Here is a 57171-nt window from a genome sequence, read left to right on the forward strand (position 1 = left end):
TCCGTATTCTTGTCCGCGCCTGTTCTGGCCAACCCCATGATCATCAAGTTCAGCCACGTTGTGTCGCCAGACACACCCAAGGGCAAGGGTGCTGTGCGCTTTAAGGAACTGGCCGAAAAATACACCGAGGGCAAGGTCGTTGTCGAAGTCTACCCGAACTCGCAACTGTACAAAGACAAGGAAGAACTCGAAGCCCTGCAACTGGGCGCGGTACACATGCTGGCCCCATCGCTGGCCAAGTTCGGTCCTTTGGGCGTACGTGAATTTGAGGTGTTCGATCTGCCTTTCATCTTCAATGACCGCAACGATCTGCGTAAGGTCACCGAAGGGCCTGTGGGCCGCATGCTGCTGGACAAACTGGAGCCCAAGGGCATCAAGGGCCTGGCTTACTGGGACAACGGTTTTAAGGTCATGAGCGCCAATACGCCCCTGAAAAGCGTGGACGATTTCCTGGGCCTGAAGATGCGTATTCAGTCCTCCAAGGTTCTGGAAGCCCAGTTCAAGGCACTGGATGCCGTGCCTCAGGTGATGGCGTTCTCTGAGGTGTACCAGGCCCTGCAAACCGGTGTGGTCGATGGCACCGAGAACCCGCCGTCCAATATGTACACCCAGAAAATGCATGAAGTGCAAAAGCACGCCACCGTGTCCAATCACGGTTATCTGGGCTATGCCGTGATTGTGAACAAGAAGTTCTGGGAAGGTCTGCCTGACGATATCCGCCAAGGCATGGAAAAGGCCATGGCCGAAGCCACGGTTTACGCCAACGATATTGCCGAGCAAGAGAACAACGATTCCATGAAGGCTATGCAAGAGTCCGGCAAGACTCAGTTCTATCAGTTGAGCGATGCCGAGCGTCAGGAGTGGGTCAAGCAACTGCATCCTGTTCACAAGGAAATGGCATCTCGTATCGGCCAGGACGTGATCGATGCCTTTTACCAGGCGACCGAATAAAGTCGGTTTTCTCCGCTTATCTTGTACAGGTCTGTTTCAGACCTGCTCCGTTTTTCTTCCCGCTACTGCGCCGCGCCTGCCCGTGATCCGGGTGGGCCCGCTGTAGTCTGGAGCTACCCATGTTCTTACGTATTCTGGACCGCTTTGAGGAGGCGTTCATCTCGCTTCTCATGGTGGCCGCCGTGGTGATTATTTTCGTAGCGGTCTGCCAGCGTTACTCGGTCAGCATGCTGGCTGATCTGGTGTCCTGGTCGCGGGCCCAGGGTTACGAATCCGTGATGGCGATGGCCCGTTCAAGCTATCGCAGTGTGGCTGGCATCAATTTGCTCTGGGCGCAGGAGCTGTGTATTTACCTGTTTGTCTGGATGGCCAAGTTTGGTGCCGCATACGGCGTACGCGTGGGTATCCACGTGGGTGTGGACGTGCTGGTTAACGCGGTAGGGCCGCGTTGGCGCCATCTGCTGGTGGTGATTTCCCTGTTCGCCGGTGCCTTGTTTACCGCCATGGTTGCCTGGATTGGCGGCAGCTTTGTCTACGACATTGCCCATACAGCTCAAGTGTCGGCTGACCTGGAAGTGCCTGTCTGGATTGTGTACCTGGCGGTGCCTGCGGGTTCCCTGCTGATGTGTTTTCGTTTCCTGCAAGCCTTGATGAATTTCATTCAGACTGGCCAGTTGCCCCATCACGAGCCTGCGGCTGATCTGATCGCTGAAACAGAGCGCGGTGTGTCTGAATCCGAAGGAGCGCGCGCATGACCGCCCTGATTATTTTTGCCTTGCTGGCTATCCTGCTGTTGACGGGCATGCCCGTGTCGATTGCCCTGGGTCTGACGGTGATGGGGTTCCTGTTCACCATGACAGACGTGCCCATGGACAGTATTGCTCTGAAGCTGTTTACCGGCATCGAGAAGTTCGAGATCATGGCGATTCCGTTCTTCATTCTGGCCGGTAGCTTCCTGACGCACGGTGGGGTCGCGCAGCGCATGATTCGCTTTGCGGCCTCCATGGTGGGCCATTTACCCGGCGGCATGGGCTTGGCAGCGGTACTGGCTTGCGCCTTGTTTGCCTCGATCAGTGGTTCTTCGCCAGCTACTGTGGCGGCCATTGGGTCGATCATGATTCCGGCGATGGTCAAACAAGGCTATCCCGCACAGTTCGGAACCGGCATTGTGGCTACCTCTGGTGGTCTGGGTATCTTGCTGCCACCTTCAATTGTGATGGTGATGTACGCGGTGGCTACCAGCGGCATGATGGTCGAAGGCCCGGATGGAGCCAAAGTAGGCACCGCCTCGATTGGTCAGCTATTTATTGCAGGTGTGGTGCCGGGCTTGATCTTGGCGCTTGCCCTGGGTGCGACCACCATGTTCCGCGCCTGGAAAATGAACTACCCCCGTATGCCGCGTGCTTCTTTCAAAGAGCGCTGGCGTGCCTTCATGGATTCCATCTGGGGGTTGATGCTGATCGTTATTGTGATGGGGGGAATTTACTCCGGTGTGTTCACGCCGACCGAAGCTGCCGCCATCAGTGCCGTGTACGCCTTTGTGATTGCGGTCTGGGTCTACAAGGATGTGAAGCTGCGCGAGGTAAAACGCATTGTGCTGGAGTCGGCGGCCATGAGTGCCATGCTGCTGTACATCATCACGAACGCGGTCATGTTCGCCTTCATTTTGACCTCCGAGCAGATTCCACAAGCGATTGCCGAATGGATTGTGTCGCAAGGGATGGGGCTGATTGCCTTCTTGCTGTTCGTCAATGTCTTGTTGCTGGTGATCGGTATGGTCATGGAGCCATCGGGGCTGATCCTGATCATGGCCCCCATTTTGTTCCCGGTTGCCATGAAGCTGGGCATGGACCCGGTTCACTTCGGCATCATGATGGTGGTGAATATGGAGATCGGGCTGGCGACGCCGCCGGTTGGCTTGAATCTGTATGTGGCGTCCAGCATATCGAAGCTGGGCCTGACCGAAGTGACCAAGTCCACCATGCCGTGGTTGCTGACGGGCCTGGCCTTCCTCTTGATGATTACCTTCATTCCAGGAATTACGCTTTGGCTGCCCCGCATGATGGGATGGCTGTAGAGGTCCTGATCGCTATCGGCGAGCAGGGCAAGGTGAGCCCATGATGGGGCAGTACGGCTTTATGCAATCGGCGTAAAACGTGAATCACCTGGAAGGCCGGGCAAAAAGCCCGGCCTTTTTTTGTGGGTGAGTGTTTTGGTGCTGACAGATTTTTTTGCTGTATGGACTGTGTTTTTTGAGTGCGGGGACCGGCTGATTCCAGCATCCACCAAAGGTTGCTGCCTACGTGTGCTGGTCTGATTGTCTTTCAGCGCTGAATAGTTTTTCTTGGCTGTGTAGGCAAATGAAACGTACTGATAAGTATTATTTGTCTATCAGACACGCTAGTCTATTAGTATCATAGTTTGATCGGGCCGCCATACTGGCGGTGTTTATTCATACGGAGACCTTATGTCCATTTCAGTCGGTGAGCGCGTTCCAGACGCGACCCTTAGTGAGTACATTGAAACCGCCACAGAAAGTTGCCCGATGGGCCCCAATAACTTTCAGGTGGCTGATCTGGTTAAAGGCAAGAAAATTGCCGTGTTTGCCGTCCCTGGCGCTTTCACTCCCACCTGCTCCGAGCAGCACTTGCCTGGCTTTGTCGCCAAGGCAGATGAGTTCAAGGCTGCTGGCGTGGATGAAATCTGGTGCGTGTCTGTGAACGATGCTTTCGTGATGGGTGCATGGGGTAAGTCCCTGAATGTCAATGGCAAAGTGCGCTTGTTGGCTGACGGCAGTGCGGTCTGGACCAAGAAACTGGGTCTGGAGTTTGATCTGACGGCCAAAGGTCTGGGCGTTCGTTCCAAGCGTTTTTCCGCCTTGCTCGATGATGGCGTTGTTAAACAATTGAACATTGAGAACGACGGAGGCCTGCATACGTCGGATGCAGATACTCTGCTCAAACAGGTACAGTCTTAAGTATCTGACCCTGCGCCAGTCCGGCCAGGCGTGGGAGTGAAAGCTTACAAAGCGCTGGCTGCAAGCTGGCGCTTTTTTTACCGTGCTTTTGTCGCGGCACCCCGGCTGGAGTGTGGGGGATAGCCAGAGTAAGCACGGTGCTGCTGTTTTTTATAGGATGTGTGAATGCTGTCATCGGTGGGTGCGTTTTCGTCCCTGTACTTTGCGACCCTGATGCTCTTGCTCAGCTCGGGCCTATTCAACACCTTCATGGGGGTGCGCCTGACGGCCATCTCCGTGTCAGAGGTATGGATTGGTGGGCTGATTGCGGTGTATTACCTGGGCCTGGTATTTGGTGCTCGTATGGGCCATCGCCTGATCATGGGCGTGGGCCATATTCGTGCGTACGCCGCCAGTGCTGCCATTGTCACCATCTGTGTGCTGGTGCAGATTCTGATCGACTCCATGTATGTCTGGCTGCTGCTGCGTTTTTTGGCGGGCGCAGCGATGGTAGTGCAGTTCATGGGTATTGAAAGCTGGCTGAACGAGCAAAGCGACAATAGCCAGCGCGGTACAATTTTTGCCATTTACATGGTGTTCTCCAGTCTGGGCACGGTGTTGGGACAGTTGTCGTTAACGCTGTTCCCGCATCTGAATTACGAACCCCTGGTTTTTGTGGCGATCTGTTCGGCCTTCAGTCTTGTGCCGGTGGCGATTACCCGTCGCAGTCATCCGCCTTTGCAAGTCCCCGCACCCATTAATGCGCGTTACTACGTAGACCGCGTGCCCTTGTCCTTGATGGTGCTGCTGGTGGCTGGCATGTTGACCGGGGCCTTCTACGGGCTGGCCCCGGTATATGCGGTGCGTGTCCATTTAAGTAGTGAGCAGGCGGCCTTGTTTGTTGCGGTGTCGGTGGCAGCCGGGGTGTTGGCTCAGTGGCCGGTAGGCTGGTTGGCAGATCGCATGAATCGCGTCAAGCTCATCCGCATCAATGCAATCTGTTTGCTGGTCTTGGCTATTCCCTTGTGGGGCTGGTTCGAGGCACCGTTCTGGTTCTTGCTGGTTTTTTCCGCGCTGTTCGGGATTCTGCAATTTACGCTCTACCCCTTGGGGGCGGCGTTTGCCAACGATAACGTGGACCCAGAGCGGCGGGTCGGGTTGAGCGCCATCCTGTACATGGTGTATGGCTTGGGGGCCTGTTTGGGGCCGCTGCTTGCCGGCGGCCTGATGACTTACATCGGCAGCAACCTGTACTACATTTTCGTGGCGGCCTGTGGTTTGGCCCTGGTCCTGTTGGTTCGTCCGCAAAAGGTGCTGGGCGATCACTTGAGCCAGGATGCGCCAACCAACTTTGTGCCTATGCCCGATAGCTTGCAAAGCTCGGCTGCGGCGGTGGCATTGGATCCACGGGTCGATATCAGTTCTGACGTATCACACGACCCGGTGTTCGAGGATCTGCCTCCGGTTGAGGAGCGCGTGCCTGCGACAACGGAAAGTACTGCGGTAGAGCGCCAGGCGGAGGATGAGGCCGTAGAAGCAACGCTTGCCGAGGACGACAAGAGGGTTGATCCTGTTGCGGGAAGTTCCGGAGGCTTGGATGATTCTGGGAACCCGGCAGATGTGGATAGCTCGGGCGGTGCGCAAGAGGCAGAGAGCAAGCGGAAACCGTCAGATCCAGCTCCGTAAACAGTCGACAGAATCGAACCTGTTTTCGTGGCGCTTTACGACCATGATTCACTCAAAAAAACCCAGGCCAGGCCTGGGTTTTTTTTCTTTGCCCGGATCTTAAATCTGGAATTCAAGCCCGTTAGATTTAGCTTCAAGCTCAATCTTGCCAGCCAGAATATCCTGCTGCCGCGCTGCACTACGCAGGCGTGTATGAGATACGCCTGGGACTGTTTAACGTGGAATCAGGGCCACGATCGCGCCTATTGCCAGGGCAACCCCCACGATATTGAGGGCGCTGAGTTTTTCTTTGAAGAAGCCCGCTCCAACAATGGCCCCCAAGGCAATGACGCCAATATTCATGGCCGAGAACACCAGGGTGGGGTTTTCCGGGAAGATTTGGTGGGCGCGGATGTAAAAGAAAATATTTCCGAAGTTCAGCAGGCCTAGTACCAGACCAGCCAAGAGACTGCCTTTGTGCCAACTGGTGCGCTTGGCCAGCAGCCAGCACAGCATCAGCACTCCTGCCAAGGAGAAGGACACCACCAGACTGCTGGAGAAAGCGGCGCCGGCTTTGGAGAGCTGCTTGAACATGATGTCGATCACGCCATAGCCCAGCCAGACCGCCAGCAGCATCAGGGCCGGATGTCCGGAACCCGCGTCCTGCTTACTGGTTTGGTGGGGACGTATCAGCAAGCACAGCAGGGCGGTCAGGGCCAAGCCTATGCCCAATAGTTTCTGTCCGCCCAGATGTTCGCCAAACAGCAGAAAGGCCGCCAGCAAGGGGATGAACAGAGACAGGCGTTGGGCGGCATCGCTCAATACAATACCGGCCTGGCGTACGGCTGCCGCCATGAACAGAAAGACACTAGGCAAAAGCACGCCCAAGGCAATCAGAATCCACCAGGGTGTGGCGGGATTGAGCAGGCTGCTGGGGTGTGGCTGCAGCAAGACCAGGCTTAAGGTTACTGCCACGCCGTAGTTGACCATGATGGCCTGGGCGACATCGATCTGCCGCTGGCGGGCAACTTTGAGCAGAATGGAAACAGCAACACTGCACAGAATACTGGCGATCAAAGTGAGCATATTAAAGGGCCTCGACCATCGCGCGTGGACGGGTTTGTTCCAAAGACAAAGGAGGTTCGGACAGTGTGGTTTTGGCCGCTTCCAGTTGCAGGCGGGCAAACAGATCCTGGTCCGCTACAAACTGCGGGTTGCCGGTGGTCAGCAATTGCTCGCCATAGAAGATGGAATTGGCCCCCGCCATAAAGCACAGGGCCTGTGTGCTGTCATCCATGGTTTCGCGGCCCGCTGACAGGCGCACGGCGCTGGTGGGCATGAGGATACGTGCAATGGCGATAGTGCGTACAAACTCGAAGGGGTCCAGGTCATCGACCTGATCGAGCGGTGTGCCTGGCACTTTTACCAATTGGTTGATGGGGACGGACTCGGGGTAGGGGCGCATATTGGCCAACTGGGCCAGCAGGCCGGCACGCTCGCGGCGACTTTCGCCCATGCCAATGATCCCGCCACAGCAACTGTTCAAGCCGGCTGCACGTACGCGCTCCAGCGTGTCCAGGCGGTCCTGGTAGGTGCGTGTGCTGATGATCTGGCCATAGAACTCGGGAGAGGTGTCCAGGTTGTGATTGTAGTAATCCAGCCCAGCCTCTTTTAGGCGTTCGGCCTGACCGTCTTTCAGCATGCCCAAAGTGACACAGGTTTCCAGCCCCATCGCTTTGACGGCACTGACCATATCAATGACTTGGTCCAACTGCTTTTCTGTAGGGGAACGCCAGGCGGCACCCATGCAAAAACGCTGTGCGCCCTGTGCCTGGGCCGCGCGGGCCGCCTCCAGTACCTGTTCCAGAGGCATCAAGGGTTCGGGTTCCAGCTCGGTCTGGTATTTGGAGGATTGCGGGCAGTAGGAGCAATCCTCGGGACAGGCGCCAGTCTTGATGGACAGCAGGCTGGAGAGCTGGATTTGATTGGCGGGGTGGTGCTGTCTATGTACGCTTTGCGCCTGGAATACGAGATCCATAAAGGGCAGTTCGTAAAGCTCCATGATGCGACGAATTGTCCAGGGCGCGGGGTTATTTACAGACATGGCAGGCTACCTTATTCAGTGACGCGGCTATGCTAGGTGCTCTGCCTGTGAAAGACGACTTCTGTCCCTGCTTGGGAGTGACGGCTTTCCCTCTGCAGAGGCTTTTTTCAGTGATAATTAAGCGAAATTGTTGCTAACTTCGCTTAATTGACATGCCTGATAGCGATACAAATTGTTTCTTGGTCAGTGTTTGCAAAATGTTTCTGTTGCTGGTTTAGTACCTGATTAGCGTGGTTTCCACCTTTTTATTCGCAGTAAACTGACCGGTGATTTTGCGAAAGGATAAACATGCACGTGTTCGAGCGCCGCATCACGGTGGAGTGGGGTGATTGCGATGAGGCCGGGATTGTTTTTTATCCCAACTATTTTTACTGGTTTGATTGCACGTATCAGGCGTGGCTGCGGCAGGCTGGTTTGAGCCAGCGTGTCTTGCGACAAGAATACGATGCCGTAACCCCGTTGGTGGATGTCGGTGCCAACTTCCGCGCACCTGTTACCTATGACCGCGAAATTCGCGTTTGTGTGCATGTGACCCAATGGCTGGAGCGGCGTTTCAAGCTTGAATATCAAGTCTTCAATATGGATGGTGTGCTGGTAGCAACTGGCCACGAGTGGCGTGCCTGGGCGCGGGTCTTGCCGGAGGGGCGGCTGAAAGGAGCTGCCATTGCCGATGGTTTCCGTCAGCGTCTAGAAGGGAGCAGGGCTGTTTAAATCAGCCTGATTGGAGACAGGCAGTCGCTGCTGCACGTGGTGCAACTGTGGTTTGCCATTGGTCGGGATATAGACAAAAGCCAATTGCTTGAACAGGCGTGCTTGCCAGCGCGCTTGTTGCAGACTGATGTCCAATACCAGCAAGCTGGGTTCATCCGGCCATTTACCTTTGGGGTCCAGGTTCACGGCGGGCCACCAATGAAGGTCCTGTTTTTGCAAATCGCGTAGCAGGGTTTCCTGAACGGCATCGTTAAAGGCGCGGCTGCAAATTTGGGCGCCTGGATTGCAGGCGGTCAAAATCGCTGCGCCACGACTGTTTTCTTGTTCCAGCAATTGATTCAGAGTGCGGTTGAGCTGGCCGATGCGCACGTCTATATCGCCCTGAGGGCTGTGTACTCGGTAAATTGCCTTCTCGAAAGCGTGAGACAGGGCGGCGGGCAAGTTGTTCGGTGTAGACATAAGCTAACTGGCGTCGTTCTGTTCTCCAGGCCCACAAGACTGGCCGTGGGACACATGGTTTTTCCCTCACAAACCCCCGTCCGTGGGCAAAAAATGCTCCCTTTTGTGGGGGCGGCTGGCAGGCGGTATGCCTGCCTCGCGTGCGGGGTTCGGTCCAAACCATGCATCCATTATTTACATAGTTTCAGCCTTCAAGCAAGTGATGAGACGCGTGGGTCCTGGATTCGATTCCAGATCGAATACAAGCTGGGTAAAAACAGGAGGGTCAGGATGGTGCCAATCGCCGTGCCACCGATCAGCGTCAGGGCCATGGAGCCCCAGAACACGGAGAAGGACAGCGGGATGAAGGCCAGTACCGCCGCCAGCGCCGTCAGAATAACGGGGCGGGCACGCTGTACGGTGGCCTCGATTACGGCGTCGTAGGGCGAGGCACCCTCGGCCCGGTTGGTCTTGATCTGCTCAATCAAAATCAAGGTATTGCGCATCAAAATCCCCGCCAGACCGATCAGCCCCAGAATCGCGGTAAAACCAAAGGGCTGCTGGAAAATCAGCAAGGCAGGTACGCTGCCGATCAGGCCCAAGGGGGCCGTCAGGAACACCATGATCATGTTCGATAGCGAACGCACTTGAATCACGATAACCAGCAGCATCAGCGCAATCATGACCGGGAAAACGGGCAGCAGCGCGTCGTTGGATTTCTTGGCCTCGGCGGTAATGCCGCTCATCTCGATCAGGTAGCCAGGGGGCAGGGAAGCTTGCAAGGAGGCAAACTCCTTCATCACCCGGTTGGCGACCTCTGCCGGTTGTACGTGCGGAGCAATATCACCCCGTACCGTCATGGTAGGCAGGCGGTTGCGACGTGCCAGCTTGGGTTCTTCCTGCATGATTTCCAGCTTGCCGACTTGCTCCAAAGGTAGATTCTGGCCCTGATCATTCATGACGGTCAGGCCGGACAGGCGAGTGGGATCATGGCGGTTGACGGCCGAGCTGCGCGCTACGACCAGTACATTACGTAAATCCTCGCGGTATTCCGCAACCGTTGCGCCGTCCAGCTGCAACTGGATTTGTTCTGCCAGACTCTGACGATTCAGGCCCAGGGCCTGCAGGCGTTGAGGGTCTACATTTAGCTTTAAGACGGGCACACGCGAACCCCAATCCACGTTCACCTGACGCATGTCCTTGTCGGCACGCATAATCGTCATGGCCTGCTCGGAAATATCGCGTAGCGTGTCCAGGTCGGGGCCGCGCACCAGAAACTCCACGGGGTATTTGGTGGATGGGCCGAACACCAGTTGCGTTGCGCGCACTCGCGCTTCTGGCGTCAAACCATCGGCCACCACCTGGCGAAAGCGTTGCAGCAGAGCATCGCGGTCGTGATAATCGGCGGTCAGCACCACCAGACGGGCAAAAGAAGGGTCGGGCAGTTCTGGGTTGTAGGACAGAAAGAAGCGCGGTGCGCCTTGCCCGGTATAGCTGGTCACCAGCTTGGTCTCGGGCTGCTCGCGCAACCAACTCTCGACCTTGCGAGTAACGGCCTGCGTGGACTGAATGCTGCTGCCTTCAGGCAACTGCACTTCTACCAGCAGCTCGGGCCGATCGGAGGTGGGGAAGAATTGCTGTTTGACGAAACCCATGCCTACAACTGCCAGCACGAAGGCACCCACCACAATGCCGGCCACCAGAAACTTGTGGTGTACCGACCAGGCAATCATGCGGCGCAGACGCTTGTAGTTGGGGGTGTCATAAATGGCTTGGTGACCGCCTGGACGGGCAGGAATGGCGGGCAGCAGTTTCACGCCCATATAGGGAGTGAAAGCCACGGCAACCAGCCAGGAAGTCAGTAGGGCGGCGGCCAGAATCCAGAAGATATTGCCCGCGTATTCTCCAGCAGAGGAACGGGCAAAACCCACTGGCAGAAAGCCAATGATCGTCACCAGGGTGCCGGACAGCATGGGTGCAGCCGTATGGTTCCAGGCATAGGCAGCGGCTTTCAGGCGGTCCATGCCTTCTTCCATTTTGACGATCATGATCTCGATCGCAATAATGGCGTCGTCCACCAGCAGGCCCAGCGAGATAATCAGCGCACCCAGCGTCACCCGGTCAAACACCTTGCCCGTCATCATCATGATGACGAACACCATGGCCAGCGTCAGGGGGACGGCTGCTGCCACCACAATTCCCACACGCCAGCCCATGCTGATCAGACACACCAGCAGCACGACGCTGAGTGCTGCGAAGAACTTGAACATGAATTCGCCCACGGCCGAAGCAATGTTCACCGACTGGTTGGTCACGGTCTCCAGCGAGAAACCCAGAGGCAGGGCAGCGGCAATATCTTCCCGTGCCTTTTCCAGATCCTTGCCCAGATACAGGCCGTTGTAGCCCTCCTGCATCACGACATCCAGCAGCATGGCAAATTGGGCGTTGTGATGAATCTCGAAGCTGGGCGGGTCCTCGTAACCCCGGCTGACCGTGGCAATATCGCCCAGTCGCAAGGTGTGACCTTGTACGTAGATATAGGTATTGCTGATGGCCTCTATATCATCCAGTCCGGCACTGAGGCGAAGATGAATGCGTGGTCCATCGGTGCTGACCGCACCACTGGCGGTCATGGCGCTGCGTTTGGACAAGGCTTCCAGGATCTGTTGAGGATTCAGTTGCAGATTGTGCAACTTGGCCTCGTCCAGATCGACAAAGATGCGCTCGCTTTGCTCGCCCAGAATGTTGACTTTCTTGACGCCGGGAACCTGCAGCAACTGGCTGCGTACCTTCTCGGCTTCGCGAGTCAGTAATCGCGGTGGCAAGCCTGGGGCTTGCAGGGCGAACAGGCTAAAGGACACGTCCGAATATTCATCGTTCACGAAGGGGCCTTGCACGCCTTTGGGCAGACGTGGAGCTTGATCTTGCAGCTTTTTGCGTAGTTGATAAAACTCGCTTTGGACGTCCGCCGGCGGCATGGTGTCTTTCAAGGTCACGACCATCAGGGCTGTGCCAGGGCGGGTAACCGTCTCTACCCTGTCAAACCAGCGCAGCTCCTGCATGCGTTTTTCCATGGGTTCGGCCACGAGATCCTGCATTTCCTGAGCCGTCGCTCCGGGCCACATGGCAGTGACCGTCAGCACTTTTACGGTAAAAGCCGGGTCTTCGGCTCGTCCCAGTTTCACGAAGGAGTAAATGCCGGAGGCTGCCAGAGCAATGATCAGGAACAGTGTGATGGCCCGTTCGCGCACGGCCAATGCTGAAAGATTGAAGCGGCCTGTCATGGTTTGGCCCCGCGCATTTCTGGGCGTACTTCCTGGCCTTCGTGCAGTAGATTGGCACCCAGGGCCACAATGGCTGTACCGGTTTCAGGGCCTTTGGAGAGGTAGGCGTACTCTTGGGCCAGTTTGGCAATCGTCACAGGCTGCCAGTGCACGGTTTTCTGATTATCAATGACCCATACGCCGGGGCCTTTGCCCGCATCGTAAATGGCGGTCAGTGGCACCTGATTCAAGGCGTCTGCATCGGGAGGTGTCAAATGCACGATGGCGCTGGAGCCTAGTCGGGCAGTGACGTTCTCACCCTCGAAGGAAAAGCGGGCCTGATAGCTGCGAGTGGCGGGGTCAGAGGATTGTGCCAACTCACGCAGTTGGGCGGGCAGGCTTTCCTGGGAGTCAGTGAGCTCGATCGTGGCGCGGGTGCCCAGTGGAAGATCCCATTGTTCGGGCAAACTGACGATGACATCACGTGGGCCGTCCTGGGCCAGGCGCAGCACGGCTTGCCCCGCACTGACAACCTGACCCACATCAGCCAACTGGGCGGTAATGATGCCGCTGGCCTCAGCCTTCAGGGAACTGTACTGGCCTGCGTTGCGGGCAAGGTCAGCCTGTGCTTGCGCTGACTTCAAGTTCGCCTGGGCGCTGCGTAGCGCTTGTCTGCTTTGCTCATGGGCCTGACGGGAGACACCCCCCTGATCGACAAGCAGGGATAAACGCTTGTAGTCTGACTGGGCTTGTTCTGCCTGAGCTTGGGCCGCCTGCACGGCAGCCAGACGAGCACGATGATCCAGTTGCAGATCCTTGGGATCCAGAGTCATCAAGAGCTGACCCTTTTTTACATGCTCGCCGTTTTGGACCTGGCGCGTATCAATCTTGCCGCCTACCCGAAATGCCAGCGGGCTCTCGATTCGCGCGCTAACCAAGCCCAGGAAACGCCGCTGCTGATCGGCCTTGGGCGCAACAACACTTTGAATTACCAAAGGAGCCTGAGTGCGAGGGTCTGCCTCTTGGGTCTGCTGACTACACCCCATCAGTACAAGGGCGGCAGACAAACTTAAAACGGGGCTAAGAGAGCGGAAAAGAGCCATGCAGGACTCCGGGTAAGTAAAGAGTTGGATGAACTGTAACTTGGGATTTGATGCTCAGGGCATCAGGCTGCGCAGGATTAGCTGGGTGACCACCAGCAAGCCTTGACGGGTTTTTTCAGGGGGGTGTATTTCCAGCAAGACGGGGTGCAGGCAGGCGGTCAAGGCAAATAAGATGCCTTGGACCACTTCGTCCAGGGGAGTACGACGCTCAAAGTCGCCACTTTCCCGACCCGCACGCACCAGTGCGGTAATTTGGGTCAGCAAATCCTCTCTGTGCTGGTTGACTGTGGCCCAGTTGTTTTGCAGAGCCTCAATCACCACCTCTTGCATGCGGCCTTCCCGCAAGAACAGCTCCAGGCTTAGATTGCAGGCGGTTTCAATGAAATGGCGCAGGCGTTCAATAGGCGGTAAATCGCCTTCAACAATTTGCTGTAGTTGCACGTGCATGCCATTGAGCACGGAATGACAAATTGCTTGGCCAATGGCCTGTTTGGAGTCGAAAAAACGATAGAGATAGGCGCTGGATACGCCTATGGACTTGGCCAGGCTGGCAACCGAGGTCTTGCGATATCCGTAGAGCCGGAAATGAGCATTGGCCTGCTCAATAATCTGTTCGCGGCGATGATGCTCGGTCGGGCCTCGCTGGCCCAAGGTGCTGGCGGACATGGAAGTTGAATGTTGAAGTAACGATAACGCAATACATTAACTTCCTTGCGTCTCAGGGGCAAGATAATTGCGTGCCTGAAACCACGAATTGACTGTTTGGTCGCGGAGGGGTTGGTGGTTGGGGTGCCGCGTCCGGCTACGCTGCAACGTGCTTGTGGATTGGCTAGAAAGAAGGTGAGGAACCTGCTGGATGTCAGCAGAGCTATCTGGCTTTCTGGGAGTCTGATGAGCGTGCCAGCTATAGAGGATCGAGATCTGATAATGGGCCAGAGCTGCCATTTTGAGGTGTGTCTGGTGCTGAAGCTAGGTAACTTGAGTAGCGGGCATGAAAAAAGCCTGATAGATTGAAATCTATCAGGCTTTTTGAATTTTTGGCGGAGCGGACGGGACTCGAACCCGCGACCCCCGGCGTGACAGGCCGGTATTCTAACCAACTGAACTACCGCTCCGCAGCGGTTGCCAAGCAAAAGCTTTGGCGTCCCCTAGGGGATTCGAACCCCTGTACCCACCGTGAAAGGGTGGTGTCCTAGGCCTCTAGACGAAGGGGACAGGACTTACAACTTAATCGTCGTTTTGGTGGAGGTAAGCGGGATCGAACCGCTGACCTCTTGCATGCCATGCAAGCGCTCTCCCAGCTGAGCTATACCCCCAATTTTCTTTACTTTGTATTTTGACTGTGTCAAAACACCCAAGTATCGAAATAAGTGTCAGGCTTGACGAGGCTTGCCACTTCAAACTGCTAAAACCAGTACAAGACTGATTTTTAAAATCTTTTGGCGGAGCGGACGGGACTCGAACCCGCGACCCCCGGCGTGACAGGCCGGTATTCTAACCAACTGAACTACCGCTCCGCAGCGGTTGCCAAGCAAAAGCTTTGGCGTCCCCTAGGGGATTCGAACCCCTGTACCCACCGTGAAAGGGTGGTGTCCTAGGCCTCTAGACGAAGGGGACAGGACTTACAGCTAATCTTCGTTTTGGTGGAGGTAAGCGGGATCGAACCGCTGACCTCTTGCATGCCATGCAAGCGCTCTCCCAGCTGAGCTATACCCCCATTTCGGTGTTCTTTGTGTTGACCACCAACGAAGAATTGAGATTATGAAGATGTTTTTGCCTTTGTGCAAGTCTTTTGAAGAAAAAAAACAAAATAAAGTGAAAAAACTTTAGATGAAGCGGTTTGAGGGGGGGGCAGAAAATGATGTCCCAGCCGGGGGAGGGGGGACAGGGGGGGGGCCTAGTCCTGGGAGGTTCTTGTATCTTTTCATTTGTTACAAAATTTTGTGCCTATTTGTGTCGTAGTATTTCATTTATGGGCTAATAAAAGAAAATGATTTCCTGTATTAGCATCGCTTTTTTGTTCCTTCAAAGGAACATTAAGCCGCTCCTTAGGCGCATAAATGAAGGGTTTATAGGAAATTTTCGCTGCTCTGTAATCTAATGATGTTATGCTTCGTTGAGTAACATTTCACCTGCAATAATTACGTTTTGTAGGTCGATCTCTTAGCCTGCATTTTCTTATTTAATGGCGCTATGTCAGCAAAGCAGTGCATATCATCACCTCTGCCAGTTCCAGTGGATGCACAAAGACGAATCAGTTTGAGTGCCTTGCTGATTTGGGTGCTGTTGGCCTGGTTGTTGTTGATCTCGGCAACGGTTACGGTCATTTACAAGCAGAATCAGGCACAGACGCGTCTGCAAGCCAGTAGCGGCCTCTTGCGCCAGCTCTCGGATATCAGCTATTCCGTCGCCTTGGCGGTACCGTCCAGTTCAACCCCCGCTCGCTTGCGTCAAGTGGATCAACAGTTCCAGGGGGTAGTGCATCTGCTCAGAGAAGGGGGCATGGTCGATGGCGTCATGCTGCTGCCGTTGGACAAACCCTTGCTGGGGCTGGTGTCACAGCTGACCAATGAATGGCAGCGGCGTTTGATGCGTCTGGACTTTCCGGTCAGCTCGGAACAGGTGCTCTTGCCGGCTGCCAGCCTGAATGCGGAAGACTCCCTGTTTCGCCATAATACCCAGCAATTACTGGATGCCTTTGACGCCTCACGCGAAAGCACACTGGCTCAGCACCGCTGGACCGTGTTTTTCATGTTGAGTCTGGATTTGGTCGCTTTGTGCCTGTTTTACTTCATGTTGCGTGCCTGGGCTGCCGATCCCTTGCGACAGTTGATGACCCAAGGGCATGCCTTTACGAATGGTAATTATCGGGCCAAAAGTACCAGTTCCGGTACCAGCGAAACGCGCTATTTGTCGCAAATTTTGAATGCCTGCGGTTTGAAGATCCAACAGCTGGATGCACAGCTTTCTATTCAGCAACGTCATTTATCTCAGCTCAACGCCATATACCGTAGTTTGAGTCACAACCCTTTATTGGGGGTTTATATATCCCGCGATGGCCGCTTTGATTTCGTCAATAAAAAGCTTGCTGAAACATTGGGCTATAGCCGTTCACAATTGCGTCAGGAGTTCACGGTTGATCAAGTTTTTTTGTCACCTCGATTCCCGTCCCTGACACAAGTAGTGCCCGATTCGCGTTCTGGTGGTAGCAGTTTGCGTTATGAAACACGGGCATTGCGCTATGACGGCAAATCCATTGATGTAGAGATTTGTGCTATTCCCATCCAACTGGACGGACGTATGGCCGTGGTGGCGGTGGTGCAGGACATCACCACTCGGGTGCGCAATGAGGTGACAGGGCGCTTGGCCGCTGTAGTGTATGAGAACACCTGTGAAGCCATCGTGGTGACGGATCGTTTTGGTCATGTGGTCGATGCCAACCCGGCTTTCAGCCGCATTACGGGCTATGAGCTGGACGAAGTTCGTGGCCGTACCCTGTCTATTTTGAATTCCGGACGGCAGGACAACGAGTTCTATCGCAAGATGTGGCGCGAGATCTTAGAGACGGGGCGGTGGCAGGGTGATATCTGGAATCGTCGCAAGAATGGTGAGGACTTTGCCGAACGTTTGACTATCAGTACCGCCTGGAATCCGGATGGTACGGTGTATCGCCACATTGGCTTGTTCACCGACATTACCAGTCATAAAAAGCGTGAAGCGCAGATGTGGAAGCAAGCGCATTACGATCATTTGACGGGTTTGCCCAACCGTCAGATGTTCCAGGATCGTTTGCAGCAAGCTCGAGAACGCTCCCGCCGCACCGGTTTACCCTTTGCGCTCATCTTTATGGATCTGGATTTTTTCAAGGATGTGAACGACTCCTTGGGGCACGAAAAGGGCGACGTACTTTTGCAGGAAGTGGCGCAGCGCTTGCAGCGCTGCGTGCGGGTAACGGATACCGTGGCCAGAATTGGCGGGGACGAGTTTACTGTCATCATCTCGGATATCAGTGATACTTCAATTGTGGAACGTACTTGTCGCTGTTTGCTGGATACGATTGAGGAGCCGTTTCAGTTGGACAATAACTCGGTATCCGTCTCTGCCAGCGTGGGCATTACTCTGTTTCCCGAGGATGGCGACGATGCTGGGCAGCTTTTGAAAAATGCGGATATGGCCATGTACGCCGCCAAGGCGTGTGGCCGCAATCAATACTGCCGCTTTTTGCCTGCCATGAGCGAAGCCGTGGAGGCACGGCTTCGGTTCTCCCAGGATTTGCAAAACGCCTTGAGCGAGCAGCAGTTTCAGCTTTATTACCAACCCATTGTCGATTTGCGTACCGGGCGTGTCACGCGTGCCGAGGCCCTGATTCGCTGGGAGCACCCGCAACTGGGCTTGGTGCCACCGTCAGAGTTCATCCCCTTTTCCGAGGATTCCGGGCTGATTGTCCTGATCGGTGAGTGGGTGTTTGAGACGGCTGCTCAGGCCGCTGTTCAGCTACGACAAGAGTTGGACCCTGCCTTCAGAGTCAGTTTGAATGTATCGCCTGCACAATTCAAACTGAATGGCTCTTGTGCGCGCGAATGGGTGCAGTATTTGCAAGCCGAAGGTATCCCGGGCGATGCGCTGGTGGTAGAAATTACCGAGCGCTTGCTGTTGGACGATCAAGGGCAGGCTTTGCAACAACTAAGCTTCTTGCGTGAATACGGTATGAGTGTGGCGCTGGATGATTTTGGTACGGGATATTCGTCTCTGTCGCACCTGAAGCGGTTTTCTATCAATGTGCTCAAAATCGACCAGTGCTATATCCGCAATCTGGCATTGAGTAGCGAGGATCTGGTACTGACCCAGGCCATGATCGTCATGGCCCAAAAGCTGGGCTTGCATGTCGTGGCAGAAGGGGTGACCACTCAAGAGCAGCTGGATTTGTTGAACGGCGCGGGATGCGACTTCATGCAGGGCTATTTGTGTTCCGCACCTATCCCAGCCAATGAATTTGTGGACTGGTGTAAAGCCTGGAACCAGAGGCAGGCAGGCGGGTTCGTGGGGCGATTCAATATCACCGCCAATGCCCCCCAGACTTTGCAGTAGTAGAGGCGTTTCATGCTCAGTGGCAAGTCGCAACGCCTGCGAGGGCGTGTGTGCCGCTTAAGGTTGGTGGCGGCGAGACCGCCAGGCGAAAACAAGCAGAATCAGACCCGCCCAAATCAAAAAGGGCAAATTGCCGTACTTGACATAGGGCGTCAGGCCGGTGGTGCCTTGTACTTCCACATCCAGCACACCTGGGGTCAACGGTGGCAAGACTGCGCGAATACGGCCATAAGGATCAATGGCGGCTGTCATGCCGGTATTGGTCGCACGTAGCATGGGGCGGCCAGTTTCCAAAGCCCGCATGCGGGAGATTTGCAAATGTTGGCTCAAAGCCCAGGAATCGCCGAACCAACCCAGATTGCTGATGTTCAGCAGCAAAGTGGCACCTTCCTGATCAGGGCCGCCTTGGACAGCCCGGATGATCTCTTCGCCAAACACGTCTTCATAACAGATGTTGGGGGCCACTCGGCCCTCTGCCATTTTGAAGGGGGCTTGAGGTAAAGCGCCGCGATGGAAATCCCCCAGGGGGATGTTCATCATGTCCACAAACCACTGAAAGCCGGTGGGGATGAATTCACCAAAAGGCACCAGATGATGTTTGTCGTAGTAGCTGGCCGTGCTGTTGATGATGTCTTGGGGTTGAGTTTCGGGACTGATCAGCAAAGCGCTATTGGTATAGCTGAGCTTGCCGTTGACGGTGCCACGGTCCATGGGGACGCCCAGCACCAGATTGGCTTGATGTCGCTGTGCCAGTTCCGTCCAGCGCAGCCAGAAGCTGCTCTCTAAGCGGTTTTGCAAGATAGGGATGACGGTTTCAGGTAGAACGATCAGTCGCGGAGCGTCTTCGGGGGATTTGGCGGGCAAGTTCGCCAGCTCGTAGTAACGTTCTATGCCCTCGCTCATATCAGGGCCGAACTTGGCGCTTTGGTCGACATTGCCTTGCACCAGGCGGGCAATAAAGGGCGCGCCATGCGATTGGACCCAGGCAATATGCGGCAGGCTGATGCCGATCAGGCCGAAAATCATGGCGATACCAATGCCGATCGCGCTGGACGGGCTTTGGTTCTTGTCTTTGGACGCGGCAAATTGTGCAATCACAGCGGCACTGAAAGCCGACAACCAGGCCAGACCATATACACCCACAACGGGTGCCCAGCCGGTAAACATCCCTTCCGCGTGGGCGTAGCCGATATTGAGCCAAGGAAAACCAGTGAGTAAATTGCCGCGCAGCCATTCGCTGAGTGCCCAACAGCTTGCCCAGCCTGCGGACAATAGCAATCGTGGTAACCAGGAATCACTATCGTGCTTGGGTCGCAATCTTTGCCAGACCGCTGAAGCCAGGGCCGGAAAGAGGGCCAGGGCAGCGGCTAGCAATAGAACACCCAAAGCGGCCATCCAGGAAGGCATGCCACCATATTGGTGCATGCTGATGTATAGCCAGTAAATTCCTACACCAAAATGGCCAAGCCCAAACAAGTAGCTGCGTCCAAACGCTTGGCGCACCGACCTGGAGCCCATGATCTGTGAGCAGGCGATAGCCAGCAAGGTGATCTGGTAGAAGGGCAGAAGCCAGGATGGCAGCGGGCCAATGGAGAAGGACAGGGCGTGCAAGCCCCCCAGGACCAGCAATAAAGCGACGCTTAGCGCCTGGGGTAAGGGTTTGGAATCAGCTTTGTTCAAGATCGGGCTCGGCGGGTGTGGCTCGCTGAACGTGCAACCATAAGGCTCGCTTGGCGTCGGCGCGTACAACGGTGATGCTGATGCCATCGAGTTGGGCCACATCGCCCCGGCGAGGGATGTGCCCTAATTCGGATGCCAGCCAACCACCGACTGTATCGAAGTCGTCGTTAGGAAGCCTGGTATGGAATGCTTCGTTGAAATCGGGAATTTCAGTCAGTGCCATGACACGCCAACTGTCGGGGCCGGCCTGGAAGATAGTCTGCTCGGCGTCCTCATCGTATTCATCTTCGATGTCGCCCACAATCTGTTCCAGCACGTCTTCCATGGTGACCAGGCCTGCCGTACCGCCGTGCTCGTCAATCACGACGGCCAGATGGTTGCGGCTGCCACGGAACTCGTGCAGCAAGACGTTCAGGCGCTTGGTCTCGGGGATAAATACGGCAGGACGGATCAGCGGTCGCAAATCCAGCGTGGGATTGGCAATCGAGAGCAGCAAGTCCTTGGCCAGCAAAATACCGATGATGTTGTCGCGTTCTGTCTCGTAGATCGGAAAGCGACTGTGGCCCGTCTCAATAATGATGGGCAGCATCTCGGTCAACGGTTTGGCGATGTCCAGCATATCGATCTTGGATCGTGGCACCATGATATCGGCCACGGTTTTGTTGGCCATGTCCAACGTGCCGGCAATCATGGACAGCGATTCGTCGTCGATAACGTTGCGGGCGTGGGCCGCAACCAAGACAGACTTAAGGTCTTCTCGGTCTTCGGGTTCGTGACGCCGATTGAAAAAAGCACTTAAGCGAGAGATGGGATTGCTTGAGCTGGTCTTTGAAGGACGGGGCTCGGGGTCGGGAGCAGAGTCTGACATTGTCCGAAGGACGAGTTAAGGAATAATTAAGCATAACCGAAAAACGATGACAAGGTATGTACCTGTCATCATTCGGAATGCGCACAGGACGGTCAGTGTTGGGGCTGTTTTTTGATGGCTGACCGCGAGTCGCTGTACCCAGATGGTCTAGCGCTCTTCATAGGGATTGGGGATGTGAAAACTGGCCAGGATTGCAGTTTCCAGTGCTTCCATGTCTTTGGCCTCATCCTCTTCAAGGTGGTCGTAGCCCAGGGAGTGCAGACAGCCGTGCACGACCAGGTGGGCTGCGTGGTGCAGAAACGGTTTCTGCTGTTCCTGGGCTTCACGTTCCAGCACTGGCAGGCAAAGCACGATATCGCCGCTGACCACACCTTCTTCGTCCTGACCATATTCAAAAGTCAGCACATTGGTGGCGTAGTCGCGTTCCCGGTAACTGAGGTTCAGGCTTTGGCCTTCTTCGGTATCCACAATGCGCAAGGTGGCGGACAGGGCGGTGAAGCGATCCTCGGGGTGGATGCGTTCAACGGCCATGTCAATGGTGCGCTGCATCCAGCGGCGGATACGGGAGCGGCTTAGCTCGGGGCAATCAACAGCGTACTGGACGCTCAGGGACAGATCAGGCATCACCGGCTCGCTCGTAGGCGTCCACAATTCGCGCCACCAGGGGGTGACGCACCACATCGCGGCTGCTGAAACGCGAGCAGGAAATACCCTGCACGTTTTCCAGTACCTGGACGGCGTGATTCAAACCACTGCGCTGGCCTTTGGGCAAGTCCACCTGGGTGGGGTCGCCGGTAATTACGGCCTTGCTGCCAAAACCGATGCGGGTCAGGAACATTTTCATTTGTTCCGGTGTGGTGTTCTGGGCTTCGTCCAGAATCACAAAAGCGTGGTTCAGGGTGCGGCCACGCATATAGGCCAGTGGTGCGATCTCGATGACTTGCTTCTCGAACAGACGCTGTACTTTTTCCACGCCCATCAAGTCGTAGAGCGCGTCGTACAGTGGCCGCAGATAGGGGTCTACTTTTTGGGCCAGATCGCCGGGCAAAAACCCCAGACGCTCACCGGCTTCTACGGCGGGCCGTGTCAGCACTAGACGGTGGACGGCTTCGCGCTCCAGAGCATCAATGGCGCAGGCCACTGCCAGCCAGGTTTTTCCGGTACCGGCCGGACCGACGCCGAAGTTGATGTCGTTGCTTAGAATATTGCGCAGGTATTCGCGTTGGCCGGGTGTGCGAGGACGCAGGTCGCGCTTGGCGGTCCGCAGGGAAATTTCTTCCTGACCTACGGGGGGCAGCTCGGGCAGGGGCTCGGGTTTGTCCTCTTTTTCGTGGCTGCGACTGGCACCCAGCTCGACCAGGCCCAGTTGAATATCGTCGATATTCAGCGCACGGTGTACGGCACGCGAATGGAACCAGTCAATGGCCTTGGCGGCTTCGTCCGCGCGCTCGCCTTCAATCGAAACATGGCTGCCACGCCGACGCAAGGTGACCTCGTAGGCAATGGCAATTTGCTTGATGTTTTCGTCCAAAGGGCCACACAGATTGGCCAGATGGGTATTGTCTCCATCCAGACGCAAGGCAGTGGGCATGCGGCGGCGTTGGCTAGTCATCGATTAGGCTCCTGCAACCCGGTCATGGGTCACAATTTCTCCGCGCAGGGTGTTGGTCAGTACTTGGGTCACATGCACATCCACAATTTGTCCGATCAGGCGAGTATCGCCGGGGAAGTTGATGATGCGGTTGTTTTCGGTACGGCCTTTCAGTTCCGAGTCGTCTTTGCGCGAGGTGCCTTCGACCAGAATGCGTTGCACGCTGCCAATCATGGCCTGGCTGATGGCCTGTGCCTGCTCGTTGATTTGCGCTTGCAAGCGATGCAGGCGGTCCAGCTTTTCCTCTTTGGTGGTGGTGTCTTCCAGGTCAGCGGCAGGCGTACCGGGGCGACGGGAATATACAAAAGAGAAAGACTGGTCGAAATTCACATCGCGAATCAGCTTCAGTGTTTTCTGGAAGTCTTCTTCAGTCTCACCGGGAAAGCCCACGATAAAGTCCGAGGACAAGACAATGTCTGGGCGGGCTTCGCGCAGGCGGCGCACGATGGATTTGAACTCCAGCGAAGTGTAGCCGCGTTTCATTGCAGCCAGAATACGGTCGCTGCCGGCCTGTACGGGCAAGTGCAGGAAGGGCACCAGTTTGGGCAGGTTACCGTGCGCGGCGATCAGGCGCGAAGTCATTTCCTTGGGGTGCGAGGTGGTGTAACGAATGCGCTCGATACCGGGGATCTCGTGTACGTATTCCAGCAGCATGGCAAAGTCGGCAATCTCGCCCGCGACGTCGGTCGGGCCACGGTAGGCGTTCACATTCTGGCCCAGCAGCGTGACTTCACGCACACCCTGGTCGGCCAGATCGGCCACTTCCATCAGGACGTCGTCAAAGGGGCGGGAGACTTCGGGGCCACGAGTATAGGGCACCACGCAGAAGCTGCAGTATTTGCTGCAACCTTCCATGATGGACACAAAGGCCGAGTATCCCTCCACACGTGCTGGGGGCAGGGCATCGAATTTTTCGATTTCCGGAAAGCTGATGTCCACTTGCGAGCGGCCACTGTTGCGTCGCTTGACGATCAGCTCGGGCAGGCGGTGCAAGGTCTGTGGCCCGAACACCACGTCCACGTAGGGAGCACGGCGAATAATCGTGTCGCCTTCCTGACTGGCGACACAGCCACCCACACCAATCACTAGATCAGGGTTGAGCGCTTTCAGATGCTGAACCCGGCCCAGATCCGAGAACACCTTTTCTTGCGCTTTCTCGCGCACCGAACAGGTATTGAACAGGATGATGTCTGCTTCTTCGGGGTTGGTGGTTAACTCCACAGGGCGATCCTGATTCAGGATGTCGGCCATTTTTTCGGAGTCGTACTCGTTCATCTGACAGCCAAAGGTGCGGATGAAGAGCTTGCGGGCAGGCTTGGTGGCAGCGTCCGCGCTGGCGGGGGGAGAGATTGTGGTGTCGGTCATAGAAGGAGCCGTGACGGGTGTATATCCCGCGGGCCATTGAAAATGATGAATCGAGCATTATAACGCCCAGCTTCGCTTGAGCCACAAGCAAGCAGGGATTCCTGTGGTGGGACTTGTTGCAGACAAGCCGCCCTTTGGCTGGTGATAACTGGAAGCAGCCTTGCCAGGGCATCGAGTTGGATAAGGATTCTCGGCCAGGTTTTGCTTGCGTCCTGTTTTTGTGAAATATATGATTCGTATATAAATCATATAGGAATTGAGAAATGGGTATCGTGAATATTGATGACGAGCTGCACGATCAGTTACGCAAAGCGAGCACCGTTTCATGTCGCTCCATCAATGCGCAGGCCGCTTTCTGGATACGTATGGGACTGCTGTGCGAACTGAATCCGACCTTGAGCTTTAACGACATTGTTGCTCGTGAAATGAAGGCGGCCGGTTTGGGTGAGCCTGCGGTGCCTCTGGATCAGATGGAGTCAGCATGATCAAGACGGCGGATGAAATTGCCTTGATGGCCGAGTCAGGTCGTTTGCTGGCTCAAGTGTTCACGCACCTGGATCAATTGAACCTGATTGGCATGAACACCATGCAGATCAATGATCTGGTCGAGAGCTACATCGTTGAAGATCTGCAAGCCCGGCCCGCCAGCAAAGGGCAGTATGGTTATGCCTATGTTCTGAATGCCTCGCCTAATCGGGTGGTGTGCCACGGTATGCCGTCCACGGCGGATGTGCTCAAAGAGGGAGACATCGTGAACTTCGATATCACCCTGGAGAAGAACGACTTTATTGCGGATTCCAGCAAAACCTACACGGTGGGGCAGGTTGCTCCTGCTGCGCAAAAACTGGTCGATGCCTGCTATAGGGCGATGTGGAAGGGCATACAGGCGGTACGCCCCGGTGCAACACTAGGAGACGTAGGGTTCGCCATTTCGCAGTACGCACGCAAGAATGGCTACTCCGTTGTGCGCGATTACTGCGGGCATGGCATCGGGCGAGAAATGCACGAAGCGCCCGAGGTCCTGCACTGGGGGACACCGCGGACAGGCTTGAGACTGAAAGAGGGCATGGTGTTCACCATTGAACCTATGCTGAATCAAGGCGGCCATGCGGTGCAAACCGGGAAAGATGGCTGGACCGTACGTACGTGCGATGGCTTGCTGTCAGCGCAGTTTGAACACACGGTGGCTGTGACGGAAAGTGGTGTGCGCGTATTGACGTTGCGGCCGGATGAAACCATCCCGCATTAATTAAGTCGTCTGCGACCATTTCGTTCCCCACACCGTCGGCTTGTCGTGCCTTATCCGATCCTTGCTGCTTGTGATCTGAAAATGACTGCGGCAAGTTCTATCAGCCTGATGGAAATGAGCTTCTCTGTAGACATTGTCGTGATCGCTACAGTAGTGAAGTTCCGCCATATTGCCATCGCAATATCGCTTGTTGTATAGCCATCGTGCCGAAGTATTCCGAATATAGGGTGGCAGCAGTAAACCCTTTTTTGTTTTATTGAGGGCCGGAGCAGGTCGGCGGGCGAGTCAGGTTGTTCGCCGTGGGCGGAGGCTGGATGCGGGGTGCAAGGGGCGTGCTGTTTGAGGAGCACGCTTGCGGTTTGTCCGGGGGACAAACCGCGCTCCGAGTTCACGACCCGCCCGCATCTGGCCTCTGACAAGGGGACCCGTGCGCAGCACGGGCGAATAACCCGCCAAGCCGACCTGCTCCGGCCCTCAATAAAACAAACGCCTGCCACCCTATTACCCGCAATCTAGCAGTTCCAGAAACAAAAAAGCCCGACATCACAACAATGTCGGGCTAGTCTTGAACAACGACTAAAGAAGCAACTTAACCTTCTACAACCTCGCCGCCTTCGTCTTTCTTGATTGGCTTGACCAGGTCCTCACGTTTCACGCCCAGCCACATGGAAATAGCGGCGGCCACGAACACGGAGGAGTAAATACCAAACCAGATACCGATGGTCAGCGCCAGCGAGAAGTTGTGCAGCGTGGGGCCACCGAAGAAGAAAATCGACAGCACCATCATCTGGGTAGAACCGTGGGTGATGATGGTACGCGAGATGTTCTGGGTAATGGACAGGTCAATAATCTCCGATACCGACATCTTGCGCTGCTTGCGGAAGTTTTCACGGATACGGTCCATCACCACAACGGATTCGTTCACCGAGTAACCCAGGACAGCCAGAACACCGGCCAGCACTGACAGTGAGAACTCCCATTGGAAGAACGCGAAAAAGCCCAGAATGATGACCACGTCGTGCAAGTTGGCAAGGGCACATGCCAAAGCCAGCTTCCACTCAAAGCGAAAACCCAGGTACAGCAAGATGCCTGCAACCACAAAGGCCAGGGCCATCAAGCCGTTATTTAACAACTCCTGCCCGACCTGAGGGCCGACGAACTCCACGCGGCGCAGCTCTACATCTGAGTGTTGCTGCTTCAGGGCCTGGAGCACTTGTTCGCTTTGCTGGGTCGAATCTTGTCCGTCCAGAACGGGCAAGCGGATCATGATGTCCTGCGACGTTCCAAAGTTCTGCACCTGAAAATCGGTATAGCCCAAAGACTGAACCGAGCGGCGCACATCCTCAACCTGTACAGTTTGCTGATAGTGCACTTCGATGACCGTACCACCGGTAAATTCGATGGACAGGTGAAAGCCGCGCAAGATAATGAAAACGACCGCTGCGATAAACGTCAGAAAACTGATCAGGTTCAGCACCAAAGCATGGCGCATGAACGGGATAGTGCGGTGAATACGAAAAAATTCCATGATGCTTTATGCCTGTAGTTGGGCCTGGCCGGTTTGCACCGGCCCCGGCGCTTTACTTCTTGTCCTGTGGCTTCCAGACCTGGCCGATAGAAATCCCTTGCAGGCGACGACGGTTGCCATACCAGAGATTGACCAGGGCACGGACCCCAACCACCGAAGAGAACATGGAGGTCAGAATACCGATCACGTGTACCACCGCAAAACCACGGATGGGGCCCGAGCCAAAGGCCAGCAAAGCAACGCCCACAATCAGACTGGTCAGGTTGGAGTCGAAAATAGTGGCCCAGGCACGATCAAAACCCTGGTGAATGGCTTGTTGCGGTGAGGCGCCATTGCGTAATTCTTCGCGGATACGCTCGTTGATCAGCACGTTGGCGTCAATGGCCATACCCAGTGTCAAGGCAATGGCTGCAATACCGGGCAAGGTCAAGGTCGCTTGCAGCATGGACAGCACAGCCAGCAGCAAGAGCACGTTGAAGGTCAGGCCAATGGTGGAGAACAGGCCAATCAAGTGGTAATACAGCATGATGAAGATGGCAATCGCAATAAAGCCGTACAGCGTGGCGTTAAAGCCTTGGCGAATATTGTCGGCACCCAGGCTTGGGCCAATCGTGCGTTCTTCAATAATGCTCATGGGGGCGGCCAGCGAACCGGCGCGCAACAGCAGGGAAATATCGGCGGCTTCCTGAGCATTCATGCTGCCGCTGATCTGTACCTGGCCGTTAGGAATTTCGCTGCGGATAACCGGAGCTGTCACCACTTCACCCACGCCGTTTTCAAACAGCACAATAGCCATGCGCTTGTTGATATTGTTGCGGGTAATGTCGCGAAAGATACGTGAACCTTTGTTGTCCAGCGTCAGGTTGACGGTGGGCTGCTGGGTTTGCGAGTCGCGGCCAGGCTGGGCGTCCTGCAGGTTCTCACCGGTCAGGATGACCTGACGGCGCAGCAGCAAAGGAGCACCGCCACGTTCGGTGTAGCGCTCCAGGCCAAAGGGCACGGTGCCCGAGTTCAACGCGGCAACGGCAGCGGGGGAGTCTTCCACCATGCGCAGTTCCAGCGTGGCGGTACGGCCCAGAATTTCTTTGGCTTTCGCTACATCCTGTACCCCGGGCAACTGAACCACGATGCGGTCCGAACCCTGTTGTTGAATAACGGGTTCGGCCACGCCCAGCTCGTTGATGCGGTTGTGCAAGGTGGTGATGTTTTGTGTCAGCGCGTTGGTCTGTACCTGGATGGTGGCGGTTTCCGTCAAACGAGCGGTCAAGCCGCTATCGCCGGCAGGAATGAACTCCAGATCAGGCATGGCGCGGCGCATTTCGGACTGGGCGCGGTCGCGATTCTCAGCCGAGGCAAAGTCCATACGCAGGGACTGGCCATCGCGCTCGATGGTCCCGACAGGTACTTTGGCTTCGCGCAGCACGCTGCGGGCATCAGCCACCATGGAGTCGTAGCGGGCTTGCAGTGCGCCCTGCATATCGACTTGCAGCAGAAAGTGAACGCCGCCGCGCAAGTCCAGACCCAGGTGCATGGGATGCGCGCCCAATGCGGTCAGCCAGGCAGGCGACGCGGACACCAGGTTCAAAGCGACGGTGTAGTCGGGAGCGGTCGCTGTAGAGTCCTTGTTCAGCTCGCGCTCGATCAGATCTTTGGCTTTGAGCTGAACATCGGTGGACTCAAAACGGAAACGCGCGGTGGCGTTGGGTCCGTTTTGCTCAAAATACGAGCCCGTCGTAGGAATATTGTTTTGCTTGAGCAGCTCTTCAACATGGCTGATCAGGCTGGTTTCAAGCCGGACCGTGGATTTGGCGCTGGAAACCTGGACAGCAGGAGACTCACCAAACAGATTGGGCAAGGTATAGATCAGGCCGATCGCCAGCGCGACCAAGACGATGACATATTTCCAGAGGGGATAACGATTCATGGGATATCTACGACGGGTGCAGAAATGGCAACCCCGGACCGAGGTCCGGGGTCGGAGGCATTACAGCGACTTGATGGTGCCTTTAGGCAGAACAGTCGTAACGGCCACGCGTTGGACCAGAACTTCAACAGGCTTGTCGGTCAGGTTGGCCACTTCAACGGTCAGGTAGTTGTCGTGAACTTTGCTGACTTTGCCCAGCAAACCGCCGGAGGTGATGACTTCGTCGCCTTTGGCCAGGTTGGACACCAGATTGCGGTGCTCTTTCTGACGCTTCATTTGAGGGCGAATCATCAAGAAGTACAGCACAACGAACATCAAGATGATGGGCAGCATGCCCATCAAGGCATTTTCGCCGCCGGCAGCTGCCTGGGCGGGGATGAGAGTCAGAATGTCAACAGCGGACATGTGGGGCTCCTGAGGATTTTTTTGTGTGGGTTGTCAAAAACTAACGGTGTATTGTAGCGGCACTTTATTGCGGTATCACAAACCGCGTGTCATTCAATGCCGCGTGCTCGATCCTGGTGGAATTGCTCGCGCCAGGCCGCAAAACGCTTTTGCTCAATGGCATCACGCATCTCTTGCATGATCTGCAGATAGAAATGCAGGTTGTGCAAGGTATTCAAACGCGAGCCGGTAATTTCATTGGAACGCTGCAAATGATGCAAGTAGCCCCGTGAGAAATGCTGACACGTATGGCAAGTGCAGCTTGGGTCCAGCGGGCGTGTGTCGTCACGGTAGCGGGCATTGCGAATTTTGATGTCGCCGTAGCGCGTAAAAAGCCAGCCATTGCGGGCGTTGCGGGTGGGCATCACGCAGTCAAACATGTCCACACCTTGACTGACCCCTTCCACCAGATCTTCTGGCGTACCGACCCCCATGAGATAGCGGGGGGCGTTGGTGGGCAGTTTGGGTGTGGTGTGCGCCAGAATGCGCATCATGTCTTCTTTGGGCTCGCCTACGGACAGGCCACCAATGGCGTAGCCTTCAAAGCCGATGTCGGTCAGACCCGCCAGGGATTCGTCGCGCAAATCTTCGTACATGCCGCCTTGCACAATACCAAACAGGGCATTGGGGTTGGTCAGACGCTTGAATTCCTCGCGCGAACGACGCGCCCAGCGCAGAGACATACGCATGGATTTGGCCGCTTCATCATGCGTAGCGGGGCGATCATCAATCAGGTAGGGAGTGCACTCGTCGAACACCATGGAAATGTCGGAGTTCAAGGAGTACTGGATTTGCATGGACACTTCAGGTGTCAGAAACAGGCGCTCGCCGGTGATGGGGGAGGCAAACTTCACCCCTTCCTCGGTAATTTTACGCATGCCTTTCAGGCTGAACACCTGAAAACCGCCCGAATCCGTCAGGATGGGCTTGTCCCACTGCATGAAGTTATGCAGGCCCTGGTACTTGTCCATGACTTCCGTGCCTGGACGCAGCCACAGGTGAAAGGTGTTACCCAAAATGATCTGCGAGCCAATCTCGTTCAACTCGTGCGGCATCATGGCCTTGACGCTGCCATACGTGCCTACCGGCATGAAGATAGGGGTCTGCACCACACCGTGGTTCAGGGTGATCTGGCCACGGCGAGCGCCGCCATCGGTGCTTAAAAGGTCAAACTTCAGTCCACTCATGGGGTAGGGGGCTCAATGAACATAGCATCGCCGTAACTAAAGAAGCGATACCGGGATTGGACGGCGTGCTGGTAGGCACGTTGTATGGGTTCGATCCCCGCCAGAGCCGATACCAGCATCAGCAAGGTGGACTGGGGCAAATGAAAGTTGGTGATCAGTGCATCTACCCACTGGTACTGGAAGCCGGGGGTAATAAAGAGACGCGTGTCGCCTTCAATGCTGCCATCGGCGCAGCGCTGGTTCATGCCGGGCTCTTTACTGGCGGCAGATTCCAGCGAACGCACGCTGGTGGTGCCCACGGCAATGACGCGGCCACCAGCAGCGCGGGTGGCTTCAATCTTGGTCAGGGTGGCGGCGGGGACGTGGTAGCGTTCGGCGTGCATGACGTGCTCGCTGATATTGTCCACGCGCACAGGCTGGAACGTGCCTGCACCCACGTGCAAGGTCACAAAGGCCTGGTCCACGCCTTGCTCGCGCAAGGTGGCCAGCATGTCGTCGGTAAAGTGCAGGCCCGCTGTGGGGGCGGCTACGGCACCGGGGTGACGGGCGTAGACAGTCTGGTAGCGCGAGTCATCCTGTTCATCGGCCGCGTGGGTAATGTAGGGCGGCAGAGGTGTTGCGCCGTACTGCTCCAGCATGTCCAGCACAGGCTCGTGAAAGCGCAGGGCAAACAAGGCGTCTTCCCGTCCGGTGCAGTCGGCCAGTACGCGGCCTTCGGCCAGTTCCAGCAAGGTGCCGGGTTTGGGGGATTTGCTGGCGCGGACATGGGCCAGGGCCGTATCAGGGCCGGTCACGCGCTCGATCAGCACTTCCACCTTGCCGCCGCTGCTTTTTTGGCCGTGCAGGCGGGCCTTGATGACGCGCGTGTCGTTAAAGACCAGCAGGTCACCCTTGCGCAGCAGGCTGGGCAGGTCGGTGAATTGGCGGTCATGCAATTGGCTGGCACTGTCCAGATGCAGCAAACGGCTGCCCTGGCGCTGGGCCGGCGGGCTTTGAGCGATCAGATCAGGGGGAAGCTCGTAGTCGAACTGGGCGATAGTTAAAGAGGGGTCGATGCTCATGGTTTGTCGTAAAGGGCCGTGGGCCAAAAGACCGGGCCTGGTGGGGTAACCGACTATTTTAACGCTTTGCCGCCAGATTGCTGAAACGGCCATATCCGTGGTGTTTTTCTTTCGGTATGCTTGGATCTTTCCTGAATTGATCTGTTGGAGACGAGGGCATGGGCGTTTTAAAGGCAAAGCCTGTTTTGAGTCGTTGCAAGCATGTGGCTTTGGCCACCTTGCTCATGGTGCAAGGCGCATCGCTAGCCCTGGCCCAGGCCTTGCCGCCCGAGCTGGCTTCGGTCTGGAATGCCAGCCGTTTGCCACAATCGTCCCTGTCCATCGTGGTGGACGAGGCTGATGGCCCGCGTCTGATTGGCGTCAACGCCCAAGAGCCGCGTAACCCTGCCTCGGTGATGAAACTGGTCAGCACTTGGGCTGGTCTGTCCGCTCTGGGGCCAGAATACACGTGGCGCACGACCTTGATGGCCCAGGATGGCCTGCAAGTGGACGAGCAAGGCACGCTGAAAGGGCCTTTGTATATCAAGGCCGGGGGCGATCCGTTTTTGACCGTGCCGCAGTTGTGGGACATGTTGCGCGAGCTCCGCTTGCGTGGGGTGAAGAATCTGACCGACGTTATTGTGGATCGTTCCATCTTCGGTAACGTCACCATTAATCCGGGCGACTTCGATAATGCGGGTGACCGTCCCTATAACGCCAGCCCGGACGCCATGATGGTAGGGCTGGGGGCGTCCCGCCTGGTGTTCCAACCCGATACCCAGGCGCGCAAATGGATTGCGATTATTGACCCGCCCCTGCCGGGTGTGCGCGTTCAGGGTGAAGTCGAGTGGTCGACGGCCACCTGCCCTGGTTCACCTGTAGTTGGAACCCAGATTCAGCCTGAAGCCGGTGGCATGGTGGTGCGTGTCAGTGGCAAGGCCGCTGCTTCTTGCGGTGAGTTCAGCGTGTACCGACTGGTGCATTCCCAAACCGAATTTTTCGACAAACTGTTTCGTAGCCTGTGGCGCGATCTGGGCGGCACCTTGGCCCGCGATATCAAGACAGGCCGCGTGCCTGCCCGTGCCCAGGCGATTACCTGGCATGATTCGCGGTCATTGTCTGATTTGATTCGCCTTGTTAATAAGCAAAGCAATAACGTGATGGCTCGGACCATTTTGCTGACCGTGGGCGCTGAGATGAGCGGTCCGGGTGCGACCGTCGCCAGTGGTGAACGGGCAGTCATGGGAGTATTAGGCCGTCAGGGTGTCAACACGGCTGGCTGGACGGTAGACAATGGCTCCGGTCTGTCGCGTAATGGACGCGTTACGGCGGGCGGGATGGCCGACATGCTGAAGGTTGCCTGGCGCTCGAACTGGATGCCCGAGTACATTTCCTCCTTCGCGATTTCCGGTGTGGATGGCACGGTGCGTTCGCGCTTGCGCGATGACGAGGTTCAGGGCCGTGCTCACCTGAAAACCGGCACACTGCGCGATAGTCGTGCGCTGGCCGGTTACGTGCTGGGAGCCAGCGGAAAGCGGTATATTGTTGTCATGATGGTCAATGACGAACGTTCTGCCGCTGCCCGGCCCTTTTTTGACTCGGTGGTGAAGTGGTTGGCAGTGCGTTAACGATCACGATAGTGCGGGCTGCTGTGCAGCAGCCCCGTTTTTAGTTAGTCCCTAATTTGATGAAGCAATCATGCCCATACACGAAATACGCCACCCTTTGATCCGCCATAAACTGGGTTTGATGCGCAAGGCAGATCTGAGCACAAAAAATTTCCGCGAAATGTCCCAGGAAATTGCTTCTTTGCTGACCTACGAGGCTTGCAAGGATTTGCCCTTGGAACCCACCACCATTGAAGGCTGGTGTGGCAATGTGGAAGTGGAAAAGCTGGCTGGTAAGAAAGTGACGGTTGTTCCCATCTTGCGCGCCGGTATTGGCATGTTGGACGGGGTGTTGAGCTTGATTCCCGGCGCCAAGGTCAGCGTGATCGGTATCGCCCGAAATGAAGAAACCTTTGAGGCCCAGACCTATCTGGAACGGTTGGTCGGTGAGCTGGACCAGCGCCTGGCCCTGATTATCGACCCCATGTTGGCCACCGGCGGCTCCATGGTTGCCACGATCGATCTGCTGAAAAAAGCGGGTTGCAAGAATATTCGTGCCCTGGTGCTGGTGGCGGCCCCTGAAGGCATCGCCACTCTTGAAAAACACCATCCTGACGTGCATATCTATACTGCGTCCATTGATCAGCATTTGGACGAACACGGTTATATCGTGCCGGGCCTGGGCGATGCGGGCGACCGTATTTTTGGTACGCGTCAGAAGGTTCAGGACGGCGAGGTGTAATTCCGGAACTTGTTGTGCTTTTTTACAATCCCTTGCCAGCATGGCAGGGGGGATAGGCATAATAAAGCGTTAAGTCTACGTTTCACTGAATCCAGAATGCATATGAAACTGAATGCTTGGATGGCTGCTCCTCTGTTGCTTACCTTGGGCCTGGGTTCGGCCCAGGCCGGCTTGTGTGACGTCCCCTTTATGCGTGACGGCGGGCAGGTGCAGCTGACTGGCTCGGGTTTTCTGGCCTTGGGCGCTGATCTGGCGTTTTCTGATGTGAAAAAGCAGGGCGGCGATCAGTGCCAGGCTCGCGTACAGGGCAAGGCCAGCGTGGCCTTGGCGGGTTTGCCTGCCAGCAAGCCTAATATTGACTATGTCATGACCGTGCGCGATGGTCGCACCCGTTTCCAACGTGATGACGGCCGGGGTGGTCTGCAAGCCGTTCCAGGCTCGTTTGACCTGCGTTTGCTGGGGCTGTTCTCTTACGAACATGGTGGTCTGCAAGACGGACAGACTTTCCCCCGTCAGAGTTATCAGATCAATCTGGACAAGCGTAGCCAGGCCAATGTTCTGCGCATTCATACTGGTGCCAAGACGGTCGGCTCCCAACAATCCATACAGACTGCATTGGGCAATTACCAGTGCTGGCCTATTCGCTATCAACGCGAGATTGAGCCTACCCAGGCCAGTTTCAGTGGCATCAGCCTGCCTATTCCGGGAATCAATTCACAGGTTACCGATTGGTATTGTCCGGAGGTGCAGATGGTCATGAAGCAAGAAAGTATTCAGAACGGTGTACCGTCTACGGTAGAGGTAACCCAACTGAAGTAAGCTTGTGATGAATATCTCACAGGTTCACCGAGTATCTTTATCCTGAAAAGTGCGGGTTAAAGAATTTTGTGCGGCGCTGCTATGGCGCCATTCACTTGGCGATACGTATTTGTCGCGTGTCCCTTTCAACGGCAAGGAGTTATTTATGGCTACCAAGAAAAGTCTGGAAAACAGCGGAGACAAATTCATCGAGGAAGTGAAAGCGAGCTTGGATGAAGCAGAACAACTGATGCGTGAAGCAGCCGAAGCCACGGGCGACAAAGCCGGTGAATTGCGGGAAAAAGCCTTGCGCTCATTGCGTCTGACCCGGGATTCCTTGCACGATGCCCAGGAAGCGGTGGTTGATCACAGCCTGCGTGCAGCCAAAGCAACCGACAATTATGTCCACGACAAGCCCTGGCAAGCTATTGGCGTGGCCGGTATTGTGGGCCTGATGTTCGGCATGCTGATCAGTCGTCGTTAATCTGTCTGTGCTCTGCGCTGCGGGCCTTTCGTAGGGCTGCAGCAGCATAAAAAGCGACCCTGCCGATCTGGACTTTGCCGTCCAGATCGGCAGCCTTTTAGAAACCAGGCTCTTGTCCTTGCAGGTAAGGACAAGATGTTGCAGAGCAGGGATAAATCATGGCGCTTAGGCAAACTATCAGTCAGCTTGGTTCTACCTTGATAGGAGCTGTCAGTACTCGGCTGGAGCTGTTTGCTCTGGAGGCCGGCCAGCAAAAGGCGAGCCTGATCACTATTTTCACTATGGTGTTTGGCGCACTGCTGTTCTCCACTCTGGCGGTGCTGGTGTTCAGCTTGTTGCTGGCCTTGTACTTCTGGCCTACGGAGTATCGTTACTGGGCCTTGGGGGGACTGGTCGTTTTGTATGCCGGTTTGGGAGTGGGGCTTTTCCTGGCCGTACGTCGTCGTCTGACGACAGGTCCAATTCCTTTTTCAGCGACCTTGTCCGAGCTGCGTCGCGATGTCGCGTTTATTGAGCGCTTGAGGGATTCCGAGGGAGACGGGAAATGAGCACGAAGCAAGAGAGCATGTCCGCCCAGGAGCGGGCGGTGCGTATTGAACTGTTGCGAGTCCGCGCCTCCTTGGAGCGGCAGGCCATGTCGTCCCAGATCCATTCCCTGGGGGAAGATTTAAGCCCCGGCAACTTGTGGAACAGCGTCAAGCCGTCGGGTTTGAGCATGGGCGGTGTGGTGGCCAGTGCATTGTCCTTGTCACGCCGTTATCCGTTTCTGTTATCTGGTGCCTCGGCGGTGCTCAGTAGCTTTGGCGGGCGCTGGCTGCGTATCGGAGCCTTGGCTCTGGGAGCCTGGAAATTGTTTGATGCTTCCAAGTCGGCACGCGAGCAAGCACGCAATGTTCTGGTTCCGGTACGGCGCAAAACCGATGTGAACGAGTAAGCCTGCTTGTATTTTCAAAAACAGGCCTAGGCCGGTTTTTTTTACTTCTTGCCTAGCGCTTGTCTTGGATGCCGTGTGGGATGGCTCGCTTTGATGAGCTGAATAAAACAAAGACCATGCACCCTTGCGGTGATGGTCTTTGTTTGTTGTTGAATGCGCCGGATGAAGGTGCGTTCTGGTTTACAGCCCCAGCGATCCCCACATATCGTCCACTTTTTTCTTGGTGGCCTCATCCATCTTGATAGGCGTACCCCATTCGCGCTGGGTTTCTCCGGGCCACTTGTTGGTGGCATCCATGCCCATCTTGCCGCCTAGTCCCGATACCGGCGAGGCAAAGTCCAGATAGTCGATAGGTGTGTTCTCCACCAGCACGGTGTCGCGCACCGGGTCCATACGGGTAGTCATGGCCCAGATCACTTCTTTCCAGTCACGCGTGTTCACATCCTCGTCCACCACGACGATGAACTTGGTGTACATGAACTGGCGCAAGATGCTCCAGACGCCAAACATCACGCGCTTGGCATGACCTGCGTATTGCTTGCGAATCGACACGACGGCCAGGCGATAGCTGCAGCCTTCGGGTGGCAGGTAGAAATCCACAATTTCAGGCAATTGCTTGCGCAGGAGGGGCACAAAGACTTCGTTCAGTGCCACTCCCAGAACGGCAGGTTCATCGGGTGGTTTGCCAGTGTAGGTGCTGTGGTAAATCGGGTTACGGCGCATGGTGATGCGTTCAACGGTAAAGACCGGGAACCAGTCCTGCTCGTTGTAGTAGCCGGTGTGGTCGCCGTAAGGGCCTTCCAGTGCCATTTCATAGCTGCTGTCTGCGGGCGGTTTCATGCCTTCGGGCACGTCGGGGGCCAGAGCTTCCGGGTGATCGCTGGGCAGAATATGGCCTTCCAGCACAATCTCGGCCCAGGCGGGCACGGATAGGTCGCTCCCCAAGGCTTTGGCCACTTCGGTGCGCGAGCCGCGTAGCAAACCGGCAAATTGGTATTCGGACAGGCTATCGGGCACGGGGGTGACTGCACCCAGAATAGTTGCAGGGTCAGTGCCCAGAGCCACAGCAATCGGGAAGGGTTTGCCGGGGTTGGTCAGGGCGTGATCGCGGAAATCCAGCGCCCCGCCTCGGTGGGACAACCAGCGCATGATCAGCTTGTTGCGGCCAATCAGTTGCTGGCGATAAATGCCCAGGTTCTGGCGTTTGGCATGGGGGCCTTTGGTAATCACCAAGCCCCAGGTCAGCAAGGGGGCCACGTCGCCGGGCCAGCATAGTTGCAAGGGGATCTGGTTCAGGTCCACATCCTTGCCTTCCAGCACCACTTCCTGACAAGCGGGAGAGCGAACGTTCTTGGGGCTCATATCCCACAGGGCGGACTTGAGCATGGACACTTTGGACAGCGCATCGCGCATTCCGGTGGGCGCTTGCGGCTCTTTCAGATTGGCCAGCAGTTCGCCAGTGTCGCGTAATGCCGACACATCCTGCGCGCCCATACCCCAGGCGACGCGTTGCGGCGTACCGAACAAATTGGCCAAGACCGGCATGGCAGCTTTAGCGCCTTGATGCTGGGCGTTCTCAAACAAAAGCGCCGGACCACCGGCACGCAGTACCCGGTCACTGATTTCAGTCATTTCCAGCGAGGTGGAAATTGGCTGCGTAATCCGCTTCAGATCGCCCTTGGCTTCCAACTGGGCAATAAAGTCTCTCAAGTCACGGTATTTCACAGAAGAACGGGGCTCCGCTTGCAGATATTTTTGGTTAAGACCTTGAACAGGTTCTAAGGTTAACATCGGGCAGTTAGCAATACTAAGGATGATCCCATGGGCTTCCAAGATATGGACTATGTACTTAGTCGCTCGGCCCGCACCCTGACGTATCGCATCGGCGAGTTTGTGCACGTATGTGCCATGTACCTGGGCATTGCCGTACTGGTCACGATCGCAGCTTGTGTGGTTGTGCCATCGATGCGCGCTCAGTTTAACCAGCTTTACACCGGTCTCGTGCAAACCCTGCGCCCCGAGGCGCTGAAATACGATGCGTACAGCCAGGCAGTCTGGCCTGCGGATAAAACTCAGCCCAACCTGTCGGAAGGAGGCGAAGACTTGAGTCAGGCGGAGCAGCAGCAAGCGGTCTCTACCTATCAGGGCTTCATGAAGAATCTGCGTGCGTCGGTCACCGGGCAGCCCATTGCCGGCGTCACGGCGGCTCAGCAGCAGGCTTTGCGCAGTTACCTGGCGCGCAAGTACAAGATTGCCTATTCGGTGGCGGGTGCTTTGATTCACACCGCTTTTATTGTGGGCAAGGAAAAGAACCTGGACCCGCAACTGATTCTGGCGGTGATTGCCATTGAGTCGCGCTACAACCCCTATGCAGAAAGCCATGTGGGTGCGCAGGGCCTGATGCAGGTGATGACCAAAGTCCATAAAGAGAAGTTTGATATCTATATGGAAGGCACGCTGGCCGTGCTTAGCCCGGAAGCGAATATTCGGGTGGGCGGGCAGATTCTGTCGGACTGCATCCGTCGCCGTGGGTCTTTGGAGGGGGGGTTGGCCTGTTATGTGGGAGCCACCGGTCCTAGCGATGGTGGTTATGGCGCGAAGGTACTGGCTGAACGCCGTCGTATTGCCTTGGCCTCGGGTATTCCGATTCGGGCACGCTAAGCAGTCTGGATAGAAAAAGAAATCGGGCCTTGCGGCCCGAAATACTTTTATGGAATCGGGCTTGATCGCCCGACAGACGGAAAAGAGGCTGGGCTTAGCGGCCCAGAAACTGCCCCAGACGGCTGATCGCTTCTTGCAGGCGATCCATGCCGGTTGCGTAGGACAGACGCAAGGTATAAGGCGCATGGGCCGTACCAAAGTCCCGGCCCGGCACCGCCGCCACACCCGCCTCGTGCAGCAGTTGCTGCGAGAAGGCATCGCTGTCCTGGCTGTATTCGCGAATATCCGTATAAATATAGAAAGCGCCATCCGGGCGTACGGGCACGCGCAGACCCAGACGCTCCAGCTCGGGCAGCAGGTAATCACGGCGCTGTTTAAAGGCCAGACGACGCTCTTCATAAATGGCCATGGTTTCCGGCTCGAAGCAGGCCAGGGCGGCATGTTGGGCCAGGGAGGGGGCGCAGATTGCCAGACTGGCGGCCATGCGCTCGCAGGCTTCGGTCATCCAGGTGGGCAGAATCAACCAGCCCAGACGCCAGCCCGTCATGTGGAAATACTTGGAAAAGCTATTGATCACAATAATGTCCTGATCCAAGGTCAGGGCGCTCAGTGGTGCTTCTTCATAAAACAGACCCAGATAAATCTCGTCCATGATGATGAAGCCGTCACGGGCGCGCACTTCCTTGATCAGTTCTTGCAGGGCAGGGCGGGAAATCGTCGCGCCAGTGGGATTGTTGGGCGAAGCAATCAGAACGCCACGGGTCTTGGGACCCCAGTGTTCACGAATATGCTGGGCGCTTAGCTGAAAGCGTTCGTCTGCCGATGCGGGAATCAGGCGGGCGGTGCCGCCAGCGGCCATGATGAAGTTCTGGTTGGCTGGGTAGGACGGGTCGGGCATCAGGACTTCGTCGCCGGGATTGATCAGGGCCAGCGTAGCCAGAGACAGGGCACCCGATGCGCCCGCCGTGACCACAATACGCGAGGGGTCGACACGGGCCTGGAACTGCTGCTCGTAATACAGGGCGATGCGTTCACGTAGAGCGGTCAGACCGGCAGGGGCGGTGTATTGGCCTAAACCTTGATTGCTGGCCTGATGCAGTGCATCGACCACGGCTTGCGGGGCGGTAAAGTCCGGCTCGCCTATGCCCAGGCTGATGATGTCGCGGCCAGTGGCCTTTAAGGCATTGGCCTGTTTGAAGAGTTCAACAGCGTGAAAGGGAAGAACGTGTTCGGTACGACGGGCGAGGCGGGACATGCGGCAAATCTCGGGTAAAAAGTGTATTGTAGGACCTTGCTCAAAAGGGCGTCAGGTGGCTGTGGCGTGTGCGTGTGCCCAGTAGGGGTGCAAACCGGCGGGCCAGTGAGACTCAAGTTTAGGTTTGTTGCAGGAAAAGTCTATGGTTTCTTCGTCGCGGCGTGCATTTTTGATGGGGCGTCGTCCTCCCCAGACGGCTTGGCAGACATTTTGTTCCCGCCTGAAAGCCCGAGTGCAGGGCCAGTGGTCCGAACTTGGCACTGAAGCGCATCACGAGCAGGCTCGTCTGGAGCCCGCTTCCAGTGCGGACGTGCATATGGTGTTGACGCTGGCGGCCGAGTACGGCGTGACGGTGTGTCTGGAAGGCGTGCCGCAGGCCAGTGAAACCGATGACCCCATGATAGTCCTGGCCCCAGGCCGACAGATGGCCCGCTGTGACCGTCTGGAACCGAACTCCAATCGCTGGTTTGTTCAGCCCGGCTGTCTGCTGGGCGAGATGGAAGCCAAAGGTTTTCAAGGTCTGGCCAATGCCCCGGCAGGCATGACCGTCGCTGCCTGGTTGGCCGACCGGCGTCAGCATGATTGGCCCAGTGGTCGCACGGCCTTGTCAGGTGTGTTGCATTGTTCAGTCATTCTGGCGGACAACACGCAAGCGGCCCTGGGCCCTTTTGGACAGGACAATCGCAATCCCCTTGATAGCCTGCGCATGCAGCAATTGATTCCTGCCTTGTTCCAGTTGATGGGCGAGTCGGACACCCAGGCCCTGCGACAAGAGCAATGGCCTTGCCGCTATAGGCTGGACGCGCTGGAACCGGTTGAAGGCGAGGGCATCAATCTGGCTCATTTAATGCTAGGCCACGGCGGTGATTTGGCCTGGGTGGAATGGCTGGTGCTGGATGAGGCTGTGTTAAGCGGCTCGGACCCGCAAGACTGGTCCTGGCCGAATCAGGAGCAATCCTGGCAGGCTCAGGATGTGGATAGCCGTATCAAGGCGTTGTTTGATCCTACTGACCGGTTTTCTTACCCAGGCCAGACGCTGTAAGTTTGTCCTGGCCTGCGCTTGACCCAGCTTGTAACTCAAGGGCTAGAATAGTCCTTGCGTTGGCCTTGAGGGCCAGGCAAGGCGATCGGGGTTTCGGAGACAAGAACAGCATTTAGCGTATCAAGCCACGCGCTTGTTTGAATTTACGCTGACAGGCAATGGCCGCTTTCTGGCGATCCCGGTCCGTTTTAAATGGATTTTTGGGTAGGTATACAGCATGGACGCCAATTTTCGGAAAGCAGCTCTGGAATATCATGAGCAGGGCAGGCCCGGAAAGTTATCGGTCACGCCGACCAAGCAACTCTCTAACCAGCGGGATCTGGCGCTGGCGTATTCGCCCGGGGTTGCGGCTGCTTGCGAGGAAATCGTCAACGACCCGCAAAATGCCTTTCGCTATACCGGTCGGGGTAATCTGGTTGGAGTGATTTCCAATGGCACTGCGGTGCTGGGCCTGGGCAATATTGGCCCTCTGGCTGCCAAACCGGTTATGGAAGGCAAGGCCGTGCTGTTCAAGAGCTTTGCCGGTCTGGATGTGTTTGATATCGAGATCAATGAAACCGACCCCGACAAGCTGGTCGATATTATTGCAGGCCTGGAGCCGACCTTTGGCGGCATCAATCTGGAAGACATCAAAGCGCCCGAGTGTTTCGAGGTAGAGCGCAAGCTTCGCCAGCGCATGAGCATTCCTGTTTTTCACGACGACCAGCATGGCACCGCAATTTGCGTGACAGCCGCCTTTCTGAATGGCCTGAGCGTGGTGGAAAAAGACCTTAAGCAGGTCAAAGTAGTGACCTCGGGTGCAGGTGCTGCCGCGCTGGCTTGTTTGGACCTGATGATTGATATGGGGCTGCCACTGGAAAATATCTGGGTGACGGATATAGATGGCGTGTTGTACGAAGGCCGTCCTGGTAATCCGGTGCCCGAGCTGGCCCGCTTTGCCAAACAGACCGACGCTCGTACTTTGAGTGACGTGATTGATGGGGCCGATGTGTTTCTGGGCTTGTCCGCCGGTGGCGTGCTCAAGCCCGAGATGCTGAAGAAAATGGCTCCCCGGCCCTTGATCCTGGCCTTGGCCAATCCGAACCCCGAGATCTTGCCTGAAGATGCTCACGCCGTGCGTGATGATGTGGTTATGGCAACTGGCCGTTCGGATTATCCGAACCAGGTCAATAATGTGCTGTGCTTCCCTTATATCTTCCGTGGCGCACTGGACGTGGGCGCCACCACGATTACGCGCGGCATGGAAAAAGCCGCTGTGCTGGCCATTTGTCAGTTGGCACGTGAAGAGCAGGATGAAGGCGTTGCTGCCGCTTATGGTCTGGAAGAAGTGTCTTTCGGTCCGTCCTTCTTTATTCCCCGCCCTTTTGATTCGCGCCTGATTGTGCGTATCGCTCCTGCGGTTGCCAAAGCGGCCATGGAAGAGGGCGTGGCGACCCGTCCGATTGCGGATCTGAACAGCTACATCTATCAGTTGCGTCAGTTCGTCTACAAGTCCGGCTCGTTCATGAAGCCGATTTACTCGCTGGCCCGTGGCCTGGTGCAAGACGGCGCCAAGTCGCGTGTGGTGTTCAGCGAAGGCGAGGACGAGCGCGTGTTGCGTGCCGTACAGATTATTGTGGACGAAGGGCTGGCTAGCCCCATTCTGGTGGGCCGTCCCGCTGTCCTGCAGCAACGTATTGAGCGCTACGGCCTGCGCCTGCGTCTAGGCATTGATGTGGAAGTGACCAACCCCGAGCAGGATGATCGTTTTCACCGTTACTGGACCAGCTATTGGGAAATCATGTCGCGTCGTGGCATCAGCAAAGAGATGGCACGTGTTGAAATGCGTCGTCGTCCGACTTTGATCGGCGCCATGATGCTGCACCTGGGCGATGCCGATGGCATGATTTGCGGCACGGTGGGGCGTTACGAAAACCATTTGGAGTTGGTGGATCAGGTAATTGGCAAAGCCCCCGGCGTCAAAACCTATGCCGCCATGAATATTTTGCTGCTCAGTGAGCGCAGCGTGGCCCTGACCGATACGCATATCAACCACGATCCCGATTCGGATCAGGTGGCCGAGATCACCTTGGCGGCGGCTCGCAAGATGCGCCAGTTCAATATCGAACCCAAGGTGGCGTTGCTGTCCAGCTCGAACTTCGGGACCAATGATTCGCCCGCGGCGGTCACCATGCGTGGTGCGCTGGAGCGCGTGCGCAAACTCGATCCCAGTTTGGAGGTGGACGGGGAAATGCACGGCGATTGCGCGCTGGATGAAAAGGCCCGCCATCAAATCCTGCCCACCTCGGCCCTGACTGGCGAGGCGAACTTGCTGGTCTGCCCCAACGTGGAAGCGGGCAATATTGCCTACAACCTGCTCAAGACGGCGGCCGGTGGCAACGTGGCGATCGGTCCCTTCCTGTTGGGGGCACGGGCCCCGGTTCACATCATGACGTCCACCTCCTCGGTGCGCCGTATCGTCAATATGACGGCGGTCACGGTGGTCGATGCCAACGTTGCTACTGAAGGCTGATACCTGTCATGATCCAGCGCTCTCCCGCTTCCGTGGCATTGATCTTGAATGGGGGCGGGGCGCGCGGCGCGTATCAGGCCGGGGTGTTGGCTGGTTTGCTGGAACTGCTGGACCCGGACCGCAACCCTCAGTTTCGTAACCCTTTCGATATTATTTGTGGCTCGTCGGCCGGTTCCATCAATGCTGCCGGATTAGCGTGTCGCGCTGACAAGCCGCACGAGGCTGTCGATCATATACAACAGCTGTGGGGGTCGTTGCACACTAACGATATTTTTCATGCCGACCCGTTGCAGTTGCTGGCCACCAGTGCGCACTGGGTGGCCACGCTGGCTTTGGGCTGGCTGGCCCCGCGTCTGCGTGACCATGTGCCGCACTCCATGCTGGACAATTCGCCGCTGCGCGATTTGCTGGAAGACAATCTGGACTTTGACCGTTTGCAGCGCAATCTGGCTCAACAGCACCTGGGGGCGTTGGCGATTACGGCGGCTGCCTACACCACGGGTGAGCACCTGACTTTTTATCAATGTGACGAGCGTATTCGCCCTTGGACGCGTAATCTGCGCCGAGCCATCCCAGGTGTGATCGGGGTGGATCACCTGATGGCTTCCAGTGCGATTCCCTTCATGTTTCCGGCCCAGTCCTTGCGGGTAGGCAAGCAAACCCAGTGGTGTGGGGACGGGACGATGCGTCAGTTGGCCCCTATCAGCCCGGCGATTCATCTGGGGGCGCGTAAGGTCCTGATTGTAGGGACGGGATACGCGGACAACACCTACCATGAGCAAGAGTGCAAGGATCCGCCCTATCCCTCTTTGGCGCAGATCAGTGGCTATGCCTTATCCAACATATTCCTCGATAGTGTGTCAACGGATATTGAGCGTATGGACCGCATCAATACATTGCTTGCCTATATGCCTGCAAATGTATTACAAAGCCAATCGCTGCGTCCTGTCAGCACGTTTGCCATCACTCCCAGCCGCTCGCTGGATGAAATTGCCACTCGGCATATTCATCAGATGCCAACTGCTGCACGTACCCTATTTCGAGTACTTGGTGTATCTTCAAAGTCCGGTCCGACCACAGGCGGTGCATTAATCTCATATTTGTTATTCGAGTCCGGCTATACCCAAGAGCTGATCGAATTAGGAAAGACCGATACCATGAGTCGTCGTGAAGAAGTATTAGCGTTTTTTAAGGAAGCGTCCTGATGAGCCAATCCCTGACTTTGCAAGAGGCTTTGCAACAAGGCGGCGTGCTCGACGCAACGGGCCTGACGGCTGCTGATTTTCTGGAGCAGGCACAGGACCAGGGGCTTACCGCCCTGGAAGTAAGTTGCGATCGTGCGCGCAATCGTTCCGCTGTGCTGCGAGCAGTCGCCAAGGCTGTCGATTACCCTGAGTTTTTTGGTGGCAATCTGGATGCGCTCTACGATTGCCTGTGTGACACCGTGCTGGACCAGAAAGCAGGCCTGGCCCTGTGGCTGGACAATCTGCACAGTGGTGATCCCGCATTGGAAAAAGACGCTCAGGCTATTTTGGGCGTGTGTGAAGATGTACATGCCTGGGCCTCGAACAACGAGCGCCGTTTTGTTTGTGTCGTTCTACACGCTGGCAAGCACCCTGACCCCGAACCGGGCGAGACGCCTGCTTCCTACTCCAGCCAGGACGAGGAATAAGTTATCGGTTCTATTCCCAGCCTTGCAAGGCGCTGATCGCTGCTGTCAGCGCCAAGGCGGCAGTTTCGGTTCGCAGCACGCGATGTCCGAAACGAATCGCCTGAGCCTGGGCACCCAGTGCCACCTTTTGCTCTTCGGGCGACCAACCGCCTTCGGGGCCAATCAATATCGTCATGGCCTGATCTTGCGGTCCAATGGCCTGCGCCAGTTGCAGGGGCGCATCGGGATCACAAAACAGATGCAGGCCAGTTTCAGCCTCGCGAAAGTACTCGGCCAATGTCAGCGGCGCAGACAGTTCCATCAAGCGGTTGCGACCACATTGCTCGCTGGCCGACTCGATCACTCTTTGCCAATGGCCCATGCGTTTGGCCTGCCGCTCCGCATTCAGTTGCAGTACGCTGCGTTGCGCGCGAATCGGCACAAGGCGGCTGACGCCCATTTCCACGGCTTTTTCGATAATCCAGTCCATCTTGTCGCTGGAGGCAATGCCTTGCAGGACGGTAATGCGACCGGCCAGCTCGCGGACCGGTGTTTGGGCAGCGCCCAGGGCGGCGAAACCTTTTTTGCCATCAATGCGCAAGGTGGCGGGGTATTGAGTCCCGAGTCCGTCAAACAGGACGATGTCCTGGCCGTCCTTTAAACGCAGCACCCGGATGGCATGATGCGCCAGTGCCTCGGGCAGGGCGATCTCGGTCTGGGCCGTCAGGCCCAAGGGGTGGTAGAAGCGGGGAGCTGCCATATCAAGACACCATCAAGCATAAAAAACCGCACAAGCATACCGTACCCGGGCTTGGGGGAGAAAGCACAAGGCCCCAGCTCTAGTGGGGGCGATTTAGCGCCAGCAATGCTAAAATAGCGCGTTTTATAAACTAATCAGGGTCGTGAGCCGTCCGCTTGCCGGAATTGTCGCGCCGCCGCCCCAATGAGCTTCTAATGGATATTGCGTCAGCCTCTGATAAAACCCTAGCCAATGCCGTCCGTGCCTTGTCTATGGATGCCGTGCAACAAGCTAATTCGGGCCACCCCGGTGCGCCCATGGGTATGGCCGATATCGCCCAGGTTCTCTGGTCCCGGCACCTGAAACACAACCCTGCCGACCCTGCCTGGTTTGATCGCGACCGTTTTGTGTTGTCAAACGGCCACGGTTCCATGCTGATCTACGCTTTGTTGCACCTTAGCGGCTACGACCTGCCCATGGACGAGCTGCGCAACTTCCGTCAGATGCATTCGCGCACTCCGGGCCACCCTGAAGTGGGTATTACCGCTGGCGTGGAAACCACCACGGGTCCTTTGGGCCAGGGTTTGGGTAACGCGGTCGGTTTTGCACTGGCTGAAGCCTTGCTGGCGCGCGAGTTCAACCGCGAAGGCCACGATGTGGTCGACCACCTGACCTGGGTTTTCGCTGGCGACGGCTGTTTGATGGAAGGTATCTCGCACGAGGCTTGCTCCTTGGCCGGTACCTGGAAGCTCTCCAAGCTGGTCGTGATGTACGACGACAACGGCATCTCCATCGACGGTAAGGTCGAGAACTGGTTTGGTGATGACACTCCCGCCCGCTTTGAAAGCTACGGCTGGAACGTGATTCGCGCGGTTGATGGCCACGATGCCACTTCGATCAATAGCGCGATTGAACAGGCTCGCCGCAACGCGAAAGAGGGCACGGGTCCTACCCTGATTTGCTGCCGTACCGTGATCGGCAAGGGCGCTCCTAATGCCGCCGGTTCCGAGAAAGTCCACGGTGCTCCACTGGGCGCTGATGAAATCGCTGCCACCCGTGCTGCACTGGACTGGAACCACGGTCCGTTTGAAATTCCTCAGGAAGTCTACCAAGGCTGGGATTGCCGCGAAAAGGGTGGTGCTCAGCAAGCCGAATGGCAAAAGCGTTTTGACGCCTACAGCCAGGCTTATCCTGAACTGGCCGCCGAACTGGCCCGTCGTTTGAAAGGCGAACTGCCTGCTGACTACAGCGCCAAAGTCCAGGCCTTTATTGAAGAAACCGCTCAGAAGGCCGAAACCATTGCATCGCGTAAAGCCTCGCAATTGGCCATCAGCGCCTTGGTCAATGTGCTGCCAGAAATGCTGGGCGGCTCGGCTGACCTGACCGGCTCGAACTTCACCGACTGGAAAGGGGCCGAAGCGGTTCGCGCTCACGCTGATGGTCTGCATTTTGGTCGCCACATCAACTACGGTGTGCGTGAATTCGGCATGGCCGCCATCATGAATGGTCTCGCCCTGCATGGTGGCTACCTGCCTTTTGGCGGCACCTTCCTGACTTTCTCCGATTACTCGCGTAACGCCATTCGTATGGCTGCCTTGATGAAGCAGCGCGTTGTGCACGTCTTTACCCACGACTCCATCGGTCTGGGCGAAGACGGTCCTACACACCAGTCCATTGAACACGCCAACAGCCTGCGCCTGATCCCCAACCTGCACGTCTGGCGTCCTTGTGATACCACGGAAACTGCCGTGGCCTGGGCATGTTCGGTCGAGCGTCCTACCAGCATCGGCATGGACGTACAGAGCGGCGGTCCTAGCGCCTTGCTCTTGTCGCGCCAGAATCTGCCCTTCGTCGAACGCGATGCGCAAACCATCCAGAACATCCGTCGTGGTGGCTACGTGCTGCGTGACGCGCAAGATGCGCGCGCCATTATCATGGCAACCGGCTCGGAAGTCGGTTTGGCGCTGCAAGCCCAGGAACAGTTGGCTCAGCAAGGGATTGCGACCCGCGTGGTGTCCATGCCTTGTACCAACCTTTTCGATGCTCAAGACAAGCAGTGGCGCGATCAGGTCCTGACCCCAGGCATTCCACGCGTTGCAGTTGAAGCCGGGACCACAGGTCTGTGGTTCAAGTACGTGGGTCTGGAAGGCGCCGTAGTGGGTATTGATACCTACGGTGAATCCGCCCCGGCTGGCGTCCTGTTCAAGCATTTTGGTCTGACAGCAGAGAAGGTCGCTGCGGCCGTTCAAGAAATTTTGTAATTGGAGTCTGACATGACGATTCGCGTCGCAATCAATGGTTATGGTCGTATCGGCCGCATGATCTTGCGTGCCCACTACGAGTACGGCAAAAAACACGATATCGAGATCGTGGCCATCAACGCCTCGGGCGGTGCCGAGATCAATGAACACCTGACTCGCTATGACTCCGTGCATGGCCGTTTCAACGCCGATGTGTCGCTGGATGGCGACTACCTGGTGGTCAACGGTGACCGTATCCGTCTACTGAGCCAGCGCGATGCGCTGACCCTGCCTTGGGCTGAACTGGGTGTGGACGTGGTGCTGGAATGTACCGGCGCGTTCACCACCAAGGAAAAAGCCAGTGAGCACATTCAAGCCGGTGCCAAGAAAGTCATCATCTCGGCCCCCGGTGGCAAGGATGTGGATGCCACCATCGTGTACGGCGTGAACCACGACATTCTGAAAAGCACCGACACCGTTATCTCCAACGCATCGTGCACCACCAACTGCCTGGCTCCCCTGGTTGCTCCTTTGCATAAGGAACTGGGCGTGGTCAGCGGTCTGATGACCACCATCCACGCGTACACCAATGACCAGGTCCTGACCGACGTGCGTCACAAGGACATGCGCCGTGCCCGTTCGGCCACCAGCAGCATGATTCCTACCAAGACCGGCGCGGCTGCGGCTGTGGGTCTGGTGTTGCCAGAACTCAATGGCAAGCTGGACGGTTACGCTGTGCGCGTTCCTACCATCAACGTGTCCATGGTTGACCTGACTTTCGTGGCCAGCCGCAACACCAGCGTTGAAGAAGTGAACGGCATTCTGAAGGCAGCTTCGGAAGGCGCCATGAAGGGCATTCTGGACTACTGCACCGAACCTCTGGTGTCTATCGACTTTAACCACACCACCGCTTCCAGCACGGTTGATTCCCTGCTGACCAAAGTTACCGGCGGCAATATGGTCAAAGTGGCGGCCTGGTACGACAACGAATGGGCTTTCTCCATTCGTATGCTCGACAGCACCATCGCACTGATGTCGGCCAAGTAAGATCTGAATAGCAGGGGCGGGATTTCCCGCCCCTGTCACGTTAATTCCCAGAACAAAAAACCATGTCTACAAGCATCAAGACCTTGTCTGCGCTGGCCGAAACGGACGCGCTGCGAGGCAAGCGGGTATTTATCCGCTCTGATCTGAATGTCCCTCTGCAAGACGGACGTATTACCGAAGACACGCGCGTGCGTGCCTCGGTACCTGCCATTCGCATGGCGCTGGATGCCGGCGCTGCGGTGATGGTCACGTCTCACCTGGGTCGCCCTAAAGAAGGCGAGTGCCAGCCTGTGGATTCGCTGGAACCCGTGGTGCAACGTTTATCCGAGTTGTTGGGCATGCCCGTTGAGCTGCGTCGCAATTGGCTCGATGGCGTCCAAGTGTCGCCCGGTCAGGTGGTCTTGCTGGAGAACTGCCGCTGCAACGTGGGGGAAAAGAAGAACGATCCCGAGTTGGCCCGCAAAATGGCAGCCTTGTGTGACGTTTACGTAAACGACGCCTTTGGTACGGCTCACCGTGCTGAAGCGACTACCGAAGGGATCGCCCGCTTTGCTCCTGTAGCTTGCGCCGGTCCCTTGCTGGAAGCCGAGTTGAAAGCCTTGGGCCGTGCTTTGAATCAGCCTGCACGTCCTCTGGTCGCGATTGTGGGTGGTGCCAAGGTATCCACCAAACTGTCCATTCTGCGCGCTTTGGCGGAAAAGGTTGACCAACTGGTGGTCGGTGGCGGCATTGCCAATACCTTCATGATGGCCAGCGACCTGTCCGTGGGCAAATCCCTGGTGGAAGACAGCCAGTTGGAAGAAGCCCGCGAAGTGATCCGCATCATGAAAGAGCGCGGTGCGGAAGTGCCTATCCCTGTGGATGTGGTGTGCGCCAAGTCCTTTGCTGCTGATGCAGCGGCTGAAATCAAGGCTGCTGATCAGGTCCAGGACGATGACATGATTCTGGACGTGGGCCCACAAACGGCTCAGCAGATCGCAGACATCATTGCCAAGGCTGGTACCGTGGTCTGGAATGGCCCTCTGGGCGTGTTCGAGTTCCCGGCCTTCGCACAAGGCACCGAAACCCTGTCACGCGCGATTGCAGACGCCAAGGCCTTCTCGATTGCTGGCGGTGGTGACACCCTGGCCGCGATTGCCCAGTTCAATATTGGTGAGGATGTGGACTACATCTCCACCGGCGGCGGGGCATTCCTGGAATTCCTGGAAGGCAAGCGCTTGCCTGCTGTGGCTGCGTTGGAAGACAAGGCTTAAGTCAGTTTTGGCTGCATAAGAAAAAGCCAGTCAACGCAAGTTGACTGGCTTTTTTTGTGTGCATAGCTTTTATGGTTCAGGCATTGGCCATTTCGCGTTCAGCAGTTTTTGCCAGGAATGCAGAGCGGGATAGATGCTGGGCTTTTGCGACAGCATCAATGCGGTGGACTAAGGACTCCGGCAGACTGATATTCAAGCGAATGGCTTTGTTGTTGACTTTGGATAGGTCAATATCAACCATCATCCAAAATCCGTCTTTATAGTCATCGTGCCAAGACCAGCTTTCAGGTGTGGTCGGAGCAGGAATGGATGAGCTGTCGCCGAAGAAATGGGCCTCAACGGCTTCTTGAGCCGCCTTAGGTAGATCCTGTAATTCGTCAGCCGCTGCAAAACAACCTGGAAAGTCCGGAAAGGATGCGCCATAGGCGCTATGTTCTTCTTTGTGTACGTGGATGGGATAGAGCATGAGCTGCGCTTACGCCCCATCTTTAATCAACTGCGCATACCCTTGCATGGCATCGGGCCAGTCCAGCTGAAAGCCGCTGTCCAGCAGTCGCTGGTTGCTCAGGCGTTTGCCACCTTCATTGGACTGACGCCGTTCGGGATGCGGTACTTTCAGCAAATCAGCCAGTCCGTCATACAGTTCCGTAATCCGGTAAGGACGGCTATCAGTGCCTATATAGCAAGGGAAGGGCGCAGGAGCACGTAGCAGGTGCCAGCAGGCGCGCGCAGCATCTTCAATATGCAGGCGGTTGGCCCAATGTTCAGGGTCGTCTGGCACGGTGGCGCGGCCTTCACGCAGACGATCCAGTAATTGGGTGCGTCCTGGCCCGTACAGGCCGCTGGGTCGGATGACGACAGCCTGGGCTGGAATCCGGTGGTGCAGCAACTGCTCGGCCTGCAGCAGCACTTGCCCGTTAAATTGTGCCGGTTCGGTGGGCGAGTTCTCGTCCACCCATTCATTGCTTGGGCCGTAGACGGCGGTGGATGAAACAAAGACGAAGCGTTTCAGGGCTTTCAGGTCCAGTTCGTTGAGCAGGTTTTCCAGACCGTGCAGAAATACCTGTTCATAAGCAGCCTGACTACGCTGGCCGGGGGAGACAGCGTAAAGTACGTGGCTGATTTTGCGGTGTTTCAGGCGCAGGGAGGAGGGCTCACTTAAATCAGCCTGCACCCATTCAATCCCGCTGTCATCGTCCAAAGGGGGATGACGGCGCAGACCGATCACCGGCCAGTCGTGATGGCGGGCCAGCATACCGGTGCGGGTGCCCAGATCGCCAGCGCCCGCTAAGAGCAAAGTACGTTGTCGAGAGTCCAAAGCGGCAAGTCCTTGAGTAGAATGATCTCGAGCAAAGCTCGATTGGCTGGGATAACAATAGCATTGGAGGCGGTCATGGAGTGTCGCAATTGGATTGACGGACAGCAGCTTGGCGCGGAGGGCGGTGGTTTGCTACCGGTTATCGACCCCTCCACGGGCGAAATCTTTGCCCGGCTAGCACAATCGTCCGAGGTGGATATTGATTGGGCTGTACAGGCCGCCCGACGTGCCAGTCAGGGGCCCTGGAGCCATCTTACTGCCGCCCAGCGCAGCCAATTGCTGCTGCGCTGCGCCCGAACCCTGTCTGATGCCCGCGAGGAATTGGCGCGGCTGGAGTCCCGCGATACCGGCAAGCCTTTACGCCAGGCCCAGTCCGATGCTGCTGCCATTGTCCGCTATTTTGAGTTCTATGCGGGCGCGGTGGACAAGCTGCATGGTCAAACCATCCCATTGGGCTGGGAAATGACGGCCTTTACCTTGCGTGAGCCCTTGGGGGTTACCGCGCATATCATTCCCTGGAATTACCCCTTGCAAATTTTTGGGCGCAGCGTGGCCGCGTCCCTGGCGGCAGGCAACACCTGCGTGGTGAAACCGGCGGAAGATGCCAGCCTGTCCTTGCTGCGGGTGGCCGAGTTGTTGCACGAAGCGGGCTTGCCGGCGGGTGTGCTCAATATCTGCACGGGGCTGGGGAGCGAGGCGGGGCAGGCCCTGTCCGCACATCCCGACATCAATCATATTTCTTTCACTGGCTCTCCCGGCACGGGCCGTCAGGTAGCCGTGCAAGCGGCGCGTAACTTTGTGCCAGTCACCTTGGAGCTGGGCGGCAAGTCTCCGCAAATCGTGTTCTCGGATGCGGATCTGGATGCGGCCTTGCCGGTCGTGGTCAACGCGATTGTGCAGAACGCAGGGCAAACGTGCTCGGCAGGCAGCCGGGTGCTGATTCAGCGCGCTATTTATGGTGATTTTACCGAGCGTTTGATCGAGGCCTTTAAAGCGTTGCTGACCGGGGCGGCAAGCGACAATCTGGATTGCGGTCCGCTGATCAGCGCCCAGCAGCAAGCGCGAGTGCGCTCCTATCTGGAAAATCTGGACCAGGACGGCATTGTGGTGCTTGCCAAAGGCAAGCTGGACTCTAAGGCCCCGGCTGGTGGTTTTTATCAAGTGCCTGTTTTATTGGGGCATGTGCCAGTTGATCATCGCCTGGCGCAGGAGGAAATATTTGGTCCGGTTCTGGTCGCTCAGCCTTTCGGCACCGAGGAGGACGCGATCGCCATGGCCAATGGTACGCCTTACAGTCTGGTGGCCGGGGTCTGGACCCGCGACGGAGCCCGTCAGGTACGCATGGCCAGACAACTGCGGGCCGGGCAGGTCTTTGTGAATAATTACGGCGCGGCAGGTGGGGTAGAGCTGCCTTTTGGCGGAACCGGCCAGTCTGGCATAGGACGCGAAAAAGGGTTTGAGGCTCTGTATGCGCTGACGTCCTTGAAAACAGTTGCGCTGCGTCATGCTGCGAACTGATCTTGAAGGAATCTAGGGTAAGCGTGGCTGTGGTGGGCCGGGTTTTCTGGCAGCATGGCAACTGAACGCTAAACAGGTTTCATTAATGGCGGCGCAAAGCCGCCATTTTTTATATAGAAAGCAGAAGGAGACAAAGATGCGATTGCAAGACAAAGTGGCTATCGTGACGGGCGGTGCATCGGGTTTTGGCCTGGGTATCGCGCAACGTTTTGCACGTGAAGGAGCGCGTGTATTGATTGCCGACCTGAATGAGGAGCAAGGCAAAGCCGCCGCTGCCCAGATTCAGGCTGCGGGTGGTCAGGCCATTTTTGCCGCTTGTGATGTCTCGCAAGGGGACGAAGTGCATGCCCTGTTGGATATTGCTTTGCGTGAGTGCGGTGGGCTGCACATTGTGGTGAACAATGCAGGCACCACACACCGCAACAAGCCTTTGCTGGAGGTCAGCGAAAGCGAGTTCGATCTGGTCTATGCCGTCAATGTGAAAAGCATTTACTGGAGTGCCAAACACTTTGTGCCGTACCTGCGGGCTCAAGGTTCGGGGTCGTTCATCAATATTGCCTCCACCGCCGCTTTGCGTCCGCGCCCCGGATTGGTCTGGTACAACGGCACCAAAGGTGCAGTGGTGACGATCAGCAAGGGGATGGCAGCCGAATTGGGCCCGGATAATATTCGGGTCAACTGCATTAATCCGGTGATTGGTGACACGGCATTGCTGGAACAATTCATGGGTATGCCCGATACGCCGGAAAATCGCAGCCGCTTTTTGGCGGGAATTCCGCTGGGCCGTTTTTGCACACCCAAGGACGTGGCGGCGGCAGCGCTGTATCTGGCCTCGGACGAGGCCGAGTTTGTGACCGGCACCTGCATCGAGGTCGATGGCGGCCGTTGTATTTAAGCCCCACTGCGATTCGTTACAATCCTGCGGTTGGCAGGCCCGTTCAGGGCCTGTAATTTATTTCGCTTCCAAGGAAAAGCATGACATTCAATCGACAGTCTCCCCGCGAGCATCCGGATCAATTGCGTATCGGCTTGGTGTCGGTTTCGGATCGCGCCTCCAGCGGACAGTACCAGGATCAAGGTATACCGGCGCTGCGCCGCTGGCTGGATTCCGCCTTGACGGTCGCACCTGCCTATCTGGAGCGCTTGATTCCTGATGAACGAGCCCAGATTACCGGCACTTTGGTCGAGCTGGTGGACGCCGGTTGCGATCTGATTTTGACCACCGGTGGCACTGGCCCGGCCCGTCGTGACGTGACCCCGGAGGCCACGGTGGACGCGGGAACGCGCGAAATGCCCGGATTCGGTGAACAGATGCGTCAAATCAGTTTAAAATTCGTACCAACAGCGATTTTGTCGCGGCAAGTTGCGGTCATCCGAGAAATTCAGGACCACGCTGCTCTGATTATCAATCTGCCTGGGCAGCCCAAAGCCATTCAGGAAACTCTGGAAGGATTACGGGATACAGAAACCGGACAAGTATTGGTGCCGGGTATTTTTGCAGCTGTCCCGTATTGCATCGACCTGATTGGCGGACCTTACGCACAAACTCACGAGCATGTGGTGCAAGCGTTCCGCCCCAAGTCGGCGCGTCGGACCGCCAGTTAATACGCTTACAAACAATCGGCTGGACACGAACCGTGCCCAGCCAAGTTTTTCAATTATTTTCGTCTTCAGGAGGTCTTCTCATGGCCCTAGTTTCCATGCGCCAGCTGCTCGATCATGCGGCCGAGCACGGTTATGGTATTCCAGCGTTCAACGTCAATAACCTGGAGCAGGTCCAGGCCATTATGGAAGCCGCCTCGGAGACGGACAGCCCCGTCATCATGCAGGCGTCGGCTGGTGCTCGTAAATATGCAGGCGAAGCGTTCCTGCGTCACCTGATCGAAGCGGCTGTTGAGTCCTACCCCAACATCCCTGTGGTGATGCACCAGGATCACGGCCAGTCCCCCGAGATTTGCAAGGGCGCCATCGAACTGGGTTTTTCCAGCGTGATGATGGACGGCTCCTTGCTGCCCGACGGCAAAACCATTGCCGACTTTGAATACAACGTGGAAGTGACCCGCAAAGTGGTCGATATGGCTCACAAGCTGGGCGTGACCGTTGAAGGTGAACTGGGTTGCCTGGGTTCTCTGGAAACCATGCAGGGCGACAAGGAAGACGGCCACGGTGCCGACGGCGTTCTGACCCTGGATCAACTGCTGACCGACCCCGAGCAAGCGGCTGAATTCGTGACCCGCACCCAACTGGACGCACTGGCTATTGCCATCGGTACCAGCCACGGCGCTTACAAGTTCACCCGCAAGCCTACTGGCGACATTCTGTCCATCGAGCGTGTGAAAGAAATTCACCGTCGCTTACCTAACACCCACCTGGTGATGCATGGCAGCTCCAGCGTGCCTCAGGAATTGCTGGCGGAAATCCGTCAGTTCGGTGGTGACATGAAAGAAACCTACGGCGTGCCTGTGGAAGAAATTCAGGAAGCCATCAAGTACGGCGTGCGCAAGGTCAATATCGACACCGATATCCGTTTGGCCATGACTGCCGCCATCCGTCGTTTCCTGTTTGAAAACCCAGAGAAGTTCGACCCGCGCGAATACCTGAAACCTGCTCGCGAAGCCGCCAAGAAAGTGTGTGTAGCCCGTTACCAGCAGTTCGGCGCCGCCGGTCAGGCTTCCAAGATCAAGGCTATTCCTTTACAGGAAATTGCCCGCCAGTACAGCACCGGCGAGCTGTCCCAGATCGTTCAGTAATTTTGTCAGGCGGCGGCAGGAGTGGGCAGCACGACTGCCCGCCTCGGTCTCCGCGTCTTTGCCCGGTGCCGCAGGCGCCGGGATTGTCGTCCCGCCTGCATCCATAGTCAGCGGGATGTTTTCGTTTTAAGGATGAAATCGTGCAAGAGCCCTTACATCAATCCAGCCTGAGCTCCTTGCCGCTACTCGCGCGCGGCAAAGTTCGGGACATGTATGCGGTGGGTGAGGATAAGTTGTTGATTGTGGCCAGTGATCGCATTTCGGCATTCGACGTGATTCTGGACGACCCCATTCCCGGCAAGGGCGCTGTCTTGACGCAGATGACCGAATTCTGGCTGAACAAGCTGGCACACATCATCCCTAATCACACGACGGGCGTGAACCCGGTTGATGTGGTGGCGCCTGAAGAGCGTGCTCAAGTCGAAGGCCGCTCCATGGTGGTCAAGCGCTTGAAGCCCATCATGGTGGAAGCGGTGGCCCGTGGTTACCTGATTGGTTCGGGTTGGAAAGACTACCAGGCGACTGGTGCGGTTTGCGGCATCACCTTGCCTGCAGGTTTGAAGCAGGCTGCCAAGCTGCCCCACGTGTTGTTTACACCAGCGGCCAAGGCTGAAATGGGCTCGCACGACGAGAATGTGGATTTTGCTCACGTGGTCAAGGAAGTCGGTCAGGAACTGGCCGAGCAAATCCGTGACGTGACCCTGCGTTTGTATACCGAAGCTGCCGACTATGCGGCCAGCCGTGGCATTCTGATTGCCGATACCAAATTTGAGTTTGGCCTGGATGATCAAGGCCAACTGCATTTGATGGACGAAGTGTTGACTCCGGATTCCTCGCGTTTCTGGCCAGCCGACAGCTATGCCGAAGGTATCAGCCCACCGTCCTACGACAAGCAATTTGTGCGCGATTGGCTGGAAACCCAGGTCTGGGACAAGACACCGCCCGCACCGCGCTTGCCTGCTGAAGTGGCCCAGCGTACGGCTGACAAATACCGTGAAGCCCTGGAACGCCTGACGGCGTGAACGGTTTGCAGCCCGGACAGGCACTCATCGTAAACGAGCTGCCTGCTCGTCCTCAGCAGGGTGCCAAGCGGCTCATGTCCGTGGACGACTTGCTACAGCGAGCCGGGCTTTGGGGGAGGGCGATGGGCAGAGCAAAGTCTGCCTCGCCGGAAAACCCATCCTTGGATGGATCCTGCTGTTTTTCTATTGACCAAGGCGCCTGGTAGCATGGCGCCTTCTTCCTTTTAGGGCGTATCTCTAATGAGCGTACAAACTCCTGCGACCCCCACCGTGGGCATTGTGATGGGTTCTTCCAGCGACTGGGATGTCATGAGCCAGGCCGTGGCCATTCTGGATGAATTTGGCGTGTCCTATGAGTGCCGCGTGGTCTCTGCCCACCGCAT

50 protein-coding genes and 6 tRNA genes (2 of these 56 only partly in view) are annotated in these 57171 nt (G+C 56.6%); 29 read left to right on the forward strand and 27 right to left on the reverse strand.

Features of this window, described 5'->3' with window-relative positions; genetic code table 11:
• The 5 genes from OKX01_RS03165 to OKX01_RS03185 form a co-directional block, all read left to right on the forward strand.
• Window positions 1-951, forward strand: partial view of a TRAP transporter substrate-binding protein gene (locus OKX01_RS03165; RefSeq protein WP_264672439.1) — the 3' portion only. It extends 33 nt beyond the left edge of the window; 951 of the gene's 984 nt are visible here — the last part of the coding sequence; the start codon falls outside the window, past its left edge; the stop codon is at window positions 949-951.
• Between the two features lie 119 nt (window positions 952-1070).
• A complete protein-coding gene (locus OKX01_RS03170; RefSeq protein WP_094195665.1) occupies window positions 1071-1706 on the forward strand; it encodes a TRAP transporter small permease in 636 nt (211 codons plus the stop codon).
• Complete coding sequence (locus tag OKX01_RS03175; protein WP_230019029.1) at window positions 1703-3028, forward strand: TRAP transporter large permease; 1326 nt, start codon at window positions 1703-1705, stop codon at window positions 3026-3028. The genes OKX01_RS03170 and OKX01_RS03175 overlap by 4 nt, the downstream gene beginning before the upstream one ends.
• A 390-nt stretch (window positions 3029-3418) precedes the next feature.
• Window positions 3419-3928, forward strand: a complete 510-nt coding sequence (locus tag OKX01_RS03180) for a peroxiredoxin (RefSeq protein WP_094195667.1) — start codon at window positions 3419-3421, stop codon at window positions 3926-3928.
• Between the two features lie 165 nt (window positions 3929-4093).
• On the forward strand, window positions 4094-5593 hold the full coding sequence (locus tag OKX01_RS03185; protein ID WP_094195668.1) for an MFS transporter: 1500 nt from the start codon (window positions 4094-4096) through the stop codon (window positions 5591-5593).
• 213 nt (window positions 5594-5806) lie between these two features.
• On the opposite strand, the gene OKX01_RS03190 is transcribed toward OKX01_RS03185, so the two are convergent.
• Together OKX01_RS03190 and bioB are read right to left on the reverse strand one after the other, a co-directional pair.
• Window positions 5807-6658 (reverse strand): hypothetical protein, encoded by an 852-nt coding sequence (locus tag OKX01_RS03190; protein ID WP_108728079.1) that lies wholly within the window; start codon window positions 6656-6658, stop codon window positions 5807-5809.
• Window position 6659: 1 nt separating this feature from the next.
• Window positions 6660-7676, reverse strand: a complete 1017-nt coding sequence (gene bioB, locus OKX01_RS03195) for a biotin synthase BioB (protein ID WP_094195670.1) — start codon at window positions 7674-7676, stop codon at window positions 6660-6662.
• A 288-nt stretch (window positions 7677-7964) separates the two neighbouring features.
• Between bioB and OKX01_RS03200 the strand changes: the two genes are divergently transcribed.
• Window positions 7965-8387 (forward strand): acyl-CoA thioesterase, encoded by a 423-nt coding sequence (locus OKX01_RS03200; protein WP_094195671.1) that lies wholly within the window; start codon window positions 7965-7967, stop codon window positions 8385-8387.
• Here the strand turns inward: OKX01_RS03200 and OKX01_RS03205 are convergent.
• The 10 genes from OKX01_RS03205 to OKX01_RS03250 form a co-directional block, all read right to left on the reverse strand.
• Window positions 8364-8846: a DUF3293 domain-containing protein gene (locus tag OKX01_RS03205; RefSeq protein WP_108728078.1), complete on the reverse strand. Its 483-nt coding sequence runs from the start codon at window positions 8844-8846 to the stop codon at window positions 8364-8366. The genes OKX01_RS03200 and OKX01_RS03205 overlap by 24 nt on opposite strands.
• Window positions 8847-9037: 191 nt before the next feature.
• A complete protein-coding gene (locus OKX01_RS03210; protein ID WP_264672440.1) occupies window positions 9038-12109 on the reverse strand; it encodes an efflux RND transporter permease subunit in 3072 nt (1023 codons plus the stop codon).
• Window positions 12106-13191 (reverse strand): efflux RND transporter periplasmic adaptor subunit, encoded by a 1086-nt coding sequence (locus tag OKX01_RS03215; RefSeq protein WP_094195674.1) that lies wholly within the window; start codon window positions 13189-13191, stop codon window positions 12106-12108. Before OKX01_RS03215 ends, OKX01_RS03210 begins: the two co-directional genes overlap by 4 nt.
• 54 nt (window positions 13192-13245) lie before the next feature.
• A complete protein-coding gene (locus OKX01_RS03220) occupies window positions 13246-13857 on the reverse strand; it encodes a TetR/AcrR family transcriptional regulator (protein WP_094195675.1) in 612 nt (203 codons plus the stop codon).
• Window positions 13858-14229: 372 nt separating this feature from the next.
• Window positions 14230-14306 (reverse strand) — tRNA-Asp (locus OKX01_RS03225).
• Between the two features lie 24 nt (window positions 14307-14330).
• Window positions 14331-14406: transfer RNA gene (locus OKX01_RS03230), tRNA-Glu, on the reverse strand.
• A gap of 25 nt (window positions 14407-14431) precedes the next feature.
• Window positions 14432-14507: transfer RNA gene (locus tag OKX01_RS03235), tRNA-Ala, on the reverse strand.
• Window positions 14508-14631: 124 nt separating this feature from the next.
• Window positions 14632-14708 (reverse strand) — tRNA-Asp (locus tag OKX01_RS03240).
• 24 nt (window positions 14709-14732) lie between these two features.
• A tRNA-Glu gene (locus OKX01_RS03245) sits at window positions 14733-14808 on the reverse strand.
• 24 nt (window positions 14809-14832) lie between these two features.
• A tRNA-Ala gene (locus OKX01_RS03250) sits at window positions 14833-14908 on the reverse strand.
• 542 nt (window positions 14909-15450) lie between these two features.
• Here OKX01_RS03250 and OKX01_RS03255 point away from each other — a divergent pair.
• Window positions 15451-18279, forward strand: coding sequence for an EAL domain-containing protein (locus tag OKX01_RS03255; RefSeq protein ID WP_249461189.1), 2829 nt, complete (start codon window positions 15451-15453; stop codon window positions 18277-18279).
• A 57-nt stretch (window positions 18280-18336) separates the two neighbouring features.
• Here OKX01_RS03255 and lnt read toward each other — a convergent pair whose 3' ends face one another.
• From lnt to miaB, 5 genes are all read right to left on the reverse strand, one after another.
• Window positions 18337-19959 carry an apolipoprotein N-acyltransferase gene (lnt, locus tag OKX01_RS03260; protein ID WP_125277062.1) on the reverse strand — a complete coding sequence of 541 codons (1623 nt, stop codon included), beginning with the start codon at window positions 19957-19959 and terminating at the stop codon, window positions 18337-18339.
• Window positions 19946-20827 (reverse strand): HlyC/CorC family transporter, encoded by an 882-nt coding sequence (locus tag OKX01_RS03265; protein ID WP_094195678.1) that lies wholly within the window; start codon window positions 20825-20827, stop codon window positions 19946-19948. The genes lnt and OKX01_RS03265 overlap by 14 nt, the downstream gene beginning before the upstream one ends.
• Window positions 20828-20974: 147 nt before the next feature.
• Window positions 20975-21451 carry an rRNA maturation RNase YbeY gene (ybeY, locus tag OKX01_RS03270; protein WP_264672441.1) on the reverse strand — a complete coding sequence of 159 codons (477 nt, stop codon included), beginning with the start codon at window positions 21449-21451 and terminating at the stop codon, window positions 20975-20977.
• Window positions 21444-22439 carry a PhoH family protein gene (locus tag OKX01_RS03275; RefSeq protein ID WP_094195680.1) on the reverse strand — a complete coding sequence of 332 codons (996 nt, stop codon included), beginning with the start codon at window positions 22437-22439 and terminating at the stop codon, window positions 21444-21446. The genes ybeY and OKX01_RS03275 overlap by 8 nt, the downstream gene beginning before the upstream one ends.
• Window positions 22440-22442: 3 nt before the next feature.
• Window positions 22443-23843, reverse strand: a complete 1401-nt coding sequence (miaB, locus tag OKX01_RS03280; protein WP_094195681.1) for a tRNA (N6-isopentenyl adenosine(37)-C2)-methylthiotransferase MiaB — start codon at window positions 23841-23843, stop codon at window positions 22443-22445.
• 263 nt (window positions 23844-24106) lie between these two features.
• Between miaB and OKX01_RS03285 the strand changes: the two genes are divergently transcribed.
• Together OKX01_RS03285 and map are read left to right on the forward strand one after the other, a co-directional pair.
• On the forward strand, window positions 24107-24328 hold the full coding sequence (locus tag OKX01_RS03285) for a ParD-like family protein (protein ID WP_094195682.1): 222 nt from the start codon (window positions 24107-24109) through the stop codon (window positions 24326-24328).
• A complete protein-coding gene (map, locus tag OKX01_RS03290; RefSeq protein WP_264672442.1) occupies window positions 24325-25092 on the forward strand; it encodes a type I methionyl aminopeptidase in 768 nt (255 codons plus the stop codon). The genes OKX01_RS03285 and map overlap by 4 nt, the downstream gene beginning before the upstream one ends.
• Before the next feature lie 589 nt (window positions 25093-25681).
• On the opposite strand, the gene secF is transcribed toward map, so the two are convergent.
• The 5 genes from secF to queA all read right to left on the reverse strand — a co-directional run bounded on the left by secF (window position 25682) and on the right by queA (window position 31236).
• A complete protein-coding gene (gene secF / locus OKX01_RS03295; protein ID WP_108728069.1) occupies window positions 25682-26620 on the reverse strand; it encodes a protein translocase subunit SecF in 939 nt (312 codons plus the stop codon).
• A 52-nt stretch (window positions 26621-26672) separates the two neighbouring features.
• Window positions 26673-28544, reverse strand: a complete 1872-nt coding sequence (gene secD / locus OKX01_RS03300; RefSeq protein ID WP_094195685.1) for a protein translocase subunit SecD — start codon at window positions 28542-28544, stop codon at window positions 26673-26675.
• 60 nt (window positions 28545-28604) lie between these two features.
• Window positions 28605-28949 carry a preprotein translocase subunit YajC gene (gene yajC, locus OKX01_RS03305; RefSeq protein WP_003803689.1) on the reverse strand — a complete coding sequence of 115 codons (345 nt, stop codon included), beginning with the start codon at window positions 28947-28949 and terminating at the stop codon, window positions 28605-28607.
• An 89-nt stretch (window positions 28950-29038) separates the two neighbouring features.
• Complete coding sequence (tgt, locus tag OKX01_RS03310; RefSeq protein ID WP_094195686.1) at window positions 29039-30175, reverse strand: tRNA guanosine(34) transglycosylase Tgt; 1137 nt, start codon at window positions 30173-30175, stop codon at window positions 29039-29041.
• Window positions 30172-31236 (reverse strand): tRNA preQ1(34) S-adenosylmethionine ribosyltransferase-isomerase QueA, encoded by a 1065-nt coding sequence (gene queA, locus OKX01_RS03315; protein WP_230019034.1) that lies wholly within the window; start codon window positions 31234-31236, stop codon window positions 30172-30174. Before queA ends, tgt begins: the two co-directional genes overlap by 4 nt.
• A gap of 158 nt (window positions 31237-31394) precedes the next feature.
• Between queA and dacB the strand changes: the two genes are divergently transcribed.
• From dacB to OKX01_RS03345, 6 genes are all read left to right on the forward strand, one after another.
• Entirely contained in the window at window positions 31395-32843 is a 1449-nt protein-coding gene (gene dacB / locus OKX01_RS03320) for a D-alanyl-D-alanine carboxypeptidase/D-alanyl-D-alanine-endopeptidase (RefSeq protein ID WP_094195688.1), read from the forward strand.
• Between the two features lie 70 nt (window positions 32844-32913).
• Complete coding sequence (gene upp / locus OKX01_RS03325; RefSeq protein WP_042483245.1) at window positions 32914-33564, forward strand: uracil phosphoribosyltransferase; 651 nt, start codon at window positions 32914-32916, stop codon at window positions 33562-33564.
• Window positions 33565-33666: 102 nt separating this feature from the next.
• Window positions 33667-34383 carry a hypothetical protein gene (locus OKX01_RS03330; RefSeq protein WP_108728758.1) on the forward strand — a complete coding sequence of 239 codons (717 nt, stop codon included), beginning with the start codon at window positions 33667-33669 and terminating at the stop codon, window positions 34381-34383.
• 145 nt (window positions 34384-34528) lie between these two features.
• Window positions 34529-34846 carry a DUF883 family protein gene (locus tag OKX01_RS03335; RefSeq protein ID WP_094195690.1) on the forward strand — a complete coding sequence of 106 codons (318 nt, stop codon included), beginning with the start codon at window positions 34529-34531 and terminating at the stop codon, window positions 34844-34846.
• Window positions 34847-35004: 158 nt separating this feature from the next.
• Window positions 35005-35394: a phage holin family protein gene (locus tag OKX01_RS03340; protein WP_094195691.1), complete on the forward strand. Its 390-nt coding sequence runs from the start codon at window positions 35005-35007 to the stop codon at window positions 35392-35394.
• A complete protein-coding gene (locus tag OKX01_RS03345; protein WP_121738138.1) occupies window positions 35391-35780 on the forward strand; it encodes a hypothetical protein in 390 nt (129 codons plus the stop codon). The genes OKX01_RS03340 and OKX01_RS03345 overlap by 4 nt, the downstream gene beginning before the upstream one ends.
• Before the next feature lie 180 nt (window positions 35781-35960).
• On the opposite strand, the gene OKX01_RS03350 is transcribed toward OKX01_RS03345, so the two are convergent.
• Entirely contained in the window at window positions 35961-37505 is a 1545-nt protein-coding gene (locus OKX01_RS03350) for a UbiD family decarboxylase (RefSeq protein ID WP_264672443.1), read from the reverse strand.
• A 96-nt stretch (window positions 37506-37601) separates the two neighbouring features.
• Here OKX01_RS03350 and OKX01_RS03355 point away from each other — a divergent pair, with 96 nt between their 5' ends.
• The gene (locus OKX01_RS03355) at window positions 37602-38441 is read left to right on the forward strand and encodes a lytic transglycosylase domain-containing protein (RefSeq protein WP_094195701.1); all 840 of its coding nucleotides are present in this window, start codon (window positions 37602-37604) and stop codon (window positions 38439-38441) included.
• A gap of 94 nt (window positions 38442-38535) precedes the next feature.
• Here OKX01_RS03355 and OKX01_RS03360 read toward each other — a convergent pair whose 3' ends face one another.
• Complete coding sequence (locus OKX01_RS03360) at window positions 38536-39696, reverse strand: pyridoxal phosphate-dependent aminotransferase (RefSeq protein ID WP_094195702.1); 1161 nt, start codon at window positions 39694-39696, stop codon at window positions 38536-38538.
• Window positions 39697-39838: 142 nt separating this feature from the next.
• On the opposite strand from OKX01_RS03360, the gene OKX01_RS03365 reads away from it, so the two are divergent.
• From OKX01_RS03365 to OKX01_RS03380, 4 genes are all read left to right on the forward strand, one after another.
• Window positions 39839-40738 carry a hypothetical protein gene (locus OKX01_RS03365; protein ID WP_125277055.1) on the forward strand — a complete coding sequence of 300 codons (900 nt, stop codon included), beginning with the start codon at window positions 39839-39841 and terminating at the stop codon, window positions 40736-40738.
• 217 nt (window positions 40739-40955) lie between these two features.
• The gene (locus OKX01_RS03370; protein ID WP_252606043.1) at window positions 40956-43250 is read left to right on the forward strand and encodes an NADP-dependent malic enzyme; all 2295 of its coding nucleotides are present in this window, start codon (window positions 40956-40958) and stop codon (window positions 43248-43250) included.
• A gap of 8 nt (window positions 43251-43258) precedes the next feature.
• On the forward strand, window positions 43259-44455 hold the full coding sequence (locus OKX01_RS03375) for a patatin-like phospholipase family protein (protein ID WP_264672444.1): 1197 nt from the start codon (window positions 43259-43261) through the stop codon (window positions 44453-44455).
• Window positions 44455-44922: a barstar family protein gene (locus OKX01_RS03380; RefSeq protein ID WP_009455142.1), complete on the forward strand. Its 468-nt coding sequence runs from the start codon at window positions 44455-44457 to the stop codon at window positions 44920-44922. Before OKX01_RS03375 ends, OKX01_RS03380 begins: the two co-directional genes overlap by 1 nt.
• Before the next feature lie 10 nt (window positions 44923-44932).
• Here the strand turns inward: OKX01_RS03380 and OKX01_RS03385 are convergent, their stop codons facing one another.
• A complete protein-coding gene (locus tag OKX01_RS03385; RefSeq protein WP_264672445.1) occupies window positions 44933-45661 on the reverse strand; it encodes a 16S rRNA (uracil(1498)-N(3))-methyltransferase in 729 nt (242 codons plus the stop codon).
• 194 nt (window positions 45662-45855) lie between these two features.
• On the opposite strand from OKX01_RS03385, the gene tkt reads away from it, so the two are divergent.
• The 3 genes from tkt (at window position 45856) to OKX01_RS03400 (ending at window position 50180) form a co-directional block, all read left to right on the forward strand.
• A complete protein-coding gene (gene tkt / locus OKX01_RS03390) occupies window positions 45856-47901 on the forward strand; it encodes a transketolase (protein WP_108728055.1) in 2046 nt (681 codons plus the stop codon).
• Window positions 47902-47913: 12 nt separating this feature from the next.
• Window positions 47914-48927 (forward strand): type I glyceraldehyde-3-phosphate dehydrogenase, encoded by a 1014-nt coding sequence (gene gap, locus OKX01_RS03395; RefSeq protein ID WP_094195708.1) that lies wholly within the window; start codon window positions 47914-47916, stop codon window positions 48925-48927.
• A gap of 62 nt (window positions 48928-48989) precedes the next feature.
• Window positions 48990-50180, forward strand: coding sequence for a phosphoglycerate kinase (locus tag OKX01_RS03400; RefSeq protein WP_276572195.1), 1191 nt, complete (start codon window positions 48990-48992; stop codon window positions 50178-50180).
• A 76-nt stretch (window positions 50181-50256) separates the two neighbouring features.
• On the opposite strand, the gene OKX01_RS03405 is transcribed toward OKX01_RS03400, so the two are convergent.
• Complete coding sequence (locus tag OKX01_RS03405; RefSeq protein WP_125277051.1) at window positions 50257-50646, reverse strand: type II toxin-antitoxin system HicB family antitoxin; 390 nt, start codon at window positions 50644-50646, stop codon at window positions 50257-50259.
• 9 nt (window positions 50647-50655) lie between these two features.
• On the reverse strand, window positions 50656-51498 hold the full coding sequence (locus tag OKX01_RS03410) for an NAD-dependent epimerase/dehydratase family protein (RefSeq protein ID WP_230019045.1): 843 nt from the start codon (window positions 51496-51498) through the stop codon (window positions 50656-50658).
• A 75-nt stretch (window positions 51499-51573) separates the two neighbouring features.
• Between OKX01_RS03410 and OKX01_RS03415 the strand changes: the two genes are divergently transcribed.
• From OKX01_RS03415 to purE, 6 genes are all read left to right on the forward strand, one after another.
• Entirely contained in the window at window positions 51574-53016 is a 1443-nt protein-coding gene (locus OKX01_RS03415) for an aldehyde dehydrogenase family protein (RefSeq protein ID WP_108728052.1), read from the forward strand.
• A gap of 136 nt (window positions 53017-53152) precedes the next feature.
• Entirely contained in the window at window positions 53153-53911 is a 759-nt protein-coding gene (locus OKX01_RS03420; RefSeq protein ID WP_094195712.1) for an SDR family oxidoreductase, read from the forward strand.
• Between the two features lie 80 nt (window positions 53912-53991).
• Complete coding sequence (gene mog, locus OKX01_RS03425) at window positions 53992-54621, forward strand: molybdopterin adenylyltransferase (RefSeq protein WP_108728051.1); 630 nt, start codon at window positions 53992-53994, stop codon at window positions 54619-54621.
• Between the two features lie 80 nt (window positions 54622-54701).
• Complete coding sequence (gene fba, locus OKX01_RS03430; RefSeq protein WP_094195714.1) at window positions 54702-55766, forward strand: class II fructose-bisphosphate aldolase; 1065 nt, start codon at window positions 54702-54704, stop codon at window positions 55764-55766.
• Window positions 55767-55906: 140 nt separating this feature from the next.
• Complete coding sequence (locus OKX01_RS03435) at window positions 55907-56788, forward strand: phosphoribosylaminoimidazolesuccinocarboxamide synthase (protein WP_086069018.1); 882 nt, start codon at window positions 55907-55909, stop codon at window positions 56786-56788.
• Between the two features lie 240 nt (window positions 56789-57028).
• Window positions 57029-57171: the 5' end (the start) of a 5-(carboxyamino)imidazole ribonucleotide mutase gene (gene purE / locus OKX01_RS03440; protein WP_162496909.1), read on the forward strand. 370 nt of this gene lie beyond the right edge of the window; only the first 143 of its 513 coding nucleotides appear in the window; the start codon lies at window positions 57029-57031; its stop codon lies beyond the right edge, outside the window.

Origin of the sequence: Alcaligenes sp. SMD-FA (genome assembly GCF_025960365.1) — a bacterium.
GTDB classification, from domain to species: Bacteria; Pseudomonadota; Gammaproteobacteria; order Burkholderiales; family Burkholderiaceae_B; genus Alcaligenes; species Alcaligenes aquatilis.

Excerpts from the sequence above, each read along its gene's own strand:
- map (WP_264672442.1), top strand. The coding sequence starts at position 24,325 with ATGATCAAGACGGCGGATGAAATTGCCTTGATGGCCGAGTCAGGTCGT.
- upp (WP_042483245.1), top strand. The coding sequence starts at position 32,914 with ATGCCCATACACGAAATACGCCACCCTTTGATCCGCCATAAACTGGGT.
- tgt (WP_094195686.1), bottom strand. The coding sequence starts at position 30,175 with ATGAGTGGACTGAAGTTTGACCTTTTAAGCACCGATGGCGGCGCTCGC.
- fba (WP_094195714.1), top strand. The coding sequence starts at position 54,702 with ATGGCCCTAGTTTCCATGCGCCAGCTGCTCGATCATGCGGCCGAGCAC.
- OKX01_RS03265 (WP_094195678.1), bottom strand. The coding sequence starts at position 20,827 with ATGTCAGACTCTGCTCCCGACCCCGAGCCCCGTCCTTCAAAGACCAGC.
- OKX01_RS03330 (WP_108728758.1), top strand. The coding sequence starts at position 33,667 with ATGAAACTGAATGCTTGGATGGCTGCTCCTCTGTTGCTTACCTTGGGC.
- OKX01_RS03185 (WP_094195668.1), top strand. The coding sequence starts at position 4,094 with ATGCTGTCATCGGTGGGTGCGTTTTCGTCCCTGTACTTTGCGACCCTG.
- OKX01_RS03220 (WP_094195675.1), bottom strand. The coding sequence starts at position 13,857 with ATGTCCGCCAGCACCTTGGGCCAGCGAGGCCCGACCGAGCATCATCGC.
- OKX01_RS03215 (WP_094195674.1), bottom strand. The coding sequence starts at position 13,191 with ATGGCTCTTTTCCGCTCTCTTAGCCCCGTTTTAAGTTTGTCTGCCGCC.
- OKX01_RS03405 (WP_125277051.1), bottom strand. The coding sequence starts at position 50,646 with ATGCTCTATCCCATCCACGTACACAAAGAAGAACATAGCGCCTATGGC.
- OKX01_RS03400 (WP_276572195.1), top strand. The coding sequence starts at position 48,990 with ATGTCTACAAGCATCAAGACCTTGTCTGCGCTGGCCGAAACGGACGCG.
- queA (WP_230019034.1), bottom strand. The coding sequence starts at position 31,236 with ATGAGCATCGACCCCTCTTTAACTATCGCCCAGTTCGACTACGAGCTT.
- tkt (WP_108728055.1), top strand. The coding sequence starts at position 45,856 with ATGGATATTGCGTCAGCCTCTGATAAAACCCTAGCCAATGCCGTCCGT.
- yajC (WP_003803689.1), bottom strand. The coding sequence starts at position 28,949 with ATGTCCGCTGTTGACATTCTGACTCTCATCCCCGCCCAGGCAGCTGCC.
- OKX01_RS03180 (WP_094195667.1), top strand. The coding sequence starts at position 3,419 with ATGTCCATTTCAGTCGGTGAGCGCGTTCCAGACGCGACCCTTAGTGAG.
- OKX01_RS03420 (WP_094195712.1), top strand. The coding sequence starts at position 53,153 with ATGCGATTGCAAGACAAAGTGGCTATCGTGACGGGCGGTGCATCGGGT.
- OKX01_RS03335 (WP_094195690.1), top strand. The coding sequence starts at position 34,529 with ATGGCTACCAAGAAAAGTCTGGAAAACAGCGGAGACAAATTCATCGAG.
- OKX01_RS03360 (WP_094195702.1), bottom strand. The coding sequence starts at position 39,696 with ATGTCCCGCCTCGCCCGTCGTACCGAACACGTTCTTCCCTTTCACGCT.
- OKX01_RS03365 (WP_125277055.1), top strand. The coding sequence starts at position 39,839 with ATGGTTTCTTCGTCGCGGCGTGCATTTTTGATGGGGCGTCGTCCTCCC.
- OKX01_RS03190 (WP_108728079.1), bottom strand. The coding sequence starts at position 6,658 with ATGCTCACTTTGATCGCCAGTATTCTGTGCAGTGTTGCTGTTTCCATT.
- OKX01_RS03370 (WP_252606043.1), top strand. The coding sequence starts at position 40,956 with ATGGACGCCAATTTTCGGAAAGCAGCTCTGGAATATCATGAGCAGGGC.
- OKX01_RS03345 (WP_121738138.1), top strand. The coding sequence starts at position 35,391 with ATGAGCACGAAGCAAGAGAGCATGTCCGCCCAGGAGCGGGCGGTGCGT.
- secD (WP_094195685.1), bottom strand. The coding sequence starts at position 28,544 with ATGAATCGTTATCCCCTCTGGAAATATGTCATCGTCTTGGTCGCGCTG.
- OKX01_RS03375 (WP_264672444.1), top strand. The coding sequence starts at position 43,259 with ATGATCCAGCGCTCTCCCGCTTCCGTGGCATTGATCTTGAATGGGGGC.
- OKX01_RS03275 (WP_094195680.1), bottom strand. The coding sequence starts at position 22,439 with ATGACTAGCCAACGCCGCCGCATGCCCACTGCCTTGCGTCTGGATGGA.
- dacB (WP_094195688.1), top strand. The coding sequence starts at position 31,395 with ATGGGCGTTTTAAAGGCAAAGCCTGTTTTGAGTCGTTGCAAGCATGTG.
- OKX01_RS03380 (WP_009455142.1), top strand. The coding sequence starts at position 44,455 with ATGAGCCAATCCCTGACTTTGCAAGAGGCTTTGCAACAAGGCGGCGTG.
- OKX01_RS03210 (WP_264672440.1), bottom strand. The coding sequence starts at position 12,109 with ATGACAGGCCGCTTCAATCTTTCAGCATTGGCCGTGCGCGAACGGGCC.
- OKX01_RS03205 (WP_108728078.1), bottom strand. The coding sequence starts at position 8,846 with ATGTCTACACCGAACAACTTGCCCGCCGCCCTGTCTCACGCTTTCGAG.
- OKX01_RS03340 (WP_094195691.1), top strand. The coding sequence starts at position 35,005 with ATGGCGCTTAGGCAAACTATCAGTCAGCTTGGTTCTACCTTGATAGGA.
- secF (WP_108728069.1), bottom strand. The coding sequence starts at position 26,620 with ATGGAATTTTTTCGTATTCACCGCACTATCCCGTTCATGCGCCATGCT.
- gap (WP_094195708.1), top strand. The coding sequence starts at position 47,914 with ATGACGATTCGCGTCGCAATCAATGGTTATGGTCGTATCGGCCGCATG.
- OKX01_RS03200 (WP_094195671.1), top strand. The coding sequence starts at position 7,965 with ATGCACGTGTTCGAGCGCCGCATCACGGTGGAGTGGGGTGATTGCGAT.
- OKX01_RS03385 (WP_264672445.1), bottom strand. The coding sequence starts at position 45,661 with ATGGCAGCTCCCCGCTTCTACCACCCCTTGGGCCTGACGGCCCAGACC.
- bioB (WP_094195670.1), bottom strand. The coding sequence starts at position 7,676 with ATGTCTGTAAATAACCCCGCGCCCTGGACAATTCGTCGCATCATGGAG.
- OKX01_RS03285 (WP_094195682.1), top strand. The coding sequence starts at position 24,107 with ATGGGTATCGTGAATATTGATGACGAGCTGCACGATCAGTTACGCAAA.
- OKX01_RS03170 (WP_094195665.1), top strand. The coding sequence starts at position 1,071 with ATGTTCTTACGTATTCTGGACCGCTTTGAGGAGGCGTTCATCTCGCTT.
- miaB (WP_094195681.1), bottom strand. The coding sequence starts at position 23,843 with ATGACCGACACCACAATCTCTCCCCCCGCCAGCGCGGACGCTGCCACC.
- OKX01_RS03175 (WP_230019029.1), top strand. The coding sequence starts at position 1,703 with ATGACCGCCCTGATTATTTTTGCCTTGCTGGCTATCCTGCTGTTGACG.
- OKX01_RS03355 (WP_094195701.1), top strand. The coding sequence starts at position 37,602 with ATGGGCTTCCAAGATATGGACTATGTACTTAGTCGCTCGGCCCGCACC.
- OKX01_RS03415 (WP_108728052.1), top strand. The coding sequence starts at position 51,574 with ATGGAGTGTCGCAATTGGATTGACGGACAGCAGCTTGGCGCGGAGGGC.
- mog (WP_108728051.1), top strand. The coding sequence starts at position 53,992 with ATGACATTCAATCGACAGTCTCCCCGCGAGCATCCGGATCAATTGCGT.
- ybeY (WP_264672441.1), bottom strand. The coding sequence starts at position 21,451 with ATGCCTGATCTGTCCCTGAGCGTCCAGTACGCTGTTGATTGCCCCGAG.